This is a genomic window from Pseudomonas sp. RGB, assembly GCF_007713445.1.
In the GTDB taxonomy this organism is placed as follows: domain Bacteria; phylum Pseudomonadota; class Gammaproteobacteria; order Pseudomonadales; family Pseudomonadaceae; genus Aquipseudomonas.
This window is the reverse complement of the sequence record NZ_VMSH01000003.1, coordinates 1-57671: the sequence shown is the minus strand read 5'-3', so window position 1 is coordinate 57671 and position 57671 is coordinate 1. Positions and strand designations below refer to the sequence as shown.

Sequence of the window (57671 nt, the reverse complement as noted above, 5' to 3'; positions counted from 1 at the left end):
AGATGTAGTAATCCGGCTTGGAAGCGCAGCCGGCCATCAGGCAGATGGCCAAGAGAAAGGCAAAAACACGCATTGCTTTATTCGTCCCTGAAAGGTGGCATGTTGCTCGTGCCGCGGCATTTTACGGGGTTGCCCAACGTACTCAAGCGGTTTCGGTGCGTCGAGCAGGCGGGCTGTTGATAACAATTGTCTTCGCCAGCATGTCACCCAGGCGGCGGCGCATGCCGAACAATACAAAAAGGCCATCCAACAGGCTGAACAGCAGTTTGGGCACATTGCGCAAAAACGATTGGAACACGCTGCAGTTGGTGGGGTACGGGTAACCCACCACAGAGGTGCGGCACAGGCGTTTGCCCAGGCTTTGCCCATTGGGCAAGGCATCGCAGAACAGCATGTAACCGACCGCAAGCCAAAACAGCAGGAAGTGCAGGTAGTGAAACACCACGGCGCTGCCTGCTGAAGAAAAATACACCGCGACGTAATCCAGCAACCCCTTCAAGAACAGCAGGAAAAACACCACGGCCATATCGATGACGTAGCCCAAAAGGCGCTTGCCTGGGCTGGCAAGGTCGTAGCCGGCGGAGGCCGAAACTGAGTCGTTCATAACGCTGTTGATCCCTACGGTGAGAAAGGAAGGTGTATACCCCGATTGAAGCGGCGGTTTAACGCCTACTTGGGAATAACGATCGGAATAAACATCGGCGCGGGCGCCGGCGGCGGCTTGATCTGGCCTTCGCTTTCCACCACGGTGATGCCTTTGCCTTTCAGGGTTTCGAACAACCGCTCGGTCGCTGCACCGTCGTCGTAGCCACCGTCATCAATGGTCACGCTAAAGCCCAACAGACGCTGGCTTTCGGTGAGTTGCACCTGCCGCGCGCGGAAGAACGACCAGATCGAAATCTTCTTCAGGGCCGACAACTTCACGTTGGCCAGCGACTCATACTTCATGGTCTTGCCATTCCAGCCCATCACGTACAGGTCGTTGGCCGTGAGCGCAAACGTGCAGAAGTAATAGGCGCCCGTATTGGAGTTGGGCGTGGTCATCACTAGGGCACAACGGCCATGCTGAACAATGGGGTCCGTGATGCCTGGGAAGTCTTTCACCAGGTCGGCAGGGTACTGCGCGCGGTCGTAATACACCGTCGCCCGGTCGTAGGGCGTTGTGTTGCAGCCGGCAAGTAACAGCGCAACACCCAGCAAAATCCATGCAGCAAAACGCATTGAGTACTCCCTATGGCAGCTGGTTTTTTAACGCAGCTGCGCTGTCCATAAATGCTGAGCCTCTGGGGTGATAGCTCTGAGCCACTATCGTATCGGCAACCCCGTCAAATACATGAGCAATGCTTTCTCACTTCGTCGACGGGCGGCTCAAACTCCTCAATAGCCGCCCGCGTCGGTGCTGGCGATTGCCAGCCACGCGGCGACCACCCGATTAAACGCCTCATCACCCGCCTTGACTTGTAACTGAACAATCGCGCGCCTGGCATCCGCAATCGACCAGCCCGTGGAGTTCAACGTCAACCAGGCGCAATCAAGGCGCTCGGCAGCCAGGAAGCCTTCGAACAGCGCTTTTTTATCCTGCTGCGGATCAAACCAGGCGGGCAGTTCCACACCCGGTGGCACGTGCATGTCCCGATGCACCACTTCGAAGGAGCAACTGCTGTTCCACCACGCCCTGGACGCGTTGGCTGGGTCAGGAAAATCCCCGGTATAAGGCGCACCGTTGCCGGGCACGCTGTCGAGTGGCGTCAGTGTTCTGAACAACTCGAGCTCAGCAAACCCTCTGGGATCGTCGCCGCTTTTCAACGACAGCGCGTCCAGTTCAGCCAGGCAATCAAGCCCCACCGCGTCGGCGAACTGCTCAAGCTGTGGGGTGATGCCGTCATCCACACTCATCGCCATCATCGCGATCACCGCCAACAGCTGCGCAGGTGTTCTTGCGATTTCATAGGTCATGCACTGGCAGTCGACATACAGCTTTACGAAGCACGGCTCGCGATCCACGAACCAGTGTTGCCAGTAGCCGATGTAAGTGGGGCCGGAGCCGTCACTCCAGATCGGCGTGAGCGCGGGTGGGTAGACGTACCAGAGCGCCGGGGCTTGCAGTGTGCAGACAGGCACGCTGATAGTCCCTTGCGCGCAGGCCTGCAGCGTATCGGGCAGGTTCAGCGGGTTAAAGGGCTGCACTTTTATTTATCGCCTTGATCAGCGGGGCTACTCGTATCCATACCGTGTTTATCTCCCGTCAAAAGAACGAGGGTAACGTGAGGAAAAGCATCAACGCCCCTGCGCAGCAGTTTGAAGATTGGCAGTGGGTGTGGCGAAAACGTTTTCGGTCATTGTTCAGTCCTTGATGATGAAGTGGAAGCCGCCGGTAAAGGCGGCGCTCAACGCGCTTCTCGCTCGCGCTGCTCGGCGCAAATCTGCTCCCAGCCTTTCACCACAGTGCCGGTGTATTTGCCACAGGTCGCGCCCTCCAGATTCGCGTCGAGCTCGTCGCGCTCAGGCGCAAGCCACAGCGCTTCAACCAGGTAGGCCGCGCCCGCTGCCAGCACCAGTACCACGGGCAAGCGTGTTGCCAGGTAGCGCGCCGTGGCCCGTGGCGTGCGTGAGCGCTCGAACACAAACGCGAACAGCAGCCCAATGGCGCCCATCAGGAAAACACCCAGCGCCGAGCCGAAAGCGCCGGCGGTGGAGCTGTCGAAGTAGGCCCACGCCAACATAGAGACGCTTGCACTGACGAACATCAGCAGCAGGCAAATTCCCTGCACTAACCGCCATCCCATTACAGGCCGACCTTGAGAGACCGCTCAGACGACCAGGAATCCTGGCCAGCCGGCAATAGCGGCTCGGCAGGAATGCGGTATTTACCAAATGCGGCGATTACGGCCTGGTCTACCTCAGCGTTGCCCGAGCTTTGGATCAATGCGATGTGCGGCACATTCGAACCCGATTTGCCTTGCACTTGCAGCGTCACCGGCTTGCTGACGCTGGCGCGTTGGACGTGCTTGTTCAAGGCAATCTCGATGTCCATCGTCGTGCGATTCAGGCTCTTGCGACTGGTATCAGCCCAGACGTCGTTGTAGCGCTGCGTCTGTTCAGGCGTCAGCACCGGCCCTTGAGCGCGAATGCGCTGAATGCCCTTCCACGCGACATCGCCGGCATGCTGGCTGACCTCCACGTAATACATCATGGCCCCGAACAAATCCTGCGGGCCACCGCGACCCTCCTCCATCAATTTGGCCAAGGCGAGCTTGCTTTTATCGCTGTCGCTGCTGGTCAGCGCCAACTGATAAAGCCGGCGCGCCTCCACGTCGTTGCGCGCTTGCCCGTAACCCTCCTCGGCCATACGCGCCAGCCTCTCGTAACCGATGCCATCCACGGCGGCGACGGACTCATAGAGCGATTTGGCCTTGGCAAAATCTTGCGGTACGCCGCCACGACCGGTTTCGTACAAACCTCCGAGCGCAGTCTTACATCGCACGTTGCCGTTATCGCTTGCGTTACGAATGGATTGAACCTGTTCTACCGTGAGGCTTTTCGCGCCCTCAGACAGCACGCATTGGACGTTGGCCAGGCTCTGTTCAAAGGAGCTGGGTGGTGCGGAGGCTTGACAGCCTGCGACGAAACCCGCGATTGCCAGTACAACCATTGCCTTGTTCATGGGATGCATCCGTGTAATCAGAAAATAGAGAGCAGGCCAGCATTAACGCACTCGCAGGCTTATTTGAGTTCTTTCACCAGATACCCACTGGTGATCTGCGTAATACCCGTGAGTGCGCGGCGCAACGCCTCAGGGTCGGTGCGATACGTGAGCGGCGTGTAGCCGTAGACATTCTGGCCATTGAACGGCGTGACCGTCTCAACCGTGCGCCAGAGCATCTCGTCGCCACGGTCCATGCGCGCCACCACCGTGAGTGTCGGGTACACCACGCTGCTGAAACCCTGGGTCAGGCGAAAGCCCCACTCGCCCACCGTGAGCTCAATTTGCGCGTCGGCCGGCTCATCGTCACCCACGACTTTGAGCGATGAGGTTTTACCCAGGGCATCGATAAAGCCCTGCTTGAGCAACACACCCAAGTCGATGTTTTCGGCGTCCATCACCGTGAGGATCGCCGCAGGCGTCGACATCTCGGCCAGTTGCCCAACCTTCATGCCACCGGCAAACCCCGCGCCGCTCAAAGCCGCCGTGCCCAGCTTGCCCGCGCCGCTGGCCATGCCGACGCCCGCGCCAAGCCCGGCGCCCAGTGCCGCGCCCCAGGCTTGTTCACGGCCCATGTAGACCATGTTCTTTTGCCACTTCACGGGCAAAACCTTGACCGTTTTGACCTGCGCACGGTGTTCGGGCGTGAGGGGCTGGCTGACGCAGCCGCCGAGGATGAGGGTGGAAAGCAGAATCAGTAGAAGGTTTTTCACATCAGTCCTTTAATGTTTTATTCAAGTTGAAGTCGTTATGCGACTTGCCTGCCGCCTTCAAGAACCCAGCAGCAAACTCCGCATCCACGGTTAACAACAACTCCAGCACATCATAAATTTTCCAGCGATGCGGCTCCGGGTTCGCAGCCATCGCCAGCAAATGCTCACGCAGTGCAGGTAGGTATTCGTTGAATTGGTTGCGGCTGACCAACCAAAACATATCGGCGATTTCAAAGGGGCGTTCATTGGACAAATGAATGATTTTAACAATCGGCGCATAGATTTCTGCCCGTGCTTTTTCACCCTCACCCGCATCGGCCAACCGGCAAAAGTAACCAACCAACGACCTCAGCACAAACTTGTAGGTCTCATCGTGGCCGTGCAGCCGATGTGAATCAAACCCTTCGAACGTCTGGACGTTGTCAATGATATGAGCGGTATAACTCAAGCCTTCTTGCACGCCCCAACTCGTCAGCAAACGCGCGGCCAACAGCCGCACACCGTCATCGGGATGAGTCCTGAGCAACGCCGTTACGCTGGCGACGCGAGTGTCGGGAATATCTTCCGGGTCCAGGTCTGTCGCATCCACAGCATAATCGGCATGCGGGGGTACGAAGTGCAGCAGGTCATTGAGCTTATCGTCCACGTCTTATCCTCGAGCAGCGCCGAGCTTTGCGGCGTCATAGATGTCGGCAAGGCTGGCCAGAAGGGGTTGCACGTAATGACAGCCCTGACAAACGATGCGTTCAGGGCGGATGAACAGCAACAACGACCGGGCCTGGGGCCCGGCCGCTTCAAGCGCTTTTAACTCACTTGCTTTCTTTTGCCACGGTGCCCAAGGACGCATCCTTGACCAGATAACGGCCTTCCAAATCGCTGAGCACTTTGAGGCTGTTGCGGGCGATGGCGAAGCCCATATCCACTTCCTGCTTAAGGTAAACCACCTCACCCGCCTTGACGTTGATCGGCATGTCAGCCCAGTTTTCAGCTTTGGAGCTGATCACGTGCTGGCCCGGCGTCACGAAGAAATAAATGTACTGGTTGCCACGGTTGTAACCCATCTCCGAGTCGGCTTCCTTGTCATCCAGGAACACGTTGAAGCGCACCATCATCCCCACGTTGCTTGGACGTACGACATACACCAGGCCTTTATCGGCGACAGCAGCCTTGGGCAACGAGTAGTTCGCCACGTCCGCCTGCATCTTCTCCACCGATGGCGTCGAGGAGCAGCCAAACAGCGTGGCCAGGGACAATACAACAGCAGCTTTGCAAAACAGCTTGATCATGTACTTCTTCCTTGTGGTGTGACGGTAGAGCGGGTTGATGCGACGGCGATTGACCGGCGCGGGTGCTTTGATGCGTTTAATCATCGCCAATGTGTCGGCCATGGATCTGAAGACATGAGGCGGTGTGCGTGGGCCAGTAGTTTGATACCTTGCGTGGGTTTGGGTGGGGGCTTATAGTCCGGGCCGTCGCCCAAATGGCGATCAGGTTTGGCGACCTGACAACAGAGTGCAAAAGCAACCCGCTTCTATGCAGGTGTTTTTGCACCCGCAAAGCTGTGCATGTTATGGCGGCTGTGCGCGGGAGACCTTCGGGTCTGCCGGTTACTCTGTTCCGGTTCGCCAACCTGCGTACAGCTGCCACCCTTTCGTTTGGCGACGAATGAGTGGTGGCTTATCCAAAAAACAGAGGACTGAAAATGAACCAATACATGCCCCTCACGGGTCACGACAGTACCGTCCCCGCTCTGCTCGTCGACACCTGTGCGCCCCTCGACGTGCTCCACGACGCCGCCGTGTACCGGATTCGAGCCGTCACGCAACTGTTGGAAAACCTGGCCTTCCGCGAACAGCTCAGCAGCGATGCCGTGGTGCTTCAAGACTTCGCCCAATTGCTGGCTATTCCGCTGCGTGATGGGTGTGATTTGCTGGATGTCATCATTCGCAGGCTCCATGCCGATCCATCCTGAGTAAAAGCCGGGCGGCCTGAGTGCCGCCCGGTTTGTGCGCAGGTGTTCAGGAAGAAAAAGGGCGTAAAGGGTTAAAACGTGGCCTGCCCCCTATTCCCCCCGGTTTGACCAAGATTTGTTCATTCCTTTTCTTCAAGATAGGGCCAATATTCTGAGCTCCCGGTTTTTTTCATCCAAACCCGACCGCATACAGGACAAGTAATAACATCTTTACTAGCTGCATCTATACGATCAAAAAACTCTTCAAAAGAAAGTTTCCCCTTACCTGCCTGTTCCGCCAAGCTATATAACAACTTATTTGGAACAAGAGTAAACTCCTCCGAAACAGGAGAATTAATCAGGCTAATAACATAGGAGCATCTACATGGAAACTTAGCCATTTCTACCTCCCTAGCAGGCTATTAATAGCCTGCCTATCCAACCGAATAGATTTCTCCCCCTGCGAGAAAATCACTTGACTCAAAGGAATTGGCTTCCCCCTTTGCTTTTCCCAAAAGCAGCAGCAGACTTGTAGGAAATAGGGGTCAGACCACTATTAACACTGTTGACCTCAAAAAAACATAAACCCGTGGCCTGATCCCTATTTCACCACCATCATGTTTCGTACCGTAGCCCCAACGTGCTTAGAGGGTGGCGAATTGGAACTGGCCACTTTCATCTCGGGCGGAAAGATGACAGATATCACACAACAGCATCTCACCACAGGCAGCACCGCAAGCTGTAGGAGTGGATTGCGTTACCACGTTAAGGCTAGCAATCTCGTCCAAAACATTCCAATTCCTGCCAGCCCCAGCCTGTATTTCTTTTTCATCTATGCCATCAAACCCAGATAAAATCGGGTTTAATTATATACTCAACTCCAACTTCAGCAAGAATTTTTCGAACTCTTAATACGTCTACAGCCTTTCCAGAAAAAATTCTGGACATGCCCTGCTGAAGTAAACCCCTGGACTGTAAAAAGTTAGAGCCGAACACCTCGGACACAGCCCTTATATGTGATTTATTTCTATAATCACCAACACAAAATACTTCATATATCTCTTCATCAACCCTAATACCAGACATGTTCGTAGTAACTAACGACCAGTCACAAACTGAACACCTTAGCCCTTTAGCGCTGTTTTCCTCAAAACTTACTAAACCACCGCCGCATCGCTCGCACACAACTAATGAAATAAACACTATGGCTTACCTGGATTAAAAATTTTGAACTCGTCTTGCTTCGATAAGTCCGGGCAATTTGGATTCGAAGGGGATCTCGGAGCAACTACCACTTTTCCATCTCCGTAGGCCCACACCAATTTAGTTGGAGCTTTCACCGCCCCCCCATTTTATTCGGGGAAAATAGGGGTCAGACCACGATTCTTCTAAAAATATAGTCTTCATCTGAATAAAAACACGCAGACCGATTGTTTCCCCGCTGAATAATATGCAACAGGATATCCGGCAGTAAAACCCTAGAACGGCGAGCCATATAAACCCCTAACCGGATAGGAGCTTACAGCTTAGCCGCCCTTCAACAGGCCAACAGATTGGAATAATTACAAAAAATAAATCATGTTTTTAAAGAGCAACTCTGCTGAACTTTAAAAAACAAAATCGTGGTCTGCCCCCTATTTCTCCAGGATAGATTTGTGGGGATCCCTCAGGGTCCGACCCATAATAATTTCGCTTTGAATATATCAGGAACCAGTTCAAAAAGAGCCCGAATTAATTTAAGATGCTCCCAGTAATTTGGTGAAATATCATCACTACAATTATCAAAGTAATACTTAGCCTGATGATTTAAAAACCATATGTCATGCTCGGAAAACTCAGAACTCAACAAACTACTGGCAAGGTTATGCACTAACTCTGCTTCAAAATAACAAGACCTATCTTTACCCTTTATTTTTTCATCAAGAGTCTGAATATTTCTTATATAAGGTAACGCTAGAGAAAACATCCTGACGTATATTTCATTTTTTTTCATATGTGCAATCATCATTTCTCACCGGCATGGACTGGGCCCCAGCTGGGAAAATAAGGGTCAGACCACTATTCTTCTATTCTTTTAACTCATACTTTTTTGGGCGCCCTGACACACCCTGCGAAACTCTTTTACCTAATGCGTGCGCGATCTCGGACGCAAACTTCTGATCGCCCAAAACATAATTACCGTTTGTAGAAGATCGAATTTGTTCTATCAGCCCAGGTGAAAGTCGATCATTGAGTATAGACAGGTAAGCTTCGGCTCGTTGCGCGGTGCCGCTACCTAATTCGTTATAAACCGCATGCGCGCTTATAAAGCCTGATAGCTCGCCCTGTGCGTTTGCCCTATAGCTGGTCCAGCGATAGTCGCCCGGATGAGCAACCATACCGGCTCTAACCGGGTTCATTTCGATATATCGATAGCAAGCTAAAACATAGTTGCCTTGTTGAACCAAACAGGAGCGGAAACAGCCTTCCCACAACGTGCCCGTTCGTGGATATGTTCGATTGACATATTGAACGTAGCGCTGCCCCAGTCCCTTCATAAGCAAGCCGGCCCCTGCGCAACAACTGGGAGTCAACAACAAATGAACATGAATTGTCATCAAGCATAATGCGTGAACTTTACAGCCATACAATTCAGCAAGCACGGCTAATGTATCAATGTAAAAAAATATAGTCTTCATCTGAATAATGTGCAACGGGATATCCGGCAGTAAACCCCTAGGACGGCGAGCCATATAAACCCCTAACTGCATAAGAGCTTACAGCTTAGCCGCCCTTCAACAGGCCAACAGATTGGAATAATTACAAAAAATAAATCACATTTTTAAAGAGCAACTCTGCTTAACTCTAAAAAACAAAACCGTGGTCTGACCCCTATTTCCCTCTATTTTCCCTCGCTTTATATAAACCGAAGTTTCCAATAGTCATTGCCCGCCACTATCCAGTACCGCTCGCGAGCAGGGATCAAAAAGCTAAAATCAAAGCATTCAGCAGTCCAGTCCGAATAAGCTAGACTTTCATGAACACGCACGTCATCCATATGCATAAAAATTTTTCTGTCAAAATTTGTGTAGAACTTGGGAAACCTGGAATGAATGATATTGGCCTTTTTAAATAGGGCCGGAGACAAACCCTCGCCGGTTAAAAAATAATGTTCAGTCTTTTCAAAAACTTCATAATCCGCTTCTATGAATTTTTTCAAATCGCTTGAAGTAAGAATTTTTTCACTTGAATCATCTAGATACTGCGGAAAATTTTCCGAAGTCATTTTCAGAATACCGCCCCTGAAACTTTTGCAAGACTGCTCGTATTGCTCCTGGGTTATATCGCCATCATCAAGATAGGCGCGATAGTCTTTTTCTGCGTCAAGAGAAAAATTATACTTCTCATCTATCACCCAATAACATCTTCCAGAGTGTACAAAAAAGCAGACACTTCTCTCTCCATTCCAAAGATCATCAAAAACTGTCTGGTTCACCTTCATTGCTTGAACTCCTTGAAAAATTCATCCTGTGTATAAACACGGCGTTACTCGAGTTCTTTTCGAGTAGCGACTCCCAAATCTTGGGTAGCTCGAGGGAGAGGAAATAGGGGTCAGACTACGATTACACAGTTCTATTTACACGGAAATTCTCGAAACGTAAAAACCCGTATCTTTTTTCGAAAAAAAATAAATTATTAAAGATCCAAATCTAAAAATCACATATCAACCAACTAGAAATCACATCCCATAAAATCGTGGTCTTACCCCGTTTTATTAGGGATAACTAATAGTTTCAAAACGTATAACTTTTAAAGAACATGATTTAAAAATGGTGCCGCCCCCTATTCCTCCAATCGTGGTCTGACCCTTACTTTTCCAATATTAATTCACCTTTATCTTTGCAAACCGTCGCTTACCCTCTACTTTCCACAAACACAATCAACGACGTTAACACTTCTTTATTCTTCATGATCATTTACGCAGATAAGAGGAAACGGGCGTACTTCGAGTTATCGCATCACTGTCCGCCACGTCACCAAACCATCCAAGCCGTGTTCAGACTTCAGGAATTTGAGTACATTTTGCGCCTCGGCTTTTTCTTCAAACGGCCCCGCGTAAAGGTGTGGCGGCTCATCAAGCACTGTCGGCACATCGATGAGCGCCATCTGTGCCGCCATCCGTTCAAATTCCTCATCCGTATCGGCGGTCATGCGTGCGACCCAACCGCTGCGGTCTTTCAGGGCAATCGGCTCCACGTCGGCCCCGCAGTGCTTACAGCGAGTTGCCGCTGCTTGGATCGGTTGGTTGCAGTCGGGGCAAGGGCGTAGGTCCGGGTGCACCAGGGCGTCAACACCGGTCTTCGCCAGCCGGGGTATTAACAACACGGCTACCAAGGCGACGCCGGGAAGGAAGAGCGAGATTGCAAACCACCGGGGCCCTGAGCGCCCGCGTGTGCTTGCAACGTAGGCGGTGACGGCTGTGAGAATGAGCCAGAGGGGGAGCGGAATGCCCATTAGACGTCCTTGTTTTATTCGTTAAGTGGTGCGTATGTTGAACGAGCAGGAACAACGAATAAAATCCATTTAAGCGATAATGAACTTCAAAAAGCCAAACACGCCTGCCCCTTTTTCTATTGTTTCTATTTCTCCTTCGGGTTTCCTTCAAGCATAAAATTTATAGACTCTTCAAAATTACCGCTGCACGAGCCAGCAATTAAGTTGGCTGAAACAAATCCTATTTTCTCAAATACCTGCTCGCTGGAGGAAATATCGCCGTACGCGGCGTAAAATATCTGCAGACGGCTAAGCTCAACTTCAACACCATCCAAAAAAGCGCGTCTAAAACCGTCCATTGCGGCGTTCGCATAGTTTTTTGGCAATCCCACATATACAGAGTCAAACCCTTTAACCAAGTAATCCTCATTTTCTGAAAACAGATTAATTTTCGATTTTAGATCATCGACTCCAACCGCCTCCGTCTCTGACGGGGAATATGTTACTCCGAGCATTCCATATAAAACGCGCGCACCTCTAGAAATCATGATTTCAAGAACTAGGTTATTTATGTCTACGCAGGAACCATATGCAGCGCGGTCATTGGAGATTTCGCAATGTGAACATTGGTAAACATTACGCCATAGCCGAAACTTTCCATGCTTACCTACGCTTCCACTTATCATTTTTGCTCACTCCAAAACTTCAACCAACTCCCGTTGAAGGACCCAGGCTCAACAGAATTGACAGCTCTGATCACGTCGGGATGATAAACACTGAACGGAGATGCCTGATATTTAGAAAGTGCTCCTTGATGGGCGGCACTATAGTCTAATCCTGTTTTCATCATCGTAGATTCAGAAACCTCGTGAATGTAAAAACTTGCATCCGCGCCGCTAATGGGTGTGCCGTCGGCCAAGGAGGTGCGAAGTCTTTCAATCATAAGGCTATTTTCTGGTACGTATCCGAATTGTTTTAAATGTGTTTCGACAATATCCAAAACTTTTTCTGAAATTCTGACCTGCCGATCTGTCAACCTACCGAACCCAGTACCTCCTTCTACACCATCAAGAAATGCTCCTGTACCTTTCGCGCTGTCAGCTTGTGCCCTGGCAGCCGCGCCAAACTCGTCTGTCCCCTTACCTACAACACCCAGTGAACCTAGCGCCGCCACACGCTCGACCGGGATGTATGAAAAGGGGACAGATTTATTTAACAGCTATTTACTTAAATAAATCTGTCCCTTTGCCTGGTCCCCTTTGCCTGGGCAGGAACCAATAGGCAGCTACCCCCGTTGAAATACCTCCCAACAAAAAACTCAAAACCACAGGAAATATATTTCTCATCAATTGATAATTTTCAACTTCACTTATAAAGAAAAAAACAATACTAAACATCCAAGCGGATGAAACAACAGCGCTTACAATTGAAATAACTAAATAACTGCCAGCCCTGCCTTCAAGCTTAAAAAAAGTTACTACTATCGCCAGCACCACAGCGGGGAAAAGAAAAATCAATTGCGCCATGATGGGAACGGTAATAAAAAGTGAAAACAGCTCACCGCTTCTCACCTCTCCAATCAATGATGGCTTTTTAAATACTGTTATCAGCACCGTAATTAACATTATAGGAACAGCCGCCAAGCCCGAAAAAAACGGACATAGCAAAAATGCAAAAAACACTTTTTTCCGAGGATAGTTATCTAACGTCATGGCGCACAACCTTGGCTAGCGTCATAACCTAGCAGTTTACAACCAAACTCAACCCTAGAGCTGTAGTCCAAGATATTTACGCCACCGCTGACCCCAGGCACATCGCCTGGCAACGCCCCTGCACCTTTGTCCGAGTCTGTCATATATTTAGACACCCCCAAAAATACGTCATGACCGCTCAAGTACTCTTCATGAATAGGCTGTAAAATCATCTGTTCATTCTTCAACTGACTAATATCCCAAGCCACTGGATCAACCGTGTTCTTATTATAAAGATTCTTAAAATTATCATACCCACCCGCCATAAGCGCATCTCCTGCTGCTTTACGCCAATCATAGACAGGTGCTAAAGCCCATCCAGCACCAAATGTTATGTATGACGCATTGCCGTCCGCCCCTAAACCAGTAAAAGGTGCACGCGAGACGGTATTGGCACCTCCAAACCATTTTGCACCGATACCTAATTGATTTTCATAGGTATCACTAGCATTAAAGAAGTCTGCTCGATTATCAATAGTATTGAAATAAGATACAAAAGAACTTTTTCCTTCTTCAGTCTTATATAAGTAATCAAATGTGTTTTTCGTAGAACGTTCAACATCACCGTGCATAACATTCCATGCATCTTGAATTGCAGTATATTTTATAGCAGAGTTCACGGCATTCCGGCAGCTATCGCTACCCGGATCTTTGGAGCATACGCTGTTCATATCATCATCTAGGAGCTTACTCAGTCGCTCTGCTTCCGCTTTTGCGGCGTTCTTTTGATCCTCCGTTTTGCAGGTCCTACCTGACATACAATCATTAACCTCATCAAATTTTTGATGAGTCAGGTAATTGAATGTAGTCGCCTTTTGTGCTAACTGAGCCCCCTTTTCCAAATCACCATCTACTGCAGCCGCAGCCAACAATCCGGTTAATTGTGAGAGCATCAAGGTAATATCTTTATTTCCTTGCGCAGCCCAAGCGAGTTGATTGATGAATGCTTCGTTCAAACCAGCAGCTGCCGCGCCCGTTTTAAAGTCGCTACCCGTCGCCTCAGCCAGCAATCCACCCATCAATGCATGAGCAATTATCTTTTGGGGGCTACCATTCGGGAAAGTGACATAGTCACCCACCCAATTAAAACCGGTAGCCATTGCCACGTTGCCAGCCTCTCCCAGCAACGCCGCATTAAAATTGTCCCCGAAGCTACCCCCTTGGACTGCCGTCGATATACCGCTAGAAATTACGGCGCGGCCACCAGTACGCAGGGCAATATCACCCGCTGAAGTCCAAGTGAAAATATCTTTGGAAGAGTTAGTGACCGCCAAGTTTGAGCCCGCACTCGGACTAACACCCTGAACGGTGCTAGTACCTGCACCTGCGCTATCGGTACCTGCAAACCAATTAGTGTCGGCGTATTCCAGAGCCCCCGCCGTAAACCCAGCTACAGCCGCGCTTTTAAGGCTGTCGGTGCTAACGGTTTCCTTGAAGGCTCTGCCGAGGTTGCCTTTGTTGTTTATGGTGCTGGTAACCGCCGTGGTACTCAGGCTGGTACTTACAGCAAGGGTGGCCCCCTGCAATCCAAAACCTACCGGCCCCATAATTGCCGCCATCATGATCGCAATGGCAATTTTGGCACCGGCACCCAGCCCGGAATTGTCGTACTTGAAGCTCTCGTGAATCTCTTTGACCTGGCGCCAATCAATGTCGCCACGTGCCTCAGCTTGCTTGAGCCACGCCAGATTGGGATCAGCCTTGACCATCGCATCAACTGTCTGACTTACGGTCTGCTGATCGACCTGTTTGACATCGATGCGAATCCCCTCGGCGGCCTTGATGACGAGCTGGCCTTGAGCAACCAGTTCACTTTGGCGCAGGGTTTCATCCGTATTGCCTTTACCTTTGGCACTGAACCACGAGAGGTCACTTTTGCTTTTGGTGTGGCTCTCATCGTGCAGGTCTTTGACCCCTTCAAAGACAACCGCACCACCGCTATCGAGGATGATGTCCTTACCGCTATTGAGCTTGGCAACTTGGTACAGCTGGTCGCCTTCACTTTTAAGCGTCAGATTGCCACCCGTCTTGATCTCGGTGCCCATCTGAGTCGTGCGGGTGACTTCATCTGTCTGCGCTTTTTTCGCACCCCAGCTTCCCTTCTCCTTCATGTCATACAACGTATGCGTACTGTTCTGCGCCGCCAGCAGGTTCAACTTATCCCCGCTGTACAGATACGCCTCGTTCCCCGCACTGATCTTGCTCGCCACCAGTGTGGTGTCGCGCCCGGCTTGGCTCTTAAAGTCCGCGCCCGCCGTCAGCACACTGGCCAGCTGCGTGGTTTGCTCGTCCGCCGTCTTGATGCGTTTTTTGCCGTGTTTTTCTTTGCCTTCGACGTTGTGCATGTTGCTGACGGAGGCGACGTTGAGGTCGCGTCCGGCCTGAATGTTCAGGTCCTTACCGGCAGTGGCGGTGCTGCCAATAATGTTGACGTCTTGCCCGGCCTGCATGTTGACGTTGCCGCCCGCCGTGACGCTCGCGGCAAGGTTTTTGACATCGGTGGTGATGGTGGATTTTTCGCCGCCGTCGATGGTTTCGTGGATCACGCTGGTGTCGCTGGCGGCGACCAGGTTGAGGTCGCGGCCGGCGGTGAGGGTGGCGTCGTTGCCGGCGACCAGTGCGCCGTGGTTGTTGAGGTCGCGTCCGGCTTCAATGGCCAGGTTGCCACGCGCAGTGATAGTGCTCGCGCTGGCGTCGGTGAGGGTGCGCATGCCCACGCCTTCACGCACTTGGATGGCAGTGTTGTCGTTGGTGATGTCGCCTTTGATGCTGGCAAGGCTGACTTGGCTGCCACGAATTTCACCGCCCATGGCGTTGCGGATGCTGTCCTGGGCCAGCAGGCTAAGGTTGTTGCCGGCTTCCATCAGGCCGCCGTTGTAAATGCTGCCGCTGCTGACGGCGGAGAGGTTGTTGCTGGCGCGCAGGGTGCCGACGTTAACCAGGTCGCCACCGGTGACGAGGTTGAGGTCACGGCCCTGGATCAGGCTGTTGCCGCGCACGTTGCGCGATTCGGCCTGGGCCAGGTAGAGCACCGGCACCAGGACGGTTTGGCCATCGACCACGCGGTTTTCCATCCACACGATGTCGTGGGTCAGGGCGCCGACTTGCTGGCTGGTGAGCGTCACGCCGACGCTCAGGCGCAGGGCGTCTTTGCTGGCAAGGGCGTTGTCCATCAGGTAGCGGAATTGGTCGGCGTCGCTGTAGAGGCCGCCGGCAAGGAAGCGTTGGCCGGTTTGCGCGAGCACGGCGTCACGGATCAGGCGGCTCTCGTATTGGCCATCACCCAGACGGCGCCAGGCGTTGTCATCGGTGAAGCCGAGTTTGCCGAGCATGTAGTCGGAACTGAAGAAGCCCGAGGTGGTGGCAAATTCCGGATTGGTCTCGATCAGGTAGTGGCTGGTCGGGTCGGGGTTTTTGACGAACAGGCCGTACTCGCCCTTGGGCAGCTGGAAGTTCGGGGCGGTAGTGGGGTCGACCGGGGCGAACGGCGTGCCTGTGTAGTCCACGGGGACGAAGCCGCCGCCGGGGGCGACGGTGGCAACCGGCAATACGCTGCCGGCAGCTTGGGCGCTCGGATCGTTGGCGTGTTTGCTCAGGTTGATGTTGATGCCGCCGACAGGGATGCCGGTCTGGTCGTCGCCAAGAGTGCCAGTCAACTGAGCCAGGGTGTTGTTATGCAGCGTGCCGTTTTGCAGGGTGCGCGCGACGTTTAGGTTAACTGTGCCACCGGCTTGCATCGTGGCGGCGTAGCCTGGGCCCCCGTTGTCGGTCCAGGTGGTGACGTCGCTTGTGTAGGAGAAGGGGCGCACGTTTGGCGAGCGGTTTTTGAGTTCTTCAAAACGCGCCTTGTCGAAGTTGCCGGCGGCGGTGGCGGCGTTGAACGCAGGCACGTCGATGTATTCCATGCCCTCCCACACGTGATCGTTCACATGCCCTGGGGTGTTGATCACGAGTTTGCGTTGCCCGGTGCGCGTGCCGGCACCCTGGTTGAGCAAGTCGCCAGCGGTGATGCTCAGGTCGCCATTGGCGGCCAGCAGGCTGTAGCGGTTCTGCACGTTGTCGCCTTGCAGCACCATGTTCTTGCCTGCGACGAGCCGCGCCGAGACCGAGTCCTTGGTTGCCGTTTCAAGGTAGGTTTCGTTGATGGTGATTTCACCGCGCCGCCAATTGTCGTCCTCACCGCAGTGCTGCATACACACCCAGGCCAGGCTGCCGGTGGTGAGGGTTTGGCCCAGTTCAAATGCGTCTTTGGCGTTCTCGATAAAGCCGGCGTTGATGCCGATGGAGCCTTCGCTTTCTACGGTGCCGGAGCGGTTGCTGAACAGCACCGCCTTGCCGCCATCCACCGCCGCAAAACTCAAGTTGCCCTTGCTGTAGACGTCGCCATACAGGTTGCTGAAACCATTACCGCGCAACGTCATGTCGCCGCCGCTGAACAACAGCGAATCGGCGCCATTGGTGATGCCGTTGACGGCGATGAGGTTCACCGCGCCTTGACCGCCCATCGTGCCACGGTTGCCGATTTGGGCCGCCGCGATGTCCAGCTGCTGACGCGCAGTGAGGAAGCCGAGGTTGTCGAGGGTGCCGCTGAGTTTGAGCTGGGTGGTGTTGCCCGCCAGGCGTCCGCCGTTCTGGCTGAGGTTGTTGGCCGTCACGCTGAGGTTTTGCTGGGTGGCAATGCGGCCGCTATTGTTCAGGTCGCCGCTCAGGGTGATGCTCACGTTGCCGTCGCTGAGCAGTTCGCCGCCGTTGTTCAGGCTGGCCACGTCGAGGGTCAAGCCCTTGCTGCTGGCCATGCGGTCGCCGGCTTTGAGGGTCAGGCCTTGGGCGCTTCGGTAAGTGAGGGCTTCGTTGAGTTGCACGCGGCCCAGGCCATCGACGTTGCCGAAGGCCCAGTCAGCCGTGCCCAGGCCATTGATGGTGCCCTGGCTGCCGCTGAGGCTGGCGGTGTTGATACGGAACAGGCCGTTGCCGGCGTGCTGCAACTGGCCGCCCTGGTTGTTCAGCTGTGTGGCGTCGAGGCTGAACGCGGCGCTGCCAAATTCCAACGTGCCGTTCTGGTTGTTGAGGCTGCCACTGAGGTTGAGGCTGCTGTTGGCGCCGCCCAGCGCGCGCAGTTGCCCGCCTGCGCTGTTGTCGAGGTTGCCGCCATTGAGGGTCAAGCCCTGGTTGGCTTCGATCAGGCCGCCTCGGTTGGTGAGCGTGTCGCGCGAGATGAGGTTGATCTGGTTGCCGCTGATCTGCCCGCCCGCGCTGTTGTCGAGGGTTGCGCCGGTGATCGCCACCTGCTCTTTACCGAACAGTTTGCCGCCACGGTTGGCCAAGGCTTCGACGGTCAACTGCAGGTTGCCAAGCAGGCTGGCCATCATGCCGCCGCCGCTGTTATCCAGCGTGTTGGCCGTGACACTCAGGGTGTCGCCTTGAACAGTGCCGCCAAGGTTATCCAGGCTGCGGGTATTCAGTTGAGTCTGTGCGCCGCCGCTGAGGATCAAGCCTTTGCGGTTGCTCACGTCCTGGCCGCTGTAGCTCAGGCCTTGGTTGCCGGCCAGCAGTTGGCCAGCGTCGTTGTTCAGGCGCTGCGCCGCGATTTCCACGCGCTTGCCACGCAAGGTGCCGTCGCTGTTGTTGAAGGTGGTGAGGGCTTTGACCAGCACGCTGCGTTCGCCTGCGTCGATCACACCGCCGGCGTTGGTGAGCAGGTCGCTGACGTTGAGCGTCACGTCGCCGCCATTGCTGACCAGCGAGCCTTTATTGCTGTTGTTGAGGCTTTGCGCAGTGACATCAACCGAGGTGCCGAGCAGGATGCCGGCGCTGTTGTCCAGGCGCTCGCCTTGCAGCTGCAACAGACCTTCGCTTTGGATACGGCCTTGAGCATTGAGCAACTGGCCCGGGCCTTTGAGCAGCAGGCTCACACCCAGCGCACCGCCAGCCAGCAGGCCCGCGTTGCGGTTGTCGAGACCGGAAGCGCGCACATCGAGTTGATCACCCACCACACGCCCGGCGCGGTTGTCGATGTCGCCGCCGCTCACGTCGAGCAGCAATTGCTTGCCGACAATCACGCCGCTTTGGTTATCCAGGTTTGCGGCATGCAGTTCGACATCGCCTTGCCCGGCCTGTAAGCGACCCTGAGCGTTATTGAGCTGTTGCGCAGTGGCGAGGGTCAACTTGCCGGTGTTGGCGCTCAGCACGCCGTTGGCGTTGCTGATGAGGCTGCCGGCGTTGAGGTTAAGGTCGCTGCTGGCCTGGGCGAAACCCTGGTTGTTATTGAAGGCATTGGCGACGGTGAGGTTCAGCACGCCGTTGTCCGCCTGGATCAGGCCTTTTTGGCTGTTGTCGAGGTCGCTGGTATTCACCGTCAGGGCACCGGCAACCAATACGCCGTTCTGGTTATTCAGGTTGCTCGCGTAGACCGTCAGGTCGTTGGCGACGACTTGACCGCCCGCGTTGTTCAGGTCGGTACTGACCAGCACCAGGTTGCCGCCAGCCATTTCGATGCGGCCCTGGCGATTGTCCAGCGACGCGCTGTTGAGCGTGGCGGCCTGCCCTTCACCGAAGCGAATCAAGCCGCCGAGGTTGACGATGGCCGGTGAGCTGATCACCAGGCTTTGCTCGCCGTACAACCGCGCAGTCGCGCCTTGGTTAGTCAGTTTTGCCGTGCTGACGCTGGCGGTTTTGGCCTGGATAATGCCGCCCTGGTTGGTCAGTGCCTGCGCGGCGGTGATCGCCAACGCGCGGCTGGCCAACAGGTTGCCGGTGGTGTTGACGGTTTGCGCGTTCACCACCATATCGCCGGTGGCATTGCGGCTGTTGTCCGGCGCTACACCGGCTTCGATGATGCCGGCGTTGCTCACGCTGGCCGCGTTGAGTTCGATGCGTTGGCCGGCAGCCACACTCTTTTGGTTGACCAGCGCTTGTGCGCTGGTCACTTGAACGTTGCCGGTGGCATAGACCTTGTCGGTCAGGTTAACGCTTTGCGCCGTGACATTGACGTTACCCGTGGCCGCCGTCTGCGCCATGCTCAAATGCCCATTGGCATCAAGCTGAATATCCCCACCACTGGCCGCCAACGTCCCGTCGAGCTTCACGCCCACGCCGGCTTCGGTGCCCACCAGTTTGATCGCGCCGGCGTACATGCCGCCCAGCGCGCTGGAGTCGATGGCCAGCTCGGGTTTGGCGCTGCCGTCGTCGGCGCGTGCGGTGGTTTTCAGGCTTTGGGCATCGACGTCGTTGCGCCCGGCGATTACGGCCAGCTCGCGTGCGTTGATCTGGGCATTGATCTTGGCCGAGCGGGTGATGATTTCGAAGCGGTCGACGTTACTGGCGTTCAGGCCCTCGCCGTCGATGGTCACGGCGCCGCCGTCAACCTGGTAGTGGTCCAAACGGCCGACGTTGTCCATCACCGGTTTGCCGGTGGTCAGGGTCACGTTGGGCGTGTTGATAAAACCGCAGCCACTGCACGTGATGCCGTACGGGTTGGCGACGATAACCTTGGCCGACTGGCCCGCCACTTCGGTGTAGCCGCGCAGCTGGCTGGGGCTGCCGCCGTTGACTTCGTTGAGAATGACGTTGGCGGCGCCGCCCTTGAGGTTCGGGTTGCCGACGATGTAGCCGCCGAGCTGCGTGTTCTGCACCGCGCCGGTGGCGTTGTTGAGGATCACGCCGTTGGGGCCGACGTTGTAGTCCTTGAACTGGTTATGGGACAAGCCACTGGCATTGGGCGCAGCGATGTTCACCACCGGCACGCCATTGCCGGCCTGGCCGACGCTGGTGGCCGGGTTGCTGACCACAATGCCTTCGGCCTGGGCGAGCAACGGCTGCCAGAACAGCGCGTTGGCCAGAATCAGCACCAGGCCGCGCTTGGGCAGACCAAGGAACGCGTCCCGGCGCTTCAGGGCAGCAGAAGGTTGGCGGGCCAGAAAGGCAAAGTGGCGAACATCCATTTTCAGATTCTCGTTGCAGCAGGGCGTTGAATTACAGGAAGAAATCCATGCGGAAGTAGATCGGTGCTTCGCGCTCCGTCACGACCCCAGGCCTTTCTAACGAGTGAGCAAACGTCACGCTGGTGCTGACGTATTTGCCCCGGGCGAACAGCTCCACGGAGTTGCTTGAAACGCGGCCGTGGTAGTCGTCGTTGTAACGGTCGTTGCGGATCACGCCTTGGTCGTAACCCAGGCTGGTGCCGTATTCGGCGAAGGCCGGGCGCAGCCATTCCAACGTGACCGGGCGGGCCCAGCGCACTTCATTGCGCCAGTAGCCACCGCTGTCGCCGGACAGTTGCTGATCCTTGAAACCGCGTACCGAAGAAGAGCCGCCGAGGCTGATGCGTTGCGGCGAGAACAGCACGTCTTCGCTGCGTTGCCCGGTGGCCAAGCTGGTAAAGCTGAACGACTCGCCCCACAGGCTGAACGGCTGCAGATAACTGACGGTGGCGGTGTATTTGCGGTAATCGGGAGTGGCCGTGAGGTGCCCGTACTGATCGCGATGCTGGTCGTCGCGCTGGGCGTCAAATGCACCGATGCCGTTCTGCACGCCCAGGTCAACGTTGACGAAGGCATTGCCGATGCGCCGGCCGTGGTTGATGCCAAATTGCAGTTCGCTGAGGCGGTTACTGCTGGTTTCGAGGTGGGCGTCGTCGATGTAGTTGTTGGTGCGCAGGTGAGCCAGACCGACGTTGACTGAGGTCTTGCTCACGTCATCGCGGTGAATCACGCGCTCTGCGCGCAGTTGGTGGTTTTCGTTATCGCCCGACTGCTTGAACTTGAAGGTGTCGGTGTAACCCAGCGCGCGGTAATCGCTCTCGCTGTAGGTGTAGCTGAAGTTCCACCAGCCCCACGGCACGTTGTAGTAGAGCATGGTGTTTTTCGACGTTTTCTGGTGGTCGCTGATCGCGTCGTGGCCACCGCGCAGCACCAGTTGGTCGGCCAACCCCAGCGGGCTGTCCCACTCCAGGCCCGCGCCCCATTGCTGCTCGCCGGTGCTTCTTTGCCCGTCGTTATTGCGCGACAGGCTGGCGCGCCACGGCTTTTGCGCGGTGTTCTTGACCACCACGTCGCTGCCGCCCACGTCTTTGCCGGGGGTCAGTTCCATTTGTGCCTGTTTGGACGGCAGGCGGTTGAGCTGGTCGACCAGTTGCTCGACCTCGCGCAGGTTCAGCGCCTCGCCGACCTTGCCGGGAAAGGCCATGGCCAGCTCGCGGTCAGTCACGTTGCTGCCTTCGGCGCTTCTCAAGGCTTCGAGCTTGCCCTCGACCACCAGCACTTGCAGGTGGCCGCTGGACAGGTCCTGTTGCGGCAGGTAGGCACGGCTGGTGACGCGGCCTTTGGCGATGTAATAGTCGGTGATGACTTTAAGCAGCTCATTGAGCTGCGAGACGCCCAGGCATTGGCCCACATAGGGTTTGAGCAACAGCGTGCGGTCGGCAGCGGACAGGCTGTCGGCGCCCTTGAGCTCGATGTCTTTGATCGGGAAACAGCGGGTGTCAGCGGGCGTCGCCGGGGCTTGGGGCTTGGCCTCTTTACCGGGCAGGTCCTGGAGTTCTTGCAGGCGCCGGCCCTGCTCTTCGAGCAGGCGATTTTGCCGGTCGCGGATCAAGTCTTGATCCCCTGGCGTGGGAGCGGCTGTGGCGCTGTTCAGGCCCAGACAGGCGAGCAGGAAAGTGCACAGCAAATACCGAGTCCGTGGCAATAACAAAGACATGTTCGATCCATCGAAAATCAAGGGGCGGCAAACTAACATCGAACTCGCGCTAGCCCAAGAAGCTGGACTTGTCGGGCATTCGTACTTATTAAAACCGCAACCTATTGATTAATAACAACAAATAATCATCAAACGGTGAAAGCGCTTGTTGTTGAAACTTTTATTCCGACAAGCGGCCACTGTTTTTGATAACCCTTCGGCAAACAACCCAGCAGATGCCATTACTTAGCCATCAACTAAATACCGAGTTAGGTTAGTACAGGGGAATACAGAAAAGTTCGCGGATGTTTTGTGAATTGGATCCCATTTATCGGATGAGTCTGGGATAGAGCCTCTTGTGGCGAGCGGGCTTGCCCCGCGTTGGGGCGCGAAGCGTCCCCTGGTCAGTGTCGCCGCGTTACGTCAGCAAGATCGTGGCGTCAGGTGTGGGGCTGCTTTGCAGCCCAACGCGGGGCAAGCCCGCTCGCCACACAGACCGCTCGCCACAGAGCTCGGGGTAAAGAGCACGGGGCAATTAGCCTGCGCCTTTGTCTTTTTCCTGCCCTGGCACCAGGGTCAGTCCTGGCCGCTCAACGTCACGCGAAACATGGGCCTTCACATCTTCTACGCCGCCCTCGTCATCGTTGTGAATCACCAGCACGCCCGACTTGCGAAACTGCTCGAGGTGGCCGTCGCCCAAGTTGAAGCTTTCACTCAGGCTTTTATCGCTGAGCGCGTTGGCTTCGGCGCGACGCTGGGCAAACTTGCGCCCGCGACGCTGTTGATACCGTGCCCAACTGATCAGGATCACCGCATTGAACAAGGCGATCCACAGGTAGATCTGCAAGGTGTTGAGCGCCGCAAAAATCGGCGCTTCAATGCGCGGGCCGCCATGGGTTTCCAGCATTGCGCCGATCCCGCGTGCCAGCAGCCAGACCAGCCCGGCCCAGGCCAGCAGGGTGAGCAGCACGTCGATGATCCACATCACTGTGTTCTGGCGAGTTCTGACCAGTTTCATCGTCACGCCTCCTCTTCGCTAGGTTTAATACCGCGGTCCGGGCTGACCCAGCGCGCGCGCTTCTGGTGCTGGTTGAAGAGCACCTTGGGGAAGCTGACCAATGTGGTGAGCAAACTGACCAGCCAGAACACCATCGGGTACCACACGGTCCAGAACAGGGTTTTCCACAGGTCTTTTTCGTAGCGCCGATCAATCAGGATGCTCACCGCAAATTGCAGCAGGCACACCATCGCCAGCACCAGCCCGGTAAACGCCGGCGGCACCAGCGAATCCACGGCAATCGCCTGCGGCAGCACCATGAATTTGCCCAGGCCCCAGAAGATCACCGAGAGCAGGAAAGTGAAGGCCCAACCGGTGGACAAGCAGTACTCGAACAACAGCGGCCACAGGTAGCGATGGCGCCATTGCCAGATGCCACGGATGTTTTTGAACAGCACTTCGGCGCCGCCCTGGGCCCAGCGCAGGCGTTGTTTCCACAGGCCACCGACGGTTTCGGGCATCAGGATCCAGCACAGGGCACGCGGCTCGTAGAAGATGGCCCAGTGATCGAGTTGCAGCTTCCAACTGACATCGATGTCCTCGGTGATCATGTCGGTGCTCCAGTAGTCGATGCGGTCCAGCGCTTTCTTGCGAAACGCCACCACCACACCCGACACCGTGAAGATGCGGCCGAACACCCGCTGGGTGCGCTTGATCAAGCCAATGATCGAAGAGAACTCGCCCACCTGCACCCGGCCGATCAAGGTCGAACGCGTACGAATGCGCGGGTTGCCGGTCACGGCGCCCAGGCGCGGGTTGTCCAGCATCGGCGCGACCATGTAGGCCGCCGCATTTTTGTCGAGCAAGGCATCGCCGTCGATGCACACCAGGTACTCACTGCGCGCAGCCACCGCGCCCATGCGCAGGGCCACAGCCTTGCCCTGGTTCTGCGCCAGGTGCAGCACGCGCAAGCGTGGGTGTTCCAGCGCCAGGGCATCAAGCACCGCAGCGGTGTTGTCTTTGGAGCCATCGTTGACGGCGATCACTTCGATGTTCGGGTACAGCTGGTCCAGCGCCGCATGAATGGTGTCGGCGGCGTTATCGCCCTCGTTGTAGCAAGGAATGATGATCGAGATCAGCGGGTTGCCGGCCAGGGTCGGCGCCGGCGTGTCTTCCTTCCACGGCCAGTGACGCTCCCAGTGCAGCCAGAAGTACAGCCCGCCGGCGATCCACAAGGCCGACATGAACAGCGGGTAGAAAAACACGAAGTCCATCAGGAACTGCCCGGTGACCAGGAAGATCAGGCCAAGGGGCACACCCAACACCAGCGCCAACACGAATAAAGCCAGGATTCTGTCGAACATGGTCAAGGGTTCCATTGGTTGGACAGGGCCGGACGTACCGTCTTCAGGTCCGGCGAATTTTCCAGGAAGTTGTCCGGGTAGTAGCCAAAACTCCTGACCCCCTGGCGTTTGAGCACACCCATCCATTCAGCCATCTGCGCGCCGTCGATATCGGGCGCGTCTTTGGTGCGCCAGTCTTTGGCTTGCAGTTCAAACACGGTGCGCTGCAAGGCATCGGGACGGGCTTTGACGGTGGCCACGAGTTTTTCCAGCCAGGCGTTGGAGTTCTTCAGCGTCTCGCCTTCCATCAGCGGCATGGCCATCGGCGCGGTCCAGTCGTAGGTCTGGAGGAAGTCATCGAGGTTCTGCGCGAACCACGCTTCGCTCGCCGGGTTGAGCATCGGCTCGGCGAAGATATTGCGCGCCGTCTGCACCTGCGGCCCGCGGATGGCGCGCACTTTTGCGGCCAGTTCCTGGGTAAAGTCGATCAGGTAGCGGCTCTTGAAACGCGTCCAACGCTGCATCACGGCCGGGTCGGCACGCAGCGCGGCAATGCTGCCCGGCAGGCCGTTGGCGGCGTAAGCCTTGAGCGCTGCGGGGCTGGCGTCTTCGAAATCAGAGAGGACCGCGTCGTCGTGGAACAGCACGCCGTCGATGGCAGTGTTGCGTGCCAGGTCTTCATAGATCTCACCGATCTGCTGGCGCACGGCCGGATCAAACGGCGACAGGCGCTTGTACTGGTCCGGGTCGAGGCCGACCTGGCCGGTTTTCGGGTCCATTCGCGTGACACGCGGCAACGAAGGGTCGAGCGCAAAGCTCAGCACTGGCATCCACGCGTAGATCGCCACGTGGCCACGGGTACGCAGTTGCCAGGTGACGCGGTTGAACAAGTCGCGGCGCACCGGCAGATGGCGGTTGGGGAAGTACAGCGAATGCACCAGGCCGTCACCCTTGGGGTCGGCGAAGGCTTGCAGGAACACGGTGCTGGCGCCCATGTCGACCACGCGCTGCACCAACTGGTCGAGGTTGCGTGCCTCTTGGGCCGGATCCGGGTCGTAGACGTTATCCAGGTCCACGTGCAGCACGCGCATCGAGGTCCGCGCCTGTGTGCCGACAATCGCGTTGGCGTAGTGCTCGCCGTCCGGGTCGGAGGCCACCAGGAAGCGTGGGCTGCTTTTGAGGTTGGCGAGGTCGTCGAGGCCGTCGTCCAGGGTCAGGGCCATCTGGTAGCCCTGTTCGCCGACGACCGCCAACGAGGTGCCGTCGGCGGCGCCGTAAGGCCACACCCATACACGCGGCGCCTTGCCGGTGACGGCGCGCAGTTTGTGGGTAATGGCCGTGACGTCGGCGCGCATCCGCGCCTGGAACTGCGCCTCGGTTTCATAGGTGCCAGTGGCGGCGTCATAACGTCGCGTTGCGGCGGCCGGCTCCTGGTTACCTTGTGGGTTGGCCAGGATGCCGGTGTGGCTGGCGTCAGTGTGGGCGGCGATTTCGACCAGGCCCGACTTGGAAATCTCGCGCACCTGCTCCCATGTCAGGAAGTCGGAACGCGCGCGCGGTGTGCCGGCAAAATCCACCGGTTTATTCAGCGGCGTGTCGATCCAATAGCCCACCGGGGCCAGAATTGCCGGCCAGTTATAGGCACGCAAAATCGGTAGCACGCGGGTATAGAAGCTGGAATAGCCGTCGTCGAAGCTGAGCAGGATGGCTTTGGGCGGCAACTGCGGCCCACCGCTGCGCGCTGCCAGGATCTGATCGACACTGACCGGCCGGTAGCCGTTCTCGCGCAGCCAGGCCAGTTGGTCGACCAACCGTTCGGTGCGCACCGCCACCACCGCCTGATCGGGGTCGCGATCTTCGATGTCGTGGTAGGCAATGCCCAGGAAATGGTTTTTCGGCCACGGCGCTTCACGCGCAGGTATCGGCCGCTCGGCGGGTGGGGTATAGGGCGCAGGTTGCTGGGCGCACGCGCCGGCCAGCAATACACCCAGGACCAATAAACAACGGCTGAGGACAGTCATGTTCAGGCTCTTTTAGAAACGGTAAGTGAGGTCGACGAGCAGGCGCAGATCGCGTTCGCGATCGCCGTCATAGGTGCGGCTGATCAGGCTCAGGTTGGCGCCGGCTTCCAGCACGTCGTTCCAGCGAAAACGTTGGCCGTAGCCGATCAGGCCGACCCCACTGGTGGAATAATCGCGCTGGCTATAGGTACCCGCACCGACCTGGAACTGCTGACTCCACTGGGTCTCATAGCGGTGATAAAGCACGTGATTGACCGTCATGGTGGGCAACACGCTGAAGTCCGATTTCGGGTTGAAATACACCACGTCGTCCTTCGTGTTGCGGCTGGCGCCGACTTCCAGGCCCAGGTCCACTTGCACATGCGGCGAGCTGTAGATGCCCTCGCGGCCGGTGAGCAACGCTTCGAGGCGGTTGTTGCCGTCGCTGAAATGCGACGGGCTCAGGGACAGCTTCCATTCGCGGCTTTCATTCTCGCGCCAGCGGACAAAGCCACTGCCGCCGTTGGCCGTGACATCGGCATTCAATGCGCGCAGCGGCGTGGTCGCCAGGAGGTAACCGAGGCTGCCGCCGTACTGCCAGTTGTCATTGATGTCGCGGGCAATCGACACGCTCGCGCCTTGCTTGGAGCCATAACCGTAGGAGTGGTTGGACACCTCGGCTTCCAGGGTCATGTCGCGGGTGCGCTGCTCGACGCCGACGCGCTGGAAGCGATGCTGGCCGGTGCCTTCGGTAAAGTCTGCGGTGGCGTAACCGGCACCGGCGAAGACGCGCCAGTCTTCATCGATGGGCGGGCTGTAAAGCACGCTTTCGATGCCCCAGTCGCGGCTGCCCGCCACTGCGCCCACATCATCATTACCGCCACCGCCGTAGCTTTTACCGGTGTAGGCTTCGACGCGCAGTTCGGCCATGTCGTGTACGTCGCGCAGGCGGCTGAGGCGCTGCACCTGGCGGCTGTCGGGGTTGCGCGCCAGCACGTCATCGGTCAGCGCGTCCATTTGCCGCCATTCCTGCAGGTCCATGGCGGTGTAGGCCTGGGACACTTCCAGGCCGATATCACGCGGGGCCTGGGTTTCAACTTCCTTGAGCGAGCCTTCGGCGCGCCGCGGCCAATCACGCGCGCGGTACATATCAGCCTGGGCCAGGCGCAGGCCGACGTTGCCAGGGGCTTTCGCCACCAGGGCTTCCAACCCGGTTTCGCTGCCTGGCAGGTCACCGCCGTAAGTGCCGGCCTGGGCCGCCAGTTGCTGCGCGTCCATCCAGCTGTCATTGGGGTTGCCGATGGGCAAGCCCTTGAGTTCAACGCGAGGTTTCTGGTTGGTGGCCAGGTTATTGGCGACTTCGCGCGCTTGCATCACCTTGTCGCTTTCGAGCAAGGCGTAAAACAATGCGGTGCTGTCTTCGACGTGGTCACCCGGATCAGCATCCGGTGCCGTCAGCGCCTGGCGGTACAACGGCTCGGCTTTTTCCGGCTGGCGCTGGTCGAGGTAGGACGCAGCCACCCAACGCAAGGCGTAGGTCGGCAACTGCACGCCTTCGCCAGTGAGGGTTTCGTACTCGCGGATAACCTCGGCGGTGCGCGCGCGTGCCTTGAGGGCGCCCAGGCGGTCGATGCGCCAGCGCACCACGTCGTCATGGGCGCTCTGGTCAGGGGTCCAGCGGGCGAGCAGTGTGTCGTAGTCGCTGAGGGCGCGATCAGCGACCACATAACGTTCTTTCTCGGTGCGCGTGGCGTACTCGGCCATGCGCACACGTTCGGCGGCGAGGTCGCCTTCCAGGCGGCGCTGGGTGACGACATCGAGCACGCCTGGGTGCTTGGCCGACAGGCGCAGGGCCGGCTCCGGCAAACGGGCCTTTTGCAGGGCGACGATGTATTCGCGCACCACTTCGGGTTTGTCACCCGCGCGGATAAAAGCCTGGTCGAACTCGAACAGGGCGTCGTAGTTCAAGCCCGCGCGGGTCAGCGCGTAGCCCAGGGCCATGCGGCGGTTGGGGTCATTGGGTTGCGCCGCCACCAATGCGCGGGTGCGTTGCACCGCTTCGTTGGTTTGGCCACCGTCGGCCTGGGTCAGGGCCTGGCCCAGTTGCAGGTCGATATTATTCGGTTCACGCAGCAGCGCCTGCTGATAAACCGTCAGGGCCTGAGGCCACTGCTTTTGATTGCGATAGGTACGGGCGACCGTGGCCATCGCCTGTGTAGTCAAGTTGCGATTCTTGCCTTGCGCCTCGTACACCTTCAGCACTTCGGCGTCTTGCCCGGCCCAGCCGGCAATCACAATGTGATCGCTGATCTGGCCTGGCGTCTGGCGCTCGGCAGGTAATTGGCGCAGTTGGGTAAGGGCCGGCGTGAAGTTGCCGTTTCGCGCCTGAATAATCAAAGCGTCGTAGGCCGGATCGGCCAGGGCGAGGCCGGGCATCAGCAATTGACTGCACAAGGCAGCCCCGATGAGCAGTCGCAACCGGCCTGAAGCACTGATGGGTAGGTTTCGCAACATATCGTGAGCTTCCTTACACGCGGAAAGCTGTAACGATAGGTGGTCCTGAGCGGTTTGCATCAGGGTGCCGGCGTCTGATGACCCGGCCTAGCTTTCCTGTAGGAACTATCCCCTATGAATGTAGGAATATGTCCGATTCGGAACAATTGTTCAGAATTGTCCCGTCAACAGAAAAGCCAATGGGGGAGCAGACTTGCCTGGGCTGACCGGTCACCGCCGGCCCGTATGCCGACTGTTTGACCGCTGCCCCAGGCAACCCTGCTCCCCCATTATTTATTTCTTACTGATGTAAGAAATCTTACTGCGCGCCGCTGACCGCGCCGGCTTTGGCCATCACAAACCCGATGAATTGCTCAACCGTCATCTTCTGGCCGTTGAAGGTCACTTCATTGTTGGCGTAATGCAGCTTGGAGACCACATCCGTGCCCACCAGGGTAGCCAACTGGGTGCCGACGGCCATGCCGCTGACCATCTCGGCCGCCATCTGCGATTGCTGCTCGATGGCTTTAGGGTCAGTCACGCCGCCCACTTGCGCTTGCAGTGCAGCGACGTCACCGATCATTGGCTTGGACAGGGTCAGGTTGGCATCCAGCAGCGCGATGACCTGCTTGCCCAGTTCAACCGGCGGCAGCTCCATGGAAGCCGGCTTGGTCAGGTCGACCACCAGGTTGAATTTGCTTTCGCCGTGGGTGGTTTTCAGCGACAGGTTTTCCACCGCCACTTGCGGCTTGGCAGCCAGCACCTGATTGACGTTGGCCTCGGCCAGGGTCTGCTCGGCTTCGGTCAGTTGCAGCTCAGGCACAGGCTGACCAGCAGCGGCGGCGGCTTGCACCGGCTGCATCTTGTCTTGATACAGCTTGGTCAGTACCAGCATGGCCGGGATGTCGACGTTTTTCATGCTCAGGGCCATGGCGGCCGAACCGACAGGCTTGCCCTGGTAACCGATCTCGTCAATTTTGTAATCGACGCGGCCGGCCAGGTTGTTGTCCTTGGTCTCGCTGGTGTCTTTCTGCTCGAAGCCCTTGAGGGTCAGCACGGCTTTCTGCGGGCCGTAGGTCACTTTGGTGTCGGTCAGCTCAACGGTGTTTTGCCCGGTGTAGAAACCAAACGTGGTTTTTTCCAGGTTGCTGGCCACGGTCAGGCCGGACAGCTCGGCTTCAAAAGGCGCGCCGTTGGCATCGATCACCGCGACCTTGAGGCTGTTCATATAACCTTCAGCCTTGACCTTCTGGCCTTCGGCGGTGCCGTCGAAGTCCAGGTTGGCGCCGGAGAAGCTCACCGAGGACTTGTCGTCCTTGAGTTCCAGAGGCAGCAGTTCGACGTTGCCATCGACCGAACGGTTGTAGCCGATATTGGCCACGCCTCTGAGCGGCGACACGTCTTTGCTGGCGGCGAACCATTTTTCGGTGGTGGCGTTCTTCTCCAGCTCATAGTGACTGGTGGCCATAACCGGCAGCCACTTCAGCGAAACCAGGCGCGAGAACGGCAACGGGCCGTGTTCGATGTGGTCGACAAACAGCAGCTCAGGGTTCGGGTTTTCTTCGCCGAATACGCTGCCTTGACCCTTGAGGCGGTAGTGAGCGGTGCTGCTGAACAGGCCACGGTCCAGGGACACCAGCTCCAGGTTCACGCTGCCGTCGACGCCGGCCATGGAGGTCTGCAGTTCCTTGTTGGCGTTCTGGATCGCGGTCTGCAGCACCGGCTCCAGTTGCTTACCGGTGTACCAGGCGCCGCCTGCACTGACGACGCCGACGGCGACAACGAAACCCAAAAGAACGACTGCTGGCTTATTCATGAAGTGACCTGATCAAATCCTGTGAGAAGTGGGCTGTCTTCCTTGAACCCCAAGAGGGGTTGGCTCAAACCCGCCGAAAACGGGGGAAGATTAGCACTGGCGGCCGCGAACGGCCCAGCTTTTCAGAGGGGTCAGGTCAACCGTTGGTTCACGAGTACTCCAATTCAATCTCATCGAGTTGATGATCAAAACTCTTCAAACGTGCGGTCCAGGTGTACACCAACACCTCGAATTCGCGGTGTATGACGGCGTTTCCCGGGGTGTCGACCTTGGGGTTGCAGAAGTCCAGCTGGTAGCGCTCGCGTGCCATGGCGTTGGCCACGTCGGACAATTCCCGTGCGTTATTCAGCCAATGCCTACCGTCGGCTACCTGCTGGTCGAGCAGCACGCACTGTTTTTTCAGGGCTTCGAGGCTTTTTTCCAGCGGGGTGCCGGTGAGTTCGCCCATGACTTCCTGGAAGGTCCGCCCGGGCTGCCAGTAGCTGCCCCAGAAATAGCGGTCGAACACGGTTTCGACGCGGCGCAAGGCAACTTTGGTGTCCCAGATCGCCACGCGGGTCTTGCCTTGTTCGAGCAGTTTTTTCTTCACCCGTTGATTTTGATACGACGCCCACGCCACCACGCCAATGGACAACGTGCCAATCACCAGGCACGCGCTGTCGAGAAACACCATGGCCTTGTCGATTTGATGGGCAAGCATGACGCCGTAGAAATAGGCAGCCGATAACAACACCAGTGCGAAGCACACGCACCAGAAAGCGGGAGCATAAGGGTTTTTCATTATTGGAATCCCCATGAGCAAACGCGAGCAGTGTCAGGTGAGCCGCCACGGCGACTCACCTGACAAAGCATAGCTTTTAGCTCAGGGTTTGCTGGCCTGAGACGCTTGCGTTCGTCCGCTTTCCCAACCACCGCCCAGCGCCAGGAACAGATCGATCTGGCTCATGGCAACCTGGGTGTTCGCCGCCGCCAGCTGCGCGCGCACATCGGTGTAGGTGCGCGTGGCTTGCAGGTCAGCCAGGAACGAGGCGCGCCCGGCCTGGAAGAAGCGGTGCGTCTGCTCCGACGCTTCTTTGGCAGACTGGCCGGCATCGGCCAACGCATCGCGGCGTTGCAACTGCGCGGTGTATTGCGCAAGGCCGGTCTGGGTTTCGCGGATGGCATTGAGCACCACGCCGTCGAAGTGCGCCAGGGCGCCCTGGGTCGCGGCTTCGGCTTCATGAATGCGCGCACGCGCGCCGTTGGTCGGCACCGACCAACTGATCAACGGGCCAAAGCCCCAGCGATTGGTGGCCGGCGTGCCCAAGTCATCGAGCAGCCCCACCGTGCCCACGGTGGCGCCGATACTGATGTCCGGGTACAACGCGCCGGTGGCCACGCCGATACGCGCGGTGGCGGCGGCCAGTTGGCGCTCGGCCTGGCGCACATCGGGGCGACGTTTGAGCAAGGTCGCGCCTTCGCCCACCGGCAGCAACTGGGCGATGTGCGGCAGCTCGGCGCAAGTGCCGGTGCCCGCTGGCAGTTGGTCTACCGGCTTGGCCAGCAGCATCGACAACCGGAACAAGCCCGCCTGGCGCAATGCTTCGTAGCGCGGCATGTCGGCGCGCAACGATTTGTATTGGGTTTGCGAACGCGTCACCTGGGTTTCATCACCACGCCCGGCGTCACGCAGGCGCTGGGTCAGCTTGGTGCTCTGGGCCTGCAGGTCGAGGGACTCGTTGGCGATCGCCAGTTCTTCGTTGGCCGCGCACACCTGGGTGTAGGAGCGCACCACATCCGCTACCAGCGTGATGCGCGCGATGTCAGCGGCGGCCTGGGCGGCGTTGGTGGTGGCCTGGGCGCTTTCGATGCCGCGCTGCAGGGTGCCGAACAGGTCGAACTGGTAAGAGGTGCTGATGCTGGCGCTGCCGATGTTGCCGACCGGGACTTTCTCGGTCAGCAAAAACGCTTCACCTGATTCCTGCAAACGTTGGGCCTCAGCCTTGGCGCCGGCACTCCAGCCGCCTGCCGACTCAGCCTCCTGGGTCTGGAAACGCGCGCGTTGCAGGTTGGCGGCGGCCACCCGCAGGTCGGTGTTGGAGGCCATGGCCTGGCGCACCAGCTCATCCAGGCGCGGGTCTTTGTAGAGCTTCCACCAGTCGGCCGGCACCGGCGCCGACACCACGTTGTGGCCCTCGCCCGCGATCTGCCCTTGCAGGTCGCCACGGTTGATAGCGGCCTTGTCCGGCAATTGGTAATCCGGGCCTACCACCTGGCAGGCCGACAGCAGCAAACCCAAGCCAGCCGTGGCCAGCAACGCCGCCGGTTTCATGGTTTTTCTCCCTGCTGCGCGTGTTCTTTGGCGGCGGTCTTGTCATCGATGATCGACACCGTGGCCGTACGACCGGCAATCATGCGGAAGTCCGCCGGCACATCATCAAAGGCGATGCGCACCGGAATTCGCTGGGCCAGGCGCACCCAACTGAACGCCGGGTTGACGTTGGGCAGCAGGTTGGAGCCACTGGTGCGGTCACGGTCTTCGATACCGGCAACAATACTTTGCACATGGCCACGCAAGCGCGCGTTGTCGCCGATCACACGAATATCCACGGCCATGCCGACGTGAATGCCGTCGAGCTTGGTCTCTTCAAAGTAACCGTCGATGTGGAAGGAGTTGCTGTCGACCACCGACAGCACCGGGCGCCCGGCGGTGACGAACTCCTGATTGCGCGGCGCACGGTCGTTGACGTAGCCGTCCACGGGGCTGCGGATCACCGAGCGGTCGAGGTTGAGCTGGGCGGCGTCCACCGTCACCTGCGCCTCGGCCAGGGCCGATTGGGCGCGGGCCACGCGGGACTGGCTTTCTTCCAGTTGCTCACTTGGCACCAGGTTGCCCAGGCCGCGGTTACGCTTGTACTCGCGATTGGCCTGGGCCAGGGTTTCCTGGCGGTCGGCCACGGCGGCCTGGGCTTGGCGCAGGGCCAGCTTGAAACGGTCCTGGTCCACGGCAAACAGCACCTGGCCCTTGGTCACCAGCTGGTTGTCGCGCACGTCGACTTGCTGGATCAACCCGGACACGTCCGGAGCGATCTGCACGATGTCGGCACGGATATGCCCGTCACGGGTCCAGGGCGCAAACATGTAGTACATGACCATGCGCCACACAACGACGACAGCGAAGGTCACTATCAATAACGTCAGGACAACACGGCCGATGGTCAAAAAAGGTTTTTTCATGTCATCAGATATCGACTGAGTGAGTCCACCGCGCCCAGCAACAGCGCGTAGAGCCCCACATTGAACAATGCCCGGTGCCAGACCAGGCGATAGAAGTGAATGCGCGTCAACAGCCCGTGCACCACCAGAAACAACACGTACGTAATGCCCATCAGCACCAGTAGCGTGGGCAGGAACACCCCGCTGATATCCAGATCACCGATCATAAAGGCGCTCCATCAGGCAGCGGCGCTTCCATTTCGGTGCCGCCAATAAATTCCACGCCAGGCAGCAACGACAGGCGCAAGCCGGCCAGTGCGTGCAGCAGATGCAGGCGGGTGTCGTCTTCGTCTTGCAGGCCTTGCCCGTTGAGGGCGCGGCGCGTGCGGTCCAGGGTCATCAGCAGACCGCTCGGCGCGGGCAAGCGTTCACCCGCCTTCAGGCAGGCCTTGAAGTAACCGCCCACGCCTTCCACCACCTGGTTGAGCAGTACCCGTGGCACACCGTAGATACGCGGCGAGTAGGCCAGCAGGTCGAGCAGGTTCAGCGCCACACGCAAATCGCGCAGGGCGATGCCGGTGTCCTGGCCGGTGAGGGCCAGGCGCGGCAGGTGCTGCATCAGGCGGTCAAGCATTTGCGCAGCCATGTGCCGGTGTTCGGCGAGGGTCGCAGGTTCGGTCAGGGTGACGATGTCGCGCCAACTGAAACGGGTCAGGCGCTTGGCCGCCAATTCGGCGCCGAACGGCCGTGCAATCAACGTCCACACAAAGGCGAACAACAAGCCCACGGGCCCGGCCAGGTTAACGTTGGCGAAGTTCAGGAAGTCCGCGTCATAGGCGCCCTGGATGCTGATGAACGAGGAAGTATTGACCAGCGTCAGCAGCATGCCGAGGTAGAAACGCGGCTGCACGGTGAGCGTACCGATGCAGATAAACGGCACGGCAAACGCCAGCACCAGCATCGGAAAATCATGCAAGTTAGGCAGCACCAGAAACAGATAAAGGCTGGCGAACAGCACGGACATCGCGGTCCAGAAAAAGAACCGGTAGATCTGCGGCGCCGGGTCGTCCATCGAGGCAAAAAAACTGCAGGCCACGGCCGCCAGAATCACCGCGCTGCCGCCGTCGGTCCAGCCCAGCAGAATCCACAGCACCGAGGCGACGATGATCGCGGTGACGGTGGAAAACGCCGAATAGAACATCAAGCCACGGTCGAGAAATGGCGTCAGCCGGCCCAGGCGCCAGTGGCGGTACACCGCGCGCCAGGTGTCCTGGCTCTCGCACTGGATGGCGGCCTGCAGGCTGCGACAGTCTTGCCACAGGTCGATCCACTCGCCGAGGCGATACAGGGCATTGGAGAACAATAGTGTGTGGCGGTCGTCCAGCGCTTCGCCTTGGGGCTGCAGGGCATCGACCTGATCGCGCAGCACGCGCCAGCTTTCCAGCGGGGCGGTTTCAACGGTGCTTTCCAGCCACTGCCGGCTTGCCTCCAGCACCGGCGTGAGCCGGTCGAGAAACTCCGGCGCGCGGTGTTCGACGGCGTAGAGGGCGTCGTCGAGCGCATCCACTACGGGCAGCAAGTGAATCATGCGCCCACGCAGCTCCTTGGTGTTGCGGACGGTCTGCGGCCGCGCGCCTTCGTGGGGCAGCTGGCCGATCATCAATTCCAGGGTGTTGAAGGTGGCGACCATGCCGCCGCGCAAGGTGCTGACCTCTTCTGGCTGCACGTTGCGCGCGAGAAAACGCAGGCTGTAGACCTGGGCATCGGCAAACCATTTGGTCACCGAGCCATCGAACACCGGCATCAGGCGACGCGGCCAGAACATCGCGCCGACGACTGCCGCCACGGCGATACCAAGAAAGATCTCCTCGGTACGCGCCTCGGCCACATCCCACACCGCCAGCGGGTTATCCACCACCGGCAAGGCGATCAGCGGCAAGGTGTAGCCGGCCAGCATCAGCGCGTAGTTATTCGCGGTGCGCAGGTGCATGGACAGGAACAGCAAAATGCCCGTCCACAACGCAATCACCACCACCAACACGTACGGCGCCTGCACAAACATCGGCACAAACACCACCGCCGCCGCTGCACCCATGAAGGTGCCGATGGCGCGGTACAACGCCTTGGAACTGGTAGGACCGACAAACGGGCTGGAGACGATATACACCGTGGCCATCGCCCAGTACGGACGTGGCATTTGCATGAGCATGGCGATGTACAGCGCGATCATTGACGCTGCGAACGTCCGTACCCCGTAGAACCAATCGCGGGCTGGCGGAAAACCGGTAAAAAATCCGTTCAAGGCGCTGCAACCCCAGCCGCTTCGAACGCCCGCAGCACGCGCAGGGCGGCTTCAAGGTCGCTGTGGGCAATGTCCGCCAGCACTTCCTGACGCAGGCGCACCAGCTGCACTTCCACCGCTTGCACCAGCTCGCGGCCGCGCTCGGTGAGGCTCAAGGCCTTGGCGCGACGGTCATGCACGTCTTCGGTCCGGCACACGTAGCCGCCGGCGCACAACTGATCAAGCAGGCGCACCAACGACGGGCTTTCCATGCCGGAGGCCTGGGCGACTTTTACTTGGTGCACACCGTCGCCCAAGCGGCCGATCATCAACAACGGCACGGCGCAGGCTTCGGAAATACCGTAGCTCACCAGCGTGGTCTGGCAGATTTTGCGCCAATTGCGGGCGCCCACCACCATGCTGCTGCTGAGGTTCATCTGGAGTTGTTCGAGGGTATGAGGCACTGGATTGTTCGCATACAGTTAGTTTGCTAACTATCAATATGGTGGATGCGTCCAAAGCAGTCAAGTTTTGAAACAAATTTGTGATAGGTGGCGCGGGGCGCTGTGGGTAAGTAAAGCGGGTTTGAGTGGGCGTGCTGGTTTTTCCACTTTGGCTCCCACATTGGGTCAGCGTTGGCCTCGCACCTGATGGCCGTCGGCAAACCCCAAACACCAGGGAGGCCACTATTTTTACCCCTCACGCCCCGTCCGCAACAACACACTCAGCTGATCCACCACTTCCGCCCAATCCGCATCCTCCAAAATCTCTTCGCGCAAAAACGCTCGCTGACTGGCCGTCCAGAAAAACGCGTCCGCCAGATGCAGCTCAGGCTTGAGCGGTGAATGAACCGTCACAAACTGCTCGATACTCACCGGGTCATCCGGCAGCCCCAGTTGTTTGAACAGTGAGGGCAAGCTGTGCACAGGCGATTCCATGGTGGGTTCCTACAAAGACCATTCCTGTGAGTCTAGTCCAGGCGCCAGCCAGGCCAACAACCACGTGACGCACTGCTGTGCCATCAACGAAATCGTAAACCCGCTGAGTGTTTTCGAAGGGATTGGCCCGGAACAGGCGTTCCGGGCATGTACTTAATGCCGATGCTTGATTAACGGCAACCCTCGGGTTGCGAGGGCTCTGGCCCGCGGCACAGCACAAACAAGCGCGCCCGCGCTCCGCCGCCGACTTGCTGCAGAAGCTGGCGCCAATCGGCAGGAATCGGGGCGAATTCGTCCGGCATATCCGTGCTACTGATCAGCCACACGCGGTGCGTATCGGCCGGCAATGCCGACAAACGGTCCAGGTAAATCCGCCCGCCGTCCTGATCCACCAACGTGCCGAAACCGTAGGCGTTCGGCCGGGTCGGCGTGCCGTCGGGTTTGGGGGGCGTGTAGAGCTGCAATTGGGCGTCGGTCTCGTCGTAATACACGTAGGGCAAGTACCACAGCATATCGCTGAGGACGATGCGGTCGTCTTCCTGATAGTTGCGGTTAACGAACTCCACCGGCACGTTGAATTGATCATGCACATCCACGGTGGCGTTGTTCTTCAACCCCAGCAGTTCCACACCAACAAACAACACAAACAACGCCGCGCCCAACCATGCCAGGCGCTTGGGCAGGCGGTCGATGGCCAGGGCCATGAGGATCGGCAAGCCGAGTGCGTAGACCGTGAGGTAGCGCTCGATAAATACCGGGGAGATGAAAGAGACGCCGTACACCAGCAACAGCGGCAGCAGGAAAAACAGCGCCAGCAGGCATGCCGGGCGATAGCGCTCACGATCACGCCAGGCCGCGATGCCCACGACGGCGATCAACAGCAGCGGGAACAGCCAGAACAGCGGCGGCCAGAAGCCGATGCCTTCATCCTGAAGCATGAATTGCCAGACCATCGACGGCACGGAAATCAGCGAAACCGGATCTTCCCAGCCAATGTCACCGCCAACCTTGAGCTGCTCAATGTGCTGCGTCAGGTCCAGCAGGTTCGGCAGCCACGGCAGGTACAACGCCACAATGAGCGCATTGGCGCACCACCACGACGGGCGAATGATCAAGCGTTGGCCGGGCGCCTGTGAGCGGCACAACACGCCCAGGTAAGCCCAATGCACCAGCACACACAGCGCGGTGAAATAGTGGGTGTAGAACCCGGCCGCCATCAGCACTACATAGACGGCCAGGTAACGCGTGCGCTCGGGCTGGCGCACCCAGTACACCAGCGCCAGCGTGGCGCCCAGCAACCATACGGCCAGCAGTGAGTACATGCGCACTTCCTGGCTGTAACGCACCGCCGTCGGAAACAACGCCAGCAGCACGCCCGCCAGCACTGCCGCCCGACGCGTGGACAGTTGTCGCGTGAGCCAGATGCCCAGCCCCACCGCCGCGATTCCGGGCAGGGCACTCATGCCGCGAATCGACCAGATGCCATCGCCAAATAGCTCGATCCAACCGCGCAGCATGAAGAAGTACAGCGGCGGGTGCACATCATGGGCGGCGTGAAACCACAGGTCCTCCATGGCGTATTCGCTGAGCAGCAGGCTCGACGCTTCGTCACCCCAGATCGCCGAAGCGGTCAGGCCATAGAAACGCACGGCCATGGCCAGCGCCAGAATCGGCACCCACCATAATCGGCTGAGCCAACCGGCACCCTCCCAGGCGCCTGTGAGGCGATTGACTGCGGGAAACGTCCCAATTTTGTCGTCTTGCTCTACCACAGACCGTCGCACCTCAATTCCCCTGACACTGCCCATTTCCCGGGCAAACCCTGCACACGCGCAAACAAGCGCCACTCTAGGACAAAAGCCCCGGTTTCGCTCGCTGTTTTACAACCGTCGGGCGGCACACCGCGGGATTTGACTTGAAGCTCATAGACCCGCCACTGCGCCTGGATTTCGCTGAGCATTGCCACGACCAAAAATCGGACAAATCAGCAATTTGTGTAGGCCTTCACCGAAGCTGCTGCCGGATCAAGCTATGATTGGCACCCTCCAAGGACTCAGGATCAAGGACACGTCATGCGCATCGGTTTTTTGTCACCTCTGGCTCTGGCCCTGCTTGCCGGCATTTCCCTACCGGCCCAGGCCAGTTCGGACGACTCGTGTTACCCCGACTGGCGGGTGTCGCGTGACACGCTGGACCCCTGCAACAACCTGCCGTTCCTGAGCCCTGGCAATGACAGCCGGGCCAATCTGCGCTTGTTGCTGGCCGACAGGAAAGCCGCGCCGCTGACGCCCAATGCCCTGAGCGAAGATGACCTGGCCGAGGGTTTTGGCCCGGTGCCGTTCCCGGTATATCGCCTTGTGCCGCGTGGCGAAGCCGAGCCGGTCAGCACGTCCGACGCCCCCAACACCTCGCCACTCGATGCACTGCTTGAACCGCTGGGCATCAAGCGCGACGACGCCAAAGCTGCCGGCGATGCGTTTCTCAATGGCGAAGGCAGCCGCTGCCGCAGCAATGACGACAACAGCGCCGCCGCGTTTATCAGCCAGGTGGTCAAAGCCGACATGCCAGCCACCGAACGCGATCTGCTGGTGAAGGCGCGCCTGCAATTGCTCACCGCCTGTGAGTGGGTAGGCCCGGTGGTGGAGCCGCCGCAAGATATCCAGTCGACCGAAGGTCAGCTGTTTCGCACGTACCTGCAAGCCGCCGCCGATTTCTACACAGGCCGTTTCACCGACGCCGGGCCTGGCTTCGTCGCCACCCAGAACGCCGCTTCGCCCTGGCTGAAAGAAACCGCGCTGTACATGATCGCGCGTAACGCACTCAATCAGGCCCAAGCCAACACCTATGACGAAGACGGCGTGCCGCACCTCGACCGTGTGGATAAACCTGCGCTCGCCGAGGCAGAGAAAGGCTTCAACGCGTATCTGAAAACTTATCCACAGGGCGAGTACAGCGCCTCTGCGCGCGGCTTGCTGCGCCGGGTTTACTGGCTGGCGGACGACAACGAAAAACTCGCCGAGGCGTTTGCCTGGCAGCTGACCCAGGCCACCGACGAGCAGCGCAATGTGTCGGTGGATGAATTGGTCGAAGAGGCCGACCTCAAGCTGTTGATGGTCAATAGCGACACGGTCAAGACCCCGATGATCCAACTCGTCAGCGACCTGATGGTGATGCGTGGCGGCAACCAGCCCGCGCTCAGCCGCGCAGACCTTGAGAAGCAAAAAGCAGCGTTTGCCGATGAACCGGCGTTTTACGACTACTTGTTAGCCGTGAGCGCGCTGTACGTCGAGCATCAACCGGATGCCGCCTTGAAGCAGTTGCCGCACAGCGTGCCGTCGAGCCTGAATTACTTCGCCTTCAGCCAACAAACCCTGCGCGCCCTGGCCCTGGAAGCCAAGCAAGACTGGAAAGGCGCACAAGACCTGTGGCTGCAACTGCTGCCGCTGGCCAAATTGGCGCTGCAACGCGACCAGTTGGAGTTGGCCCTGGCACTCAACTACGAGCGCAGCGGCCAGCTGGCCAACGTGTTCGCCGCCGATTCGCCGATCAGCGCCAAGCAAGTGCGTTACATCCTGCTGCGCAACGTTGCCGGGCCTGACTTGCTGCGCCAGCAAATCGCCAAAGCCAACGACCCGGTGGAGCGCCAGACCGCGCAATTCGTGCTGCTCTATAAGGACTTGCTGCGCGGCCAGTTCGCCACCTTCGCCGACGACCTCAAGCAACTGCCAGCGCCGGCCCCTGAAGACAAGCTGGGCACCAGCCTGGGCTACGTCTACAGCGGCGGCCAGAGTTTGAAGCTGTTCCAGTGGAACGGTGAAAAAGCCGAATCCGGCTACAGCTGCCCAACCATCGCGCAAACCGCCGCCACCTTGCAAACCGATGCGAAAAACCCGCAAGCCCTGAACTGCTTCGGTGAATTCATCTTGCGCAATAACCTCGACGGCATGCCCCTGGAACAGGCACGCGCCGCCGGCAGCCTAGGCAGCACCGCGTCGCCATTCCCCGGTGAAACCTTCTCGCGGCTCAACGGCTACAAGCAGGTGATCGCCAACGCCAAGGCGCCGAAGAACGATAAGGCCTACGCACTGTTCCGCGCCATCAACTGCTATGCACCGGCCGGCTACAACAGCTGCGGCGGCGATGACGTTGAACCGGCCGTGCGCAAGGCCTGGTTCCGCCAGCTCAAAAGCGGCTTCGCCGACACCCAGTGGGGCAAATCGCTGCAGTACTACTGGTGAAGCACCTGTGGCTCGGCTTGCTCCTGCTGGCGAGCCCGGCCTTTGGCGCCGTCGACGCTCGCGACTACGACGCCTTCTGGCTGTGGAGTGGCGTTACTCCACAGCCAGTCCTCAAGCAGGCAAAAACCCTGTACATCCTGCAAGGCCAGATCAACTCCACCCGCCGCGCCCCCGAGCGCGGCGTGCAACTGATCGCCCAAGGCCTCGGCATCCCGCGCCTTACCCGGGGCGAGGTCTGGGTGGTCTACCGCGCCCACACTTTGCACTGGCCAGAACAGGTCTACACCCAACTGCTCGGCCAGGTGCAACGCTGGCGCGACGCGGGCAACCCGGTGGTCGGCATCCAGATCGATTTCGACGCCCGCACCCAATACCTGCAAGAATACGCCGACTTCCTGCGCGACCTGCGCCACCGCCTGCCCGCCGACTTGAAGCTGAGCATCACCGGGCTGATGGACTGGAGCAGCAATGCCGACCCAACCGCCATCGCGCAGCTCAAAGGCGTGGTGGATGAAGTGGTGGTGCAGACGTATCAAGGGCGCCACAGCATCCCGGATTACGCCGCGTATTTACCGCGCATGAACCGGCTGGGGCTGCCATTCAAGGTCGGCTTGATTCAGGGCGGCGTGTGGGAGGCACCGGGGTATTTGAAGGGGAATGAGTGGTTTCGCGGGTATGTGGTTTTTCTGCAGAATCCGTGACCCACGCACGGTTTCCATGTGGGAGCGGGCTTGCCCGCGATAGCGGCAGTTCAGTCAACGTGATGTTGAATGATATGCCCTCATCGCGGGCAAGCCCGCTCCCACAGGGTGTTGTGTTTAGCCTGCGGGATAAACAGACTGCCAACCGCCACCCAACGCCTTGTACAACCCGACCATGGCCAGCGATACGCCGGTGGAGCTTTCAACCCATTGCTCTTGCGTTGCCAATAGCGCGCTTTGCACGGTCAGCACGTTGACGAAATCCACCACGCCTTCGACGTACTGCTGTTGCGCGGTGCTCAACGCGATCTGGTTCTGGCGCACCGCTTCGGCGAGGCTGTCGCGGCGCAGTTGGCTGGCGTTGTAGCGGGTCAGCTGGTCGTCGATTTCATGCCAGGCGCGCAGCACGGTTTGCTGGTAGGCCAGCGCGGCTTCCTGTTGCTGCGCTTCACGCAGGTTCAACATGCCTTGCAGGCGCCCGCCGTTGAACAGCGGCAAGCTGAATTGCGGGCCGAAGGCGAACGCACGCGAGCCCCATGAGCCGAAATCCGACAGTTGCAAGGCCTGGGAGCCCAGGCTGCCGGACAGGGTGATGCGCGGGTAAAAGTCACCCTTGGCCACGCCGATAGTGGCGGTGGCCGCGTGCAGGCGCGCTTCGGCCTGGCGTATGTCGGGGCGGCGTTCAGCCAACTCCGACGGCAAGCCGATGGCGACCTGGCGCTGGGTTTGCGGCACGGCGGCGTCCTTGGACAACTGCGCATGCAGGGCTTGTGGCGGCTCGCCCATCAACAGGCTCAGGGCGTTGATCAATTGGTCCTGGCGCTGCTGCAAATCCGGCAGGCGCGCTTCAATGGCGGCCACTTGGGCAGCAGCTTCGGCCACGTCCAGGTCGGTCGCGACACCGTCGGCCAGGCGCAGTTGCGAGAGTTTGAGGCTGTGGCGCGCCACGTCGAGGTTTTGCTCGGTGACGGCGCGGGTGTTCTGCACGCCGCGCAACTGGATGTAGTCCTGGGCGGTTTCGGCGAGCACCGACAACAGCACGGCGCGGCGGTCGTCTTCGGCCACTTGCAGGGTGGCGTCGGCGGCTTCGGTTTCACGTTTTACACGGCCCCAGAAGTCCAATTCCCAGGCGGCGGAGAAACCCATGTCCCATTGGTTGAACGCCGAACGGCCATTCTCGCCGGACGGATCACTCAAGCCCTTAGCGCTGTTGCGCTCACGCTGATAACCACCGGTGGCGTTGACGTTGGAATAACGCTCGGCGGTGGTCACCTGGCGCACGGCGCGGCTTTGTTGCAGGCGGCTGCTGGCCAGTTTCAGGTCGAGGTTATCGGTGAGCGCACGGCGTGTGAGGGCCGAGAGTTGCGCATCGTGGAACACGTCCCACCAACGCTCCTGCAAAGGCTCGGTGACGGCGCGGCTGGCGGCTTGGCGCCCTTGGGGCTCGCCCCATTGCGTGATGTGCGGGCCTTGCGGCCGCTGGAAATCCGGGCCAACGGTACAGGCACTGAGGCTGATGAGGCTCAAGGTGAGCCAGGCAAATGGTTTCATTGCTGGGCCACCTCACGCGGCTGCGCAACAGGCTGGGTGTCGACGCTGGCCTCCACCGACATGCCGACACGCAAGCGCTCGGTCAGTGGCTGATTGGGTTCGAGCACGATTTTCACCGGAATGCGTTGCACCACCTTGGTGAAATTGCCGGTGGCGTTGTCGGGTTTGACCGAGGCGAACGTCACGCCCGTGGCGGGTGCAAGGCTTTCCAGGTGGCCCTTGAGCAGTTCGCCGTCGAGGCTGTCGACACGCACCTGCACGGCTTGGCCGGCGTGCATGTGCCACAACTGGGTTTCCTGAAAGTTGGCCACCACATAAGCCTCGGCCAAGGGCACCACGGCGAGGATCTTGCTGCCCGGCGTCACATAGGCGCCCACCCGTACCGCGCGCTCACCGACCATGCCGTCCACTGGCGCGACGATGCGCGTGTAAGAGAGTTGATAGCTGGCCATTTCGAGCGCTGCCTGGGCACGCTTGAGTCCGCCTTCGGCGGCATCGCGCTGGGCGGTGAGGATTTCCACCTGCTTGCGTTCTGCCGCGAGCACCGCCGTGGCATTGGCCAGGCGCGCGGTGGCCTGGTCGATGCGGGTCTTGGCTTGCTGGGCGTTCTGCACGGTGCCCGCGCCTACCCCGGCGAGGTGGTTGTAGCGGTTCAGTTCGTGTTCGGCAAAAGCCACTTCGGCACGGTCCGCCGCTACGGTGGCCTGGGCCTGGGCGATCACCGAGCTTTGGCGTTCGAGGGTCGCGGTGGCGTTTTTCAGTTGGGCCTGGGCGACGAGCGTGTCGGCATCGGCCGCCTGGGCGGCGGCGCGAAAATCGCGGTCATCGATCAACGCCAACAGCTGGCCGGCCTTCACGCGCTGGTTGTCTTCCACCAGCACTTCCTTGATAAAACCGGCCACGCGCGGCGCCACCAAGGTGAAGTCGGCGGCAACGAAGGCGTCGTTGGTGGTCTGGCGCTTGCTGCCCAACAGGCCCGGCGCGACCAGATAAACCAGTACACCGACGGCAAACACAGCAATAACGGCGACGGCAATTTTGTCTTTGCGTTTCATGAGAAATCCTTTTGGCTAGGTCGGTGCGCGCGGTGGAAAAATCCGCGTCGGCATCCAGAAAATCAGCAGAATCAGCGCCACCGCGACGGCGGCCATGACGTAATAAAGGTCCGAAGAAGTCAGCACCACGGCCTGCTCGTGCAGGCGGTGCGCCAGGCCCGGCGCGTCGCCGTCGGCCAGGGGCGAGTTGCCCAGGCGGTCCACCAACATGGTCGAGTGAAAGTGCAGACGCTGGGTGGTCAGCGTGTCCAGCACGGCGGTGGCGATCACGGCGGCCAGGCCTTTGACGGTGTTGAACCACGCCGAGGCGAACGGCCCGTCCATCGGTTGGATGCTGCCAGTGGAGAGCATCAGCAGCGGCAGCACGGCCATGGGCTGACCAAAGATTTGCAGCAGGTACAGGCCGTAGAAATCGTCACGAATCCACTCCGACGTCAGGTGCGAGCTGCCCACACAGCACAGCACCAGCATGCTCAAGCCAATCCCCAGGACCCAGCGGCAATCGACCCAGCGCAGGTTGCACAGCGCCGCCACCAACGGCAGCGCAATCAACTGCGGCAACGCCATCAGCAGCATCACCGGCGCAGTTTGCAGCGGCCGGTAACCCTGAACCTGGGCGAGGAAACTCGACGGGATGATGATGACCGACGTCAGCACCATCAACACGCCCGCCAGCACGATCAAGGCAAACGCCAGGTTGCGCAGGCCGAGCATCTGCAACTTGAAAAACGGAATCGGCTGCGACCATTCATTGATCAGAAACAGCACCAGCAACAGCGTGCCGCCGCTGAGCAGAAAGGTGATCAGGCCGGACTCGAACCAGTCCAGGCGATTGCCCTGCAACAAGCCGATCACCAGCATGCAGATCGCCGGGAAGCCCAGCAGCACGCCGCGCCAGTTGAACTGCTTGAAGCGCTCCAGGCGCACCGGGTCTTGCGGCAAACCGTAGGCCACGGCGGCCATCGCCAGCAGGCACGGCGCGACGATCTGCCAGAACGCCCATTGCCAGCCGACGTATTCAGTCCACAGCGCCGCCAACGGCGTGCCCAGGCTTGGGCCGAACGTGGCGGTGAGTGCGTAACCCGCCAGGCCATACAGCTTGACGTTGGCCGGCAGGAAACGCAGCGCCACGGTCATCAGCATCGGCGGCAACGCGCCACCGGCCAGGCCTTGCACGGTACGCAGCACCAGCAGGGTTTGGTAGTTCGGGGCAAACGGGCACAGGATGCCCAGCACGGTGAACACGCCGATGGCACACAGCGTGAAGCGGCGCAGGGAAAACGTCACCGAACACCAGGGCGCGAAGGCCATCGCCGCCACGGAGGTCGCCGTATAAGCCGCGACCAGCCAGGTGCCTTCGTCAAAACCGATGTACAGCGCACCACGGATATCGGCGAGGGCGACTTTGGTGACCATCTCGTTGAGACCGGACACCAGCACCGCCAGCAATACGCCGACCAAGCCAATGATGATGCGCGGGCCGAACACGGGCGGGTTGAGCGCATTGGGTTTGGCTGCAGCCTGGAGGGCGGGGGCAGCGAGGGAGGTCATGGACAGGTAACTCGGGATTAGAAATACCCGAGCAGTTTAATCAGGCACACCCATAACAAAAAGTTACTTGCTGGAAGCTTATAAGTGCGTCAGACGCAACTGTTGGGCCACGCACTTATCCCGTGGTAGCTGGCTCGCCACGACAAGCCAGTGCCTACACTTTAGGTGGGCTGCGCTTCCAGCCAGGTAGCGTGGCAGCTTTCGCGCATGGTTTCGCGCAGCCACTTATGGGCAGGGTCTTTGTCGAAACGCGGGTGCCAGAACTGGGCCAGCATCAGCGTCGGCAGGGAGATCGGCAATTGGAATGCGCGCAGGGGCAGCTTCAGGCGATTGGCACTCAGCAGGGCTTCCTTGGGCACCGGCAGCAGCAGGTCGGAATCGGGCAGCATGAACATCGCGCCATGAAAGCCTGGGGCGATCATGGCCACGCGGCGCTCCAGGCCCAGGGCATTGAGCGCCGTGTCGATTGGCCCGCGGGCGATGCCGCGTCGCGAAATGCTGATGTGGGAGTAGCTGGCAAACCGCGCGGCGGTGATTTCTTCGTCGAACAGTGGGTGGTCCTCGCGCGCAAGGCCCACAAAGGTGGTGGAAAACAGGTTCTGCACCTTCACTTCGGGGCTGGACGGCATGGAATTACTCACCCGCAGGTCCAGCCGGCCTTCACGCAAAGCCTCGTCATCGGTGTCGCCTTCGGGCACAAAACACAGCTCGCACAGCGGTGCCATGCGTTCCATGGTGTCGAACAGCCGACCGCCATACACGCCGATAAAGAAGTCATTGGCACGCACGCTGAAACGCCGGCGCAAGGTGCTGAGGTCAACCTGGTCTGCCGAGCGGAACAACAACGCCGCCTGCTCCACCACGTTGCGCACCTGGCCTTGCAACTGCAGCGCCTTGGGCGTTGGCACCAGGCCGCGACCGGCGCGCACCAGGATCGGGTCGCCCACCGCTTCGCGAATACGCGTGAGGGTGCGGCTCATGGCGGCCGGGCTCAGGTTCATCCGCCGTGCGGCGCCGACCACACTGCCCTCGTCGAGCAAGGCGTCGAGGGCGACCAGCAGGTTCATGTCCGGTAGTTGCATGCCAAGCACTCGTGTTCAGTGGGGCGTGAAGCGCACGCAATCGTAGCAGGCTTTACAGGTAGCGCCTCAAGTTGCGCGGCAGGTACTGAGCATAAGTGGATTTGGGATGAGCCTGACACTTGCGCACGATATCCGGCAGGGATTGTTCCAGTTCATCGGCTCGGGCCAGGCTCTCGTTGTAGTCGCTTTTACCGGTGAACGCCGGAAACATCACCGCCACACGGGTAATAGCAAAGCTCTTCATGGCGATCAACGGGCGGGCGGGATGGTCACGGCGAAATTGGCTGACTTCTTCGCTCAACGCGCTGCAGGTTTGATAGGTAGTTTGCGTAAAAGACAGTTGAGTCGCTTCTTCCTTGCTTGCCGGTTCAGGCGTGAAAACCATATCGTTTTGCGCCTCAAGCACCGCTGGCTGATCGGCGTTTACCGCCCAGGCTTTGAACCGCCATTGACTGGCCGCCTCCACGGCAGCCGCGCCGAATGCAGGCTGGGTGGCACTGATCGCTTTGACATCGCTGACGGTTCCGTCGTTGTGAATATTCAGGCTGATGCGCGCATGCCCTTGGAGGTTGATCAGGTTTGCCGGGTAATGCGGCTTGGACATGGACACCGCTTCAGGCTTGAATTGAGCAAACACCGACGTCGACAAAAATAAAGCCGCAGCCAAGACAAAAAACCGCATCGCCGTAAATCCTTCTACCGGGAATGCCTGACGTCAAGGCGACGTCAGGTTCGGCCGGCATTATCGGACTCAGCGAGACCAATGAGCAATCATTCCTATTTGAAGAGGATCGTTCCTACAGATAAGTAGGATCAACGCTGCATGCCCCAGCGCTTCACCGTCAGCCGTTCAACGGTGTTGAACACCAGATTCTCGACCAGCAACCCGATCAGGATGACCACCGCCAAGCCGGCAAACACCTTGTCGGTGTACAGCTCATTGCGGTTCTGGAAGATGTACCAACCCAAACCGCCCTTGCCGCTGCTGGCGCCGAACACCAGCTCGGCAGCGATCAACGTGCGCCAGGCAAATGCCCAGCCGATTTTCAACCCGGCAAGAATCGACGGCAGCGCCGCCGGGATCAGGATGAACAGCACAAAACGCATGCCCTTGAGGCCGTAGTTGCGGCCCGCCATGCGCAGGGTTTCAGAGACGCCGAGAAACCCCGAATACGTGTTCAGCGCCAAGGCCCACAGCACCGAATGCACCAGCACGAAAATCAGGCTGTTCTGCCCCAGGCCGAACCACAGCAGGGCCAGCGGCAGCAATGCAATGGCCGGCAGCGGGTTGAACATCGAGGTCAGTGTGCTCAGCACGTCGCGGCCAAGCTGGGTCGAGACCGCCAGCGTGGTCAGGGCAAACGCCAGCACGATGCCGATCACATAGCCCTTGATCAGCACCGCCAGCGAGATGCTCACTTTGCTCAACAACTCACCGCTGAGCAGGCCGTCGAATAACGCTTGAGAGGTCTGCAAAAAGCTCGGCAGCAGCAGGTCATTGTTCTGGTAACGCGCGACTGCCTCCCAGAGGATCGCCAGCACGATCAGGATCAGGCCCTTGCGCAGCCAGCCTTGCTGCCACAAACGTTGGCGCAGCGGCAGCTCGCGTTCAACGGGAACGCTGAGCAGCGGTTCGAGGTGTACTTCAAATTCCTGGCGCATACGTCGGCCTCTCAGTAAGCGATGCGGATATCGGCGAAACCCAACTCACGTTCGGCCTCGGGCGCTTCATCGAACAGCAGGCGATGAATGCGCCGCGCCGACGCCTGGAATTCCACACCGCCAAGGCTGTGCAGGTCGTATTGATGGCTATGGATTTCCGCACGCACACGCCCCGGGTGCGGCGACAGCAACAGGATGCGATTTCCCACCACCAAGGCTTCTTCGATGGAATGGGTGACGAACAACAGCGTGAAGCGCACCTCTTCCCAGAGCAGCAGCAGTTCTTCCTGCATCTTGCGTCGGGTCAAGGCGTCGAGGGCGGCGAAGGGTTCATCCATCAGCAGGATTTTTGGCTGCATGGCCAGGGCGCGAGCGATCGCCACACGGGCTTTCATGCCGCCGGACAAGGTGTGCGGGTAAGCATCGGCAAAAGCGCTGAGGCCGACTTTTTCGAGGTAGTACAGCGCACGCTCTTCGGCTTCGCGACGCTTCAAGGTTTTGGACGCCAGCAGCGGGAACATCACGTTCTGCTTGACGGTTTTCCACGGCGGCAACTGGTCGAATTCCTGGAACACCACGATGCGGTCCGGGCCGGGTTGTTCGACCTTTTGACCGAGCAGGCGAATCTCGCCTTCGCAGGGTTTGATAAACCCGGCGATGGACTTGAGCAAGGTGGATTTGCCGCAGCCCGAAGGGCCGAGCAGCACGTAGCGATCAGCCGGGTCGATCTCGAAACTGACCTGATGGGTGGCCCGCACTACGCGCTCGGGGGTGCGGTATTCGAGGCTGACGTGGTCCACCGCCAACAGCGGCTGGGCGGTGTTCAGGTTGCTGGCCGCGTGGCCTTGCAGGGGCGCGTTCATTTCAACTCTCTTGCCGAGGATCAGGATTAGAAAGGCGCATCGCCCTGAATGGTGGTGCGAAACAGCTTGCGGCGCAGGTGGCTCGGGCAACCGGCGGCCAGGTGGATCAGCGAGCGGTTGTCCCAGAACACCAGGTCGTGGGGCTGCCACTGGTGGCGGTAGATGTTGTGCGCCAGCACGCTGTGGGCGTAGAGCTGGGCCAGCAGGTCGTGGCTTTCATCTTCGGGCAGGCCGACGATGCGGGTGGTGAAACCTTCACTGACGAACAGCGCCTTGCGGCCGTTTTCCGGATGAGTGCGCACGATCGGGTGCACCACTTCGGCCACTTGGGCCAGCTGCTCAGGCGTCAGGGTCGGCCGCCAATTGCCTTCGAATTTGGTTTCGCTGTAGCGCGCGGTGTAGGAATGCGCAGCGCTGCGGCCCTCCACCGCTTTGCGCAGGTGCTCGGGCAGTTGGTCCCAGGCTTTGTGCATGTCGGCAAACAGTGTGTCGCCGCCTTCGGAGGGCAGCTCTTGGGCGTGCAGCATTGAGCCCAGGCTTGGCAGCTCTTTATAGGACAGGTCCGAGTGCCAGAACTTGCCCGCGTCCCCCAGGCCGATGGATTGGCCGTTTTCGATGATGTTGGAGACGATCAGGATTTCCGGGTGGTTGGCCAGCAGGAACTGCTTGAGCACGTGGATCTGCAGCACACCGAAGCGGCGGCTGAAGGCGATCTGTTGTTCGGGGGTGATGCGCTGGTCGCGGAACACCACGACGTGGTGATCCAGGTGCGCGCGGTGGATGCGTGCGAAGTCCTGGTCGTTAACCGGGCGAGACAAATTCAGGCCGACGATCTCGGCGCCAACGCTTCCGGGGAATGGGCGGATGTCGAAGGTTTGGGCGGTTGGGGTCGCTGTTGGAACAGTAGAGGTGGCGGACATGAGGGCACTCCCGGTCGGACAGGAGAGTGACTTTATAGATATAAGAACGGCCGATTAAATACCGTTAGTGAATATCGATATGCATTAGGGTGGGGGTCTGTGGTGAAGCTGATGGCGCCATCGCAGGCAAGCCAGCTCCCACATTTTGATTTGTGAACACATTCAAATGTGGGAGCCGGGCTTGCCTGCGATGAGGCCCTGGCAGGCGATAGAGATTACCGCTCGTGCAACGCCTCGGCCCGCGCCTTGATGATCGGTTTGAGCAGGTAGCTCAGGATGCTTTTTTTGCCCGTGATGATGTCCACCGAGGCGACCATGCCGGGGATGATCAGCAGCGGCTTCTCATCGGTGCCCAAATGGCTGCGGTCGGTGCGCAAGGTGATCATGTAGTAGGTGGTTTTCTTGTCTTCGTCGGTGATGGTGTCAGCACCGATGCGTTCGAGCTTGGCCTTCAGCCCGCCATAAATGGTGTAGTCATAGGCGGTGAATTTGACGATCGCTTCTTGCCCAGGGTGCAGGAACGCAATGTCTTGCGGGCGGATCTTGGCTTCGACCAGCAGGGTGTCGTTAAGCGGCACGATTTCGACCATGTCGCTGCCCGGCTGGATCACGCCGCCGACAGTGTTGACCAGCAGCTGCTTGACGATACCGCGCACTGGCGAGGTGACCAGCGTGCGGCTGACGCGGTCTTCGAGGGCGCGGCCGGTGGATTCGGCCTTATTCAGTTCGGTGCGCGCTTCGTTGAGTTGGGTCAGCGCTTCACTGCGGAATTTGCCCCGGGTTTCGTCGATCTTGCGCTGCACTTCCTTGATCGCTGATTCGGCACGGGGAATCGCCAGGGTGGTGGCGTCCAACTGGCCACGGGTTTCCATCTCGGCGCGCTTGAGGCGCAGCACTTCCACCGGCGACACCGCACCCTGGGCCACCAACGGCTCGGACATGTTGATTTCCTGACGCTGCAGGGACAACTGGCTGCGGTACTGGCCTTGCTTGGAGGTGAACTCGCGCAGTTCCTGTTGACGCTGCACCAGCTGCTCCTGCAAACCGCCGACTTCGTCTTTCAACTGCTGGCGACGGCTTTCATACAGCGAGCGCTCGTTGGCCGCCTGGCTTGGTGCGGCCTTGAGCACGTCGTCGGGAATGTTCAGCGGGCGGTCGTCCACTTGCGCGCTCAGGCGCTCGACGCGCAGTTGCATGGCCAGGCGCAAGGCTTCGGTTTCGCCAGCGTTGGAGACAAACCGCGTGTCGTCGAGGCGAATCAGCGGCGCGCCGGCTTCGACGATCTGGCCTTCCTTGACGAACAGCTCGGAGACGATGCCGCCTTCCAGGTTCTGGATTTTTTGCAGCTTGGACGACGGAATCGCCTTGCCGTCGCCGCGGGTGACTTCGTCGATGCTGGAGAAGCCCGCCCACACGACCAGGAATACGAAGAACGCAATGATCGCCCAAATGGTCAGGCGGATGACCCGCGGTGCATCTTCGATCAGCGCTTTGTTGACCTCAGGCAGCGGCTGGCCCTGCAACGAATCGGAGCCTTTGAAGTAGCGGCCGACCGCGCTTTTGATGGAGTTAAGCAACACTGATCTGCCCCTTTTTCAACGCTTCCATAACCACGGCTTTCGGGCCGTCCGCGAGGATCTGCCCACGGTCGACCACCAGCAGGCGGTCCACCAGCGAGAGCAGTGAGGCACGGTGCGTGACCAGCACCACGGTCTTGTTTTGCACCACGGCTTGCAGGCGTTGTTTCAAGCGTTCTTCACCGGTGTTGTCCATGGCGCTGGTGGGTTCGTCCAACAGCAGGATGGGCGGGTTGAGCAACAGCGCACGGGCCAGGGCGACGTTCTGGCGCTGGCCGCCGGACAGGTTCTGCCCACGCTCGCCAACTTGCAGTTCATAGCCTTGCGGGTGCAGGCGCGCGAATTCGTGCACGCCGGCCAGTTCGGCGGCTTGCAGGACCATTTCGTCTTCGACATAACGCGCACCCGAGACCAGGTTGTCGCGCAGGGTGCCGGCCAGCAGCTGGATGTCTTGGGCGACGTAGCCGATGTTGTGGCGTAATTCGCTCACGTCGATCTGGCGTACGTCCACGCCGTCCACCAGCAAGGCGCCGGAGTCGGGCTGGTACAGGCCGACGATCAGCTTGGCCAGGGAGCTTTTACCCGAGCCGCTGCGGCCGATGATGCCGATTTTTTCGCCGGGCTTGATCACCAGGTTGATGTTTTTCAGCGCGGCGTTCTGCTGGTTCGGGTAGGTGAAGTTCAAGCCTCGACACTCGATGGCACCTTGCAGGGTGCGGCGGCTCATCGGGCGTTCTTCGAAATTGCGCTCCTGGGGCAGCTCCATCATCTGGTCCACCGAGGTCATGGTGACCTTGGCTTGCTGGTAGCGGGTCAGCAGGCCCGACAGCGAGGCCAGCGGGCTCAGCGCACGGCCACTGAGCATGTAGCAGGCAATCAGGCCGCCCATGCTGAGGTTGCCGTCGATGATCTGGTACACGCCGAACACGATCATGATCACGCCGGCCAGTTGCTGGATCAGCAGGGTCATGTTCATCGACAGGCCCGACAGCAACTTCACGCGCAGCTCCAGCCGGCTGAGGGTGCCGATGGTCTGTTCCCAGCCGTACTGACGCTCGCTCTCGGCGTTGTTGACCTTGACCGCGTCCAAACCTGCGAGGGTTTCGATCAGGCTCGACTGGCGCTCGGCAGCCAGGGCCATGGTCCGCTCCATGGTCGCTACCAACGGTTTTTGCAGGGCGTAGCCGATGCCCAGGGCAATCGGGAAAGCCAGTACCGGAATCCACACCAAGTGGCCGCCGAGGATGGCGATCACCAGGAAAATCAGCAGGGTGAACGGCAGGTCGATCAGGCTGGTGAGGGTCAGCGACGCGAGGAAATCGCGCAGGCTTTGAAACTCATGGATGTTCTGCGCGAAGCTCCCGACCCGTGCCGGGCGGTACTTCATGGACATGCCGACAATGCGCTCGAACAGCGTGGCCGAGATGATCAGGTCGGTTTTTTTGCCGGCCAGGTCCAGGCACAGGCTGCGCAGGCTCTTGAGCACCAGGTCGAACAGGTACGCGCCGCCGATGCCCACGGCCAACACCCACAAGGTGGAGGTGGCCTGGTTGGGCACTACTCGATCGTAGACGTTCATCACAAACAGCGGCGCCGCCATGGCGATGATGTTGATCAGGAAGCTGGCGGCGATGGCGTCGGTGTAGAGCCAGCGCGAACGCTTGAGGGTATCGCGAAACCACGAGCGCGCTCGCGGGATCAGGGTGCCGTGGTTGACGTCGAATTTGTGCTGCGGCTGGGCGAAGAAAACTTTGCCGATGTAATCGTCGACCAACAGCTCACGCTTGATCAGCACCTCACCGCCGTCGCTTTCGCTGAGCAGAATGCGGGCTTCGTCTTCGCCTTGCCAACCCACCAGCACGGTACTGCGACCGTCCTTGAGCAACAGCAGCGCCGGCAGTGCGATGGTCGGAATCTGTTCCAGCTTGCGTTGCAGCACCCGCCCTTGCAGGCCGGCACGTGCGGCTGCGCGCGGCAGCAACTCGGCACTCAGGCGCTGCGAAGGCAGCGGCAGGCCGGTGGTGAGCATGGCCGCGCTGGCCGGTTTTTGATGCAAGGCACAAAGTGCCAACAACCCGTCCAGTAACGGGTCGTCGTGCAGCGTGCGTGGATCATGACTGAGATGAACTCGACTGACTTCGGATTCCACGCGCTGCACTCTCGACTAACAGATGGGGCTATAGGGGTGACTCAATTCATCCCAGGCAGTTGGACTTTTGGCTTCACGTCGTTCTGTACGACGGAGGCCATCGGTGCGACCACGCCCTGACTTTTGAGCAATTCGCCCATGGTCGCCTTGATTCGATATTGAGTAAATAACTGAATGTTCTTGATCTCTTCCAGACGACGCGAAGCGGTGAACAATTCGTTCTCGCTGTCGAGCAAGTCGAGCAGGGTACGCTGGCCCAGGCTGAACTGCTGCTGGTAAGAGGTGCGCACACGGGTGCTGTGATCCACGTATTGCTGGGCTACCGGCAATTGCGCGTTGGCGTTGTTCAAGGCGTTCCAGGCCAGGCCCAGTTCTTCGTTGAGTTGGCGCAAGGCGTTGTTGCGGATATCCAGTGCCTGGTTGGCCTGGTAGGACTTCGATTGCAGGTCAGCCTTGTTGCTGCCACCGGCGAACAGGTTGAAGCGCATGCGCACCATGGCTTCCCAACCGTTGCTGTGGCCGGCATCGCCGCCGACGTTGTTGTCGGCATTAGTGCCCAGCTCTGCATCAAAGTGCGGGTAGAAGGTGGATTTGGCAGCTTCGTACTGACTTTCGGCGGCGGAAATATCCGACTCGGCCGAGCGCAGGACCGGGCTGTTGTCGAGCATCTGGCGACGTGCTTCGTTGAAGTCAGCCGGCAGCATGGCCACGAACGGCGCCGGGCGCTCGAGCTGGTCGGGCATCTGGCCGACGGCGCTGAGGTAATTGACCTGGGAGTCGGCCAGGTTGGTCTGCTCGGTGATCAGGTTGTTGCGGGCCTGGGCCAGACGCGCTTCGGCCTGGTCCTGGTCGGCACCGTTACCGACGCCGCGCTGGGTGCGCAGCTTGATCTGGTCGTAAATGCGTTCGTGGTTGCGCAGGTTTTCTTCAGCCAGGCGCACGAACTCACGGCGTGTCAGCACATCCAGGTACACCTGGGCGACAGTCAACCCGGTGCGCTCGGAAGTACCCAGCAAGGAGTAAGCGCGGGAATTGACGTTGGCTTGTTGGCGCCCGACTTCGCTGGAGGTGGCGAAACCGTCAAAAATCATCTGCTGCAGACGCAGGCTCGATTCGCCGCGGTTGTGGGTGTCCCACTGGTTGCCGTTCGGGCCGCTGGCGGCGCGCGTGTTGGAATCGTCGGTGCCTTCACGACCATAACCGGCGTTCAGGTCTACGCGAGGCAAGTAACCACCTTGTGCAGCGCGTAAATCGTAATCAGCGGCGATACGGCTATTCACGCCGGCTTGAATTTCCGGGTGCACGTCTAATGCCTGTTGCATGGCCTGGGGCAATGTTTGGGCTTGTACAAAACTGGCGGCGAGTACGAACGGTATTGCCTTGAACAGGTGCAAACGCATTTAAAAATTCCCCAGGACTTCTTGTCTCAAATCACAGCGATTGGCCTCGCTGAGTCGGATAATGGCTACCGTAATGACCGTACGTCGGAAAGTTCAAATAGCGGAACTGCTTCACACATGTAGGACGGTTCGCCGCATGAATATCAATGTGACATTACAGGGCCAATTGTTTAGGATGGCGACCAGAAGGTCAATAGTTTGGCATAAACTAGATAGCGAATAAATCTAGCCAATTATTTGACGCCAATAAGTAATTAGACTACGCCCCCTCCTGTTTGGCCCTCGCACTTGCGAGCGGCCGCATGGATATCATCAGAAACGGATCGCCGGAGAAATCTTTAATGAGCAGTGTTGTTGCCATCGTCAAAAGCATTGTTGGTCAAGTTTTCGTTATTTCTCCGGAAGGGACACGCCGCGTCCTCGTTGAAGGTGATCGCCTGTTCGCGGGCGACCAGGTAGACACCGGCATGTCCGGCGCGGTCAGCCTGGAACTGGCCGACGGCCGCACGCTGGACCTCGGTCGGGATACCCAATGGAGCGCCGACATGCCGGACTCCAGCCTTGATCTGGCCGCAGCCACCGAGCAGGCCGCGCCGTCAGTTGCCGAGCTGCAGCAAGCCATCGCCGCCGGCGCCGACCCGACCACGGACCTGGAAGCCACTGCCGCAGGCGCAACCGCTGCCGGTAACGGCGCCGCGGGCGGCGGCCACAGCTTCGTCGTGCTGGACGCGACCGCAGGCCGCGTCGACCCGACCATCGGCTTCCCGACCGGCCCTCTGGGCCAGACCACGGCGACACAAACCCAACTGGCGGGCGCCCAAGGCTCGACCGACAACAGCGGCAACCTGGTGCTGCAGGCGTCCACCCTGTCGCTGAGCGCAACCCCGAGCATCACCGAAGCCGGCGGCGTGCTGACCTACACCGCCACGGTGACCCAGGCGCCTTCCAGCAACCTGAACATCACGCTGTCCAACGGCGCAGTGATCACCATCATTGCCGGCCAGACCACCGGCACCGTCAACGTACCGCTGGCGCCGAATGACAGCCCCTACATCGATCCAAGCCAGATCAGCGTCAACGTCACCGGCACCACTGGCGGCAACAACCTGGTACTGACCCTCGACCCTAATCCGGCCGTGACTCAGATTACCGATACCATCGACACCACCACGGTGACGCTGACAGCGGGCGGAACAGTGACCGAAGGCGGTCAGATCACTTACACCGCGACACTGACTAATCCTGCGCAGACGCCGGTGACGGTCACTTTGAGCAATGGCTCGGTGATCACCATCAAGGCCGGAGAATCGGTTGGCACCGTGGTGGTGGATACGCCGGCTAACGACGTTTACAACAATGGTTCGACTGTTAGCACCACTATTACTGGGGCAACGGGCGGTAACTTTGAGAACCTGGTGCCGAGTACTGCGCCTGCGGTCACCACGATTACTGATTCGATTGATACCACTACCGTTACGTTGACGGCTGGCGAGACTGTCACCGAAGGCGGTCAGATCACTTACACCGCGACACTGACTAATCCTGCGCAGACGCCGGTGACGGTCACTTTGAGCAATGGCTCGGTGATCACCA

The 57671-nt window shown here is 59.1% G+C and carries 47 protein-coding genes (1 of these 47 running past the window's edge); 4 read left to right on the top strand and 43 right to left on the bottom strand.

Features of this window, described 5'->3' with window-relative positions; translation table 11 throughout:
• The 9 genes from FPT15_RS07350 to FPT15_RS07310 form a co-directional block, all read right to left on the bottom strand.
• Positions 1–73, bottom strand: the 5' portion of a protein-coding gene (locus FPT15_RS07350; protein ID WP_145159670.1) for a hypothetical protein. 509 nt of this gene lie to the left of the window's left edge; 73 of the gene's 582 nt are visible here — the first part of the coding sequence; its start codon is at positions 71–73; its stop codon lies off the left edge, out of view.
• A 69-nt stretch (positions 74–142) separates the two neighbouring features.
• Complete coding sequence (locus tag FPT15_RS07345) at positions 143–604, bottom strand: RDD family protein (RefSeq protein ID WP_145159668.1); 462 nt, start codon at positions 602–604, stop codon at positions 143–145.
• A gap of 65 nt (positions 605–669) precedes the next feature.
• Positions 670–1221 (bottom strand): hypothetical protein, encoded by a 552-nt coding sequence (locus FPT15_RS07340; RefSeq protein ID WP_145159666.1) that lies wholly within the window; start codon positions 1219–1221, stop codon positions 670–672.
• 156 nt (positions 1222–1377) lie between these two features.
• Positions 1378–2187 (bottom strand): hypothetical protein, encoded by an 810-nt coding sequence (locus FPT15_RS07335; protein ID WP_145159665.1) that lies wholly within the window; start codon positions 2185–2187, stop codon positions 1378–1380.
• Between the two features lie 200 nt (positions 2188–2387).
• Positions 2388–2786, bottom strand: a complete 399-nt coding sequence (locus tag FPT15_RS07330; RefSeq protein WP_145159663.1) for a hypothetical protein — start codon at positions 2784–2786, stop codon at positions 2388–2390.
• Positions 2786–3664, bottom strand: coding sequence for a tetratricopeptide repeat protein (locus FPT15_RS07325; protein WP_145159661.1), 879 nt, complete (start codon positions 3662–3664; stop codon positions 2786–2788). The genes FPT15_RS07330 and FPT15_RS07325 overlap by 1 nt, the downstream gene beginning before the upstream one ends.
• A 59-nt stretch (positions 3665–3723) precedes the next feature.
• Positions 3724–4416 (bottom strand): hypothetical protein, encoded by a 693-nt coding sequence (locus tag FPT15_RS07320; RefSeq protein WP_145159659.1) that lies wholly within the window; start codon positions 4414–4416, stop codon positions 3724–3726.
• 1 nt (position 4417) lies between these two features.
• Positions 4418–5062: a hypothetical protein gene (locus FPT15_RS07315; RefSeq protein ID WP_145159657.1), complete on the bottom strand. Its 645-nt coding sequence runs from the start codon at positions 5060–5062 to the stop codon at positions 4418–4420.
• A gap of 163 nt (positions 5063–5225) precedes the next feature.
• Positions 5226–5618 carry a DUF2846 domain-containing protein gene (locus tag FPT15_RS07310; protein WP_176159749.1) on the bottom strand — a complete coding sequence of 131 codons (393 nt, stop codon included), beginning with the start codon at positions 5616–5618 and terminating at the stop codon, positions 5226–5228.
• A 512-nt stretch (positions 5619–6130) separates the two neighbouring features.
• Between FPT15_RS07310 and FPT15_RS07305 the strand changes: the two genes are divergently transcribed.
• Positions 6131–6388 (top strand): hypothetical protein, encoded by a 258-nt coding sequence (locus FPT15_RS07305; protein ID WP_145159655.1) that lies wholly within the window; start codon positions 6131–6133, stop codon positions 6386–6388.
• A 119-nt stretch (positions 6389–6507) separates the two neighbouring features.
• Here the strand turns inward: FPT15_RS07305 and FPT15_RS07300 are convergent, their stop codons facing one another.
• From FPT15_RS07300 to FPT15_RS07185, 23 genes are all read right to left on the bottom strand, one after another.
• Complete coding sequence (locus FPT15_RS07300) at positions 6508–6768, bottom strand: hypothetical protein (RefSeq protein ID WP_145159653.1); 261 nt, start codon at positions 6766–6768, stop codon at positions 6508–6510.
• A 1265-nt stretch (positions 6769–8033) separates the two neighbouring features.
• Positions 8034–8360, bottom strand: a complete 327-nt coding sequence (locus FPT15_RS07290; protein ID WP_218570658.1) for a hypothetical protein — start codon at positions 8358–8360, stop codon at positions 8034–8036.
• Positions 8361–8433: 73 nt separating this feature from the next.
• Entirely contained in the window at positions 8434–9099 is a 666-nt protein-coding gene (locus FPT15_RS07285) for a transposase (protein WP_145159649.1), read from the bottom strand.
• A 164-nt stretch (positions 9100–9263) separates the two neighbouring features.
• On the bottom strand, positions 9264–9848 hold the full coding sequence (locus FPT15_RS07280; RefSeq protein ID WP_145159647.1) for a hypothetical protein: 585 nt from the start codon (positions 9846–9848) through the stop codon (positions 9264–9266).
• A 509-nt stretch (positions 9849–10357) separates the two neighbouring features.
• The gene (locus FPT15_RS29980; RefSeq protein ID WP_256676387.1) at positions 10358–10603 is read right to left on the bottom strand and encodes an SPOR domain-containing protein; all 246 of its coding nucleotides are present in this window, start codon (positions 10601–10603) and stop codon (positions 10358–10360) included.
• 383 nt (positions 10604–10986) lie between these two features.
• Entirely contained in the window at positions 10987–11526 is a 540-nt protein-coding gene (locus tag FPT15_RS07270) for a hypothetical protein (protein WP_145159643.1), read from the bottom strand.
• A complete protein-coding gene (locus tag FPT15_RS29910) occupies positions 11523–12014 on the bottom strand; it encodes a hypothetical protein (protein WP_218570657.1) in 492 nt (163 codons plus the stop codon). The genes FPT15_RS07270 and FPT15_RS29910 overlap by 4 nt, the downstream gene beginning before the upstream one ends.
• A gap of 49 nt (positions 12015–12063) precedes the next feature.
• Positions 12064–12552 (bottom strand): hypothetical protein, encoded by a 489-nt coding sequence (locus FPT15_RS07260; RefSeq protein ID WP_145159641.1) that lies wholly within the window; start codon positions 12550–12552, stop codon positions 12064–12066.
• A complete protein-coding gene (locus FPT15_RS07255; RefSeq protein ID WP_256676386.1) occupies positions 12549–20531 on the bottom strand; it encodes a DUF637 domain-containing protein in 7983 nt (2660 codons plus the stop codon). Before FPT15_RS07255 ends, FPT15_RS07260 begins: the two co-directional genes overlap by 4 nt.
• A 31-nt stretch (positions 20532–20562) precedes the next feature.
• Positions 20563–22287, bottom strand: coding sequence for a ShlB/FhaC/HecB family hemolysin secretion/activation protein (locus FPT15_RS07250; RefSeq protein WP_145159639.1), 1725 nt, complete (start codon positions 22285–22287; stop codon positions 20563–20565).
• 514 nt (positions 22288–22801) lie between these two features.
• A complete protein-coding gene (gene pgaD, locus FPT15_RS07245; RefSeq protein WP_106577326.1) occupies positions 22802–23284 on the bottom strand; it encodes a poly-beta-1,6-N-acetyl-D-glucosamine biosynthesis protein PgaD in 483 nt (160 codons plus the stop codon).
• A 2-nt stretch (positions 23285–23286) separates the two neighbouring features.
• Complete coding sequence (gene pgaC, locus FPT15_RS07240) at positions 23287–24627, bottom strand: poly-beta-1,6-N-acetyl-D-glucosamine synthase (protein WP_124416133.1); 1341 nt, start codon at positions 24625–24627, stop codon at positions 23287–23289.
• A gap of 2 nt (positions 24628–24629) precedes the next feature.
• On the bottom strand, positions 24630–26627 hold the full coding sequence (gene pgaB, locus FPT15_RS07235; protein ID WP_145159637.1) for a poly-beta-1,6-N-acetyl-D-glucosamine N-deacetylase PgaB: 1998 nt from the start codon (positions 26625–26627) through the stop codon (positions 24630–24632).
• A 12-nt stretch (positions 26628–26639) separates the two neighbouring features.
• Positions 26640–29120, bottom strand: coding sequence for a poly-beta-1,6 N-acetyl-D-glucosamine export porin PgaA (gene pgaA, locus FPT15_RS07230; RefSeq protein WP_145159635.1), 2481 nt, complete (start codon positions 29118–29120; stop codon positions 26640–26642).
• A 298-nt stretch (positions 29121–29418) separates the two neighbouring features.
• Positions 29419–30915: a YdgA family protein gene (locus tag FPT15_RS07225; protein WP_145159633.1), complete on the bottom strand. Its 1497-nt coding sequence runs from the start codon at positions 30913–30915 to the stop codon at positions 29419–29421.
• Positions 30916–31063: 148 nt separating this feature from the next.
• Positions 31064–31696, bottom strand: coding sequence for an NADH:ubiquinone oxidoreductase subunit N (locus FPT15_RS07220; RefSeq protein ID WP_106577321.1), 633 nt, complete (start codon positions 31694–31696; stop codon positions 31064–31066).
• Positions 31697–31777: 81 nt separating this feature from the next.
• On the bottom strand, positions 31778–33226 hold the full coding sequence (locus FPT15_RS07215; protein WP_145159631.1) for an efflux transporter outer membrane subunit: 1449 nt from the start codon (positions 33224–33226) through the stop codon (positions 31778–31780).
• Positions 33223–34131: an efflux RND transporter periplasmic adaptor subunit gene (locus FPT15_RS07210; protein WP_145159629.1), complete on the bottom strand. Its 909-nt coding sequence runs from the start codon at positions 34129–34131 to the stop codon at positions 33223–33225. The genes FPT15_RS07215 and FPT15_RS07210 overlap by 4 nt, the downstream gene beginning before the upstream one ends.
• Complete coding sequence (locus FPT15_RS07205; RefSeq protein WP_016969155.1) at positions 34128–34337, bottom strand: DUF1656 domain-containing protein; 210 nt, start codon at positions 34335–34337, stop codon at positions 34128–34130. Before FPT15_RS07205 ends, FPT15_RS07210 begins: the two co-directional genes overlap by 4 nt.
• Positions 34334–36412, bottom strand: a complete 2079-nt coding sequence (locus FPT15_RS07200; RefSeq protein ID WP_145159627.1) for an FUSC family protein — start codon at positions 36410–36412, stop codon at positions 34334–34336. The genes FPT15_RS07205 and FPT15_RS07200 overlap by 4 nt, the downstream gene beginning before the upstream one ends.
• Positions 36409–36828 carry a MarR family winged helix-turn-helix transcriptional regulator gene (locus tag FPT15_RS07195; protein WP_106577317.1) on the bottom strand — a complete coding sequence of 140 codons (420 nt, stop codon included), beginning with the start codon at positions 36826–36828 and terminating at the stop codon, positions 36409–36411. Before FPT15_RS07195 ends, FPT15_RS07200 begins: the two co-directional genes overlap by 4 nt.
• Positions 36829–37083: 255 nt before the next feature.
• Positions 37084–37329 (bottom strand): DUF2789 domain-containing protein, encoded by a 246-nt coding sequence (locus tag FPT15_RS07190; protein ID WP_145159625.1) that lies wholly within the window; start codon positions 37327–37329, stop codon positions 37084–37086.
• A gap of 170 nt (positions 37330–37499) precedes the next feature.
• Complete coding sequence (locus tag FPT15_RS07185) at positions 37500–39113, bottom strand: glycosyltransferase family 39 protein (RefSeq protein WP_145159623.1); 1614 nt, start codon at positions 39111–39113, stop codon at positions 37500–37502.
• 288 nt (positions 39114–39401) lie between these two features.
• Here FPT15_RS07185 and FPT15_RS07180 point away from each other — a divergent pair, with 288 nt between their 5' ends.
• Complete coding sequence (locus tag FPT15_RS07180) at positions 39402–41567, top strand: outer membrane assembly lipoprotein YfiO (protein WP_145159621.1); 2166 nt, start codon at positions 39402–39404, stop codon at positions 41565–41567.
• Positions 41564–42268, top strand: coding sequence for a DUF3142 domain-containing protein (locus FPT15_RS07175; RefSeq protein WP_145159619.1), 705 nt, complete (start codon positions 41564–41566; stop codon positions 42266–42268). Before FPT15_RS07180 ends, FPT15_RS07175 begins: the two co-directional genes overlap by 4 nt.
• Positions 42269–42385: 117 nt before the next feature.
• Here the strand turns inward: FPT15_RS07175 and FPT15_RS07165 are convergent, their stop codons facing one another.
• The 11 genes from FPT15_RS07165 to FPT15_RS07115 all read right to left on the bottom strand — a co-directional run bounded on the left by FPT15_RS07165 (position 42386) and on the right by FPT15_RS07115 (position 56078).
• A complete protein-coding gene (locus tag FPT15_RS07165; protein ID WP_145159617.1) occupies positions 42386–43819 on the bottom strand; it encodes an efflux transporter outer membrane subunit in 1434 nt (477 codons plus the stop codon).
• Positions 43816–44874 (bottom strand): HlyD family secretion protein, encoded by a 1059-nt coding sequence (locus tag FPT15_RS07160; protein WP_106577311.1) that lies wholly within the window; start codon positions 44872–44874, stop codon positions 43816–43818. The genes FPT15_RS07165 and FPT15_RS07160 overlap by 4 nt, the downstream gene beginning before the upstream one ends.
• Before the next feature lie 15 nt (positions 44875–44889).
• Positions 44890–46425: an MFS transporter gene (locus FPT15_RS07155; RefSeq protein WP_145159615.1), complete on the bottom strand. Its 1536-nt coding sequence runs from the start codon at positions 46423–46425 to the stop codon at positions 44890–44892.
• Positions 46426–46586: 161 nt separating this feature from the next.
• Positions 46587–47507, bottom strand: a complete 921-nt coding sequence (locus FPT15_RS07150) for a LysR family transcriptional regulator (RefSeq protein WP_145159612.1) — start codon at positions 47505–47507, stop codon at positions 46587–46589.
• A gap of 52 nt (positions 47508–47559) precedes the next feature.
• A complete protein-coding gene (locus FPT15_RS07145; protein ID WP_145159610.1) occupies positions 47560–48189 on the bottom strand; it encodes a TonB family protein in 630 nt (209 codons plus the stop codon).
• A gap of 131 nt (positions 48190–48320) precedes the next feature.
• Entirely contained in the window at positions 48321–49169 is an 849-nt protein-coding gene (locus FPT15_RS07140) for an ABC transporter permease (protein ID WP_145159608.1), read from the bottom strand.
• Positions 49170–49180: 11 nt separating this feature from the next.
• Positions 49181–50032 carry an ABC transporter ATP-binding protein gene (locus tag FPT15_RS07135; protein ID WP_145159606.1) on the bottom strand — a complete coding sequence of 284 codons (852 nt, stop codon included), beginning with the start codon at positions 50030–50032 and terminating at the stop codon, positions 49181–49183.
• A 26-nt stretch (positions 50033–50058) separates the two neighbouring features.
• A complete protein-coding gene (locus FPT15_RS07130; RefSeq protein WP_145159604.1) occupies positions 50059–50952 on the bottom strand; it encodes a TauD/TfdA family dioxygenase in 894 nt (297 codons plus the stop codon).
• 215 nt (positions 50953–51167) lie between these two features.
• On the bottom strand, positions 51168–52532 hold the full coding sequence (locus FPT15_RS07125) for an HlyD family type I secretion periplasmic adaptor subunit (RefSeq protein ID WP_106577304.1): 1365 nt from the start codon (positions 52530–52532) through the stop codon (positions 51168–51170).
• Positions 52522–54678, bottom strand: coding sequence for a type I secretion system permease/ATPase (locus tag FPT15_RS07120; protein ID WP_119738405.1), 2157 nt, complete (start codon positions 54676–54678; stop codon positions 52522–52524). Before FPT15_RS07120 ends, FPT15_RS07125 begins: the two co-directional genes overlap by 11 nt.
• Positions 54679–54719: 41 nt before the next feature.
• A complete protein-coding gene (locus FPT15_RS07115; RefSeq protein ID WP_145159602.1) occupies positions 54720–56078 on the bottom strand; it encodes a TolC family outer membrane protein in 1359 nt (452 codons plus the stop codon).
• 341 nt (positions 56079–56419) lie between these two features.
• On the opposite strand from FPT15_RS07115, the gene FPT15_RS07110 reads away from it, so the two are divergent.
• Positions 56420–57671 (top strand): retention module-containing protein (locus FPT15_RS07110; RefSeq protein ID WP_145159600.1); only part of this gene is annotated, 1252 nt, incomplete at its 3' end.

What these genes read in the sequence shown, in the direction of transcription:
- FPT15_RS07300 (WP_145159653.1), bottom strand. Translation starts at nt 6,768, where the DNA reads ATGGCTAAGTTTCCATGTAGATGCTCCTATGTTATTAGCCTGATTAAT.
- FPT15_RS07150 (WP_145159612.1), bottom strand. Translation starts at nt 47,507, where the DNA reads ATGCAACTACCGGACATGAACCTGCTGGTCGCCCTCGACGCCTTGCTC.
- FPT15_RS07220 (WP_106577321.1), bottom strand. Translation starts at nt 31,696, where the DNA reads ATGAAAAACCCTTATGCTCCCGCTTTCTGGTGCGTGTGCTTCGCACTG.
- FPT15_RS07180 (WP_145159621.1), top strand. Translation starts at nt 39,402, where the DNA reads ATGCGCATCGGTTTTTTGTCACCTCTGGCTCTGGCCCTGCTTGCCGGC.
- FPT15_RS07290 (WP_218570658.1), bottom strand. Translation starts at nt 8,360, where the DNA reads ATGAAAAAAAATGAAATATACGTCAGGATGTTTTCTCTAGCGTTACCT.
- FPT15_RS07155 (WP_145159615.1), bottom strand. Translation starts at nt 46,425, where the DNA reads ATGACCTCCCTCGCTGCCCCCGCCCTCCAGGCTGCAGCCAAACCCAAT.
- FPT15_RS07280 (WP_145159647.1), bottom strand. Translation starts at nt 9,848, where the DNA reads ATGAAGGTGAACCAGACAGTTTTTGATGATCTTTGGAATGGAGAGAGA.
- pgaB (WP_145159637.1), bottom strand. Translation starts at nt 26,627, where the DNA reads ATGACTGTCCTCAGCCGTTGTTTATTGGTCCTGGGTGTATTGCTGGCC.
- pgaC (WP_124416133.1), bottom strand. Translation starts at nt 24,627, where the DNA reads ATGTTCGACAGAATCCTGGCTTTATTCGTGTTGGCGCTGGTGTTGGGT.
- FPT15_RS07160 (WP_106577311.1), bottom strand. Translation starts at nt 44,874, where the DNA reads ATGAAACGCAAAGACAAAATTGCCGTCGCCGTTATTGCTGTGTTTGCC.
- FPT15_RS07195 (WP_106577317.1), bottom strand. Translation starts at nt 36,828, where the DNA reads ATGAACCTCAGCAGCAGCATGGTGGTGGGCGCCCGCAATTGGCGCAAA.
- FPT15_RS07285 (WP_145159649.1), bottom strand. Translation starts at nt 9,099, where the DNA reads ATGGCTCGCCGTCCTAGGGGTTTACTGCCGGATATCCCGTTGCACATT.
- FPT15_RS07115 (WP_145159602.1), bottom strand. Translation starts at nt 56,078, where the DNA reads ATGCGTTTGCACCTGTTCAAGGCAATACCGTTCGTACTCGCCGCCAGT.
- FPT15_RS07250 (WP_145159639.1), bottom strand. Translation starts at nt 22,287, where the DNA reads ATGTCTTTGTTATTGCCACGGACTCGGTATTTGCTGTGCACTTTCCTG.
- FPT15_RS07310 (WP_176159749.1), bottom strand. Translation starts at nt 5,618, where the DNA reads ATGCAGGCGGACGTGGCGAACTACTCGTTGCCCAAGGCTGCTGTCGCC.
- FPT15_RS07140 (WP_145159608.1), bottom strand. Translation starts at nt 49,169, where the DNA reads ATGCGCCAGGAATTTGAAGTACACCTCGAACCGCTGCTCAGCGTTCCC.
- FPT15_RS07340 (WP_145159666.1), bottom strand. Translation starts at nt 1,221, where the DNA reads ATGCGTTTTGCTGCATGGATTTTGCTGGGTGTTGCGCTGTTACTTGCC.
- FPT15_RS07270 (WP_145159643.1), bottom strand. Translation starts at nt 11,526, where the DNA reads ATGATAAGTGGAAGCGTAGGTAAGCATGGAAAGTTTCGGCTATGGCGT.
- FPT15_RS07145 (WP_145159610.1), bottom strand. Translation starts at nt 48,189, where the DNA reads ATGCGGTTTTTTGTCTTGGCTGCGGCTTTATTTTTGTCGACGTCGGTG.
- FPT15_RS07255 (WP_256676386.1), bottom strand. Translation starts at nt 20,531, where the DNA reads ATGGATGTTCGCCACTTTGCCTTTCTGGCCCGCCAACCTTCTGCTGCC.
- FPT15_RS07325 (WP_145159661.1), bottom strand. Translation starts at nt 3,664, where the DNA reads ATGAACAAGGCAATGGTTGTACTGGCAATCGCGGGTTTCGTCGCAGGC.
- FPT15_RS07165 (WP_145159617.1), bottom strand. Translation starts at nt 43,819, where the DNA reads ATGAAACCATTTGCCTGGCTCACCTTGAGCCTCATCAGCCTCAGTGCC.
- FPT15_RS07205 (WP_016969155.1), bottom strand. Translation starts at nt 34,337, where the DNA reads ATGATCGGTGATCTGGATATCAGCGGGGTGTTCCTGCCCACGCTACTG.
- FPT15_RS07345 (WP_145159668.1), bottom strand. Translation starts at nt 604, where the DNA reads ATGAACGACTCAGTTTCGGCCTCCGCCGGCTACGACCTTGCCAGCCCA.
- FPT15_RS07210 (WP_145159629.1), bottom strand. Translation starts at nt 34,131, where the DNA reads ATGAAAAAACCTTTTTTGACCATCGGCCGTGTTGTCCTGACGTTATTG.
- FPT15_RS07190 (WP_145159625.1), bottom strand. Translation starts at nt 37,329, where the DNA reads ATGGAATCGCCTGTGCACAGCTTGCCCTCACTGTTCAAACAACTGGGG.
- FPT15_RS07135 (WP_145159606.1), bottom strand. Translation starts at nt 50,032, where the DNA reads ATGAACGCGCCCCTGCAAGGCCACGCGGCCAGCAACCTGAACACCGCC.
- FPT15_RS07260 (WP_145159641.1), bottom strand. Translation starts at nt 12,552, where the DNA reads ATGACGTTAGATAACTATCCTCGGAAAAAAGTGTTTTTTGCATTTTTG.
- pgaA (WP_145159635.1), bottom strand. Translation starts at nt 29,120, where the DNA reads ATGTTGCGAAACCTACCCATCAGTGCTTCAGGCCGGTTGCGACTGCTC.
- FPT15_RS07330 (WP_145159663.1), bottom strand. Translation starts at nt 2,786, where the DNA reads ATGGGATGGCGGTTAGTGCAGGGAATTTGCCTGCTGCTGATGTTCGTC.
- FPT15_RS07215 (WP_145159631.1), bottom strand. Translation starts at nt 33,226, where the DNA reads ATGAAACCGGCGGCGTTGCTGGCCACGGCTGGCTTGGGTTTGCTGCTG.
- FPT15_RS07305 (WP_145159655.1), top strand. Translation starts at nt 6,131, where the DNA reads ATGCCCCTCACGGGTCACGACAGTACCGTCCCCGCTCTGCTCGTCGAC.
- FPT15_RS07225 (WP_145159633.1), bottom strand. Translation starts at nt 30,915, where the DNA reads ATGAATAAGCCAGCAGTCGTTCTTTTGGGTTTCGTTGTCGCCGTCGGC.
- FPT15_RS07130 (WP_145159604.1), bottom strand. Translation starts at nt 50,952, where the DNA reads ATGTCCGCCACCTCTACTGTTCCAACAGCGACCCCAACCGCCCAAACC.
- pgaD (WP_106577326.1), bottom strand. Translation starts at nt 23,284, where the DNA reads ATGAAACTGGTCAGAACTCGCCAGAACACAGTGATGTGGATCATCGAC.